We start from the raw sequence: 57,671 nt of genomic DNA, 5'->3' as shown, positions 1-57,671 counted from the left end.
TCGGGGCCGGCGGCGGCGAGCAGCCGGCCGGTGACCGCTCCGCCGTCGACGAGTTCGGCGACGGAGCCGTCGAGCGGCGGCAGCGCGTCGAGCCGGAACGCCTCGCCGTGGTCGTGCACCCGCGGGGGAAGCGGCTCCAGCGTCTCTGCCCATCCGGCGAGCCCGACGGCCCGCCGGTGCAGCTCCTCGATCTCGCGGGCGCGCTCGGCGACGGGCGGCAGGTCGTGGCGTACGGCGCGCTTCTGCGCGTACGGGATCCGGTCGGGCACCTTCAGCGCGTGCCGCAGCAGTTCCTCGGTCCGCCGCGCGGCCATGAGCGGGCCCCGCCCGAGCCAGCCGAACGCGACGGCCCCCTGTTCCAGCAGGCGGGCGTCGCCCCGGGCCTCCGCCGTGATCCCGACCTTGACCATCCCGGGCCCGAACCAGGCGAGGTACACGCGGTACGGCCGCGGGTCGTCGGCGGTCGTGTCCGCCGCCACCGAGTGCAGCCGGTCGAGGCGCGCGCACTCGGGGCACCGGCCGCCGGTGCTGCGGGCGGGCACCGTCGCGTCGAGCGGGCAGGGGTTCCCACGGGCTCCGGGGCACCGGCGCGGCCCCACGGCCCGGAAACCGAGCTGCTGCCCGTAGCCGAGCGCGGACACCCGCCCGCCCTCCCACCGCAGTCCCGGCACGCCACCGCTCCACCGCAACCCGGCACACCGCCACACCACGTGCCCACTCCCGTCCCACGCCTCCGGAGCGACCAGTCTGCGTCACGGGACCACGGCCGCGGCGTTCGCGCCCGGGCGCCCGGGCGCGTACGGGTTCCGGAAGCCGCACGCGCACCCGCCCCTGCCGGAAGCCGGGTGTCTCACGGACGGGCCGACGCCTCCTCCGCGGGGCACAGCATGCGGTGGTCCGGAACCACCGGATCACCGAGCGCCGGCTCGATCCCCCGGACGCGCACGGCCACCGACCCGTCCTGCCCGTGCACCAGCCGCCAACGGAACCGCGGGAGGACGTCCTTGGCGGGCAGTTCGACGGTGGCAAGCACGATCCAGCGGTCGTAGTTCGTCGGGAACACCCGCACCTCTGCGCCGCACTCCCGGCAGGGCGCCGGCTCGATCCACGCCGTGTCCTCGGGATCCGGATCGGGCCGGGGCGCGGCCGTGGCGCCCTCGTCCGCGGCCAGGTCGTTGGCGGCGCGGTTCCAGCAGTCGTCGCAGAGCACGGCCATGAGACTGATCCGGCCCCGCGCCCGCACGCCCGTGCCCTCCGTCGCACACCCCTGGCAGACCGATCCCGGAAAGTCCCCTGTCGCCCCCATACGCCCGAGTGTGAGCGCCGGGACACGGTCCTGACAGGTCGCGATCCGGCCGCGTTGGCGCGGTCAGGACCGTGTGCCGGCCGCCTTGAGCCGGAAACCGACGAGGACGAGCCCGGTACCCGGTCCGTCGCGCGCCGTGTCCACGAACCGGACCGCGCCCGCCGGCCGATCGCGTACGCGGCCCTCCTGAGTCACAACACCCGGGTGAAGCTGAGTAGGTGCGCTCTGCCCGGGCACGGGCACGAGCGGCGACGCTGGGACCATGCGACAAGGACCTCGGAACCTCACCCCCCGGCTGCCGGCGACACTCACGACGGCCCTGGCGGCGCTCGCGCTGTGGGCCGCCTGGCTGGGCTGGGACCAGCACCGCGACGTGCACCCCGACGGGTCGACGACCGGCCCGTACGAGGCCTGGCAGGTGATCGGGCTGGTGCTGACGCTGCTGGTGCCGGTGTACTGGGCGGCGGCCAAGGGCTACTTCGCGGACGCGGTCCTGGGCACCTCGGCCGGGCTGACCGTCGCCGCCTTCTACGACTGGTCGGACGACTCCAGCGGCCTCTACGTGATCGGCGTCGGCATGGTCATGATCGGAAGCCTCGCCGTGACCGCCGGCGTGACCGCCGTGGTGGCGGCCATCCACCGGGACCGCCCGCCGACGCCCCCGAGCCGCTAGTCCGCGGGGCAGGGGCGTGGGCCCCACGGGCCCCGCACCCGCGCCGGATTGCCACCCCGTCACCGCGGCGGATCACCCGGCAACGCGAGAGGCCCCGGACTTTCGTCCGGGGCCTCTCATGCTGTGCACTCGGCAGGATTCGAACCTGCAACCTTCTGATCCGTAGTCAGATGCTCTATCCGTTAAGCTACGAGTGCTTGTGCTTCCCGGCTTTTTTCTTGCCGGTCGGCGTTGCGTGGACAACATTACATGACCTGCGCCGTGACGCGAAATCCATTAGCCAGACCCCCTCTGACCTGCGAAAACACCCTCTGAGAGTGGTGGCGTGCCCGCCGGACGGGTGAAGGGGGAGCGCGCTCCCCACGGCCGGAAGGGGCGGGTACGGGCCCGAACGGGGTCCGAGCCCGGACCGGGTGAGGGTCGGGAAAGGCAAGACCCGTGCGCGCCCCGAAACGGCCGAAGCCCCGGCCGTGGGGCCGGGGCTTCGGTAGGGGCGGAGGCGGAGGGATTTGAACCCTCGATGGGCTTTAAGGCCCAAACCGCATTAGCAGTGCGGCGCCATAGACCGGACTAGGCGACGCCTCCATGCACCCCGCGCGGGCGCGGACGGTGCGTGCAGATGATGACACAGGCGAGCCGTGCGTCACCAATCGCTTCTCACCGTACTAGTCCTCCCGGGCCCAGGGCAAAGCCCCGCGGCGCACTCCGGTTGCGCAACGAACGGCAGTACGGAGCGTTAGAGGGAGTGGGGCATCACCGCCTGCCACCCGCGTCCCTGGAGTTCGTATGCTGCGCCGCTCTGTCCTCGCGACCTTCGCGACCTTCGCGACCCTCGCCACCGCCTCGGCCGCGCCCACCGCCGGCGCCGTCGAGGCCCCGGTGCTGGGGCCGATTCCGCCGCTGTCGCTGCTGGCGGAGGCGGACGGCCTCACCGTGACCGTCTCCAAGAGCGGGCACCCCAAGGCCGACGGCACCTTCCGGCTCGAGTGCGACGGGCGGGCCGGCGGGAACCACCCGGCCGCCAAGGACGCCTGCCGGCGGCTCGAACAGATCGCGCGGCAGGGCACGGACCCCTTCCAGCCGGTCGGCAAGGACCGGCTCTGCACCCAGCAGTACGGCGGCCCGGCCCTCGCCCACATCACCGGAAAGTGGCAGGGCCGCAGCGTGGACGCCCGTTTCTCCCGGGCCGACGGCTGCGAGATCGACCGCTGGGAGAACCTGGAGCCGGTGCTGCCGATCGTGCGGGGGTGACGTGAGGATGACGGTCGGATCTTGCCGGAGGCATGCGACCGTGCCCCACGCCCGTCGAGCCTGCCCTTAGACTCCCTCTCAGTGACAGGCTGCGGCCCGCGGGGCAAGATGGGCGGCCAGCCGCCAGGCAAGGTGCAGTGGGTCAGGGAGGAAGCGTCGTCGTGAGCAGCAGGCCATCCCGAGGCGCTGCTCGCCTCGCAGCGATACTCGACGCCCTCCCCGACGGCCTCGTGCTCGTCAACTGCAACGGCACGGTCGTCAACGCCAACACCATCGCCCTCGGCATGTTCGAGACCCCCGGCACCGCTCTGGTCGGCCGCGGGCTGCTCGACCTGCTGCCCACGTTCGACTCCCGGCTGATCCCCGGGTCGATGCGGCTGCCCGAGGGCGCCGACGAGCGGGGCCGTACCAAGCCGACCCGGATGATCGCGCGCCGCACCGACGGCAGCGAGTTCGCCGTCGAGGTCACCAGCGCCAATCTGGAGGACGGGCGCGAGGCCTACGACTCGTACACCGGCTACACCGGCGACGAGCTGCTCATGCTCGTCGTCCGGGACCTCACCGGCACGCTCGACACCGAGGCCGAACTCGCCCGCTCGCAGCGCCAGACCGAGATGATCCTGCGCGCCGCGGCCGAGGGCGTCGTCGGCACGGACACCGACGGGCAGGTCGTGCTCGTCAACCCGGCCGCCGCGCAGATCCTCGGCTTCCGCGCCAGCGACCTCGGCGGCAAGGAGCTGCACCCGCTGATCCTGCACTCCCGTCCGGACGGCGAGCCGTTCCCGTACGAGGAGTCGCCGCTCGCCGACACGCTCAAGTCCGGGCGCAAGCACCGGGTCCGCGGGCAGGTGCTGTGGGCGAAGAACGGCGACCGGGTGCCGGTCGACCTGACGACCGCGCCGGTACGGGACGGCGACCAGCTCGTCGGCGCGGTGATGACCTTCACCGACCGGCGCCCCTACGAGAAGCTCTCCGAGAAGCACGCCACGGAGGTCGCCGACCTCACGGAGCGGCACGCGGCGGAGCGGGAGCGGCAGAACGAGCGGTTCGAGGCGCTGACCGCCCGGCACGAGCAGCTGACGGCCGTCCTCGGCGAGTCGCTGCGCGGGCCGCTGGAGGAGCTGCGCGCGGAGCTGTCCACGCTCGCCGCGGACGACGCCGGCCAGCTGTGGCCGGAGGCGAACCAGCTGCTGCACCACCTGGCCGCCGGATACGCGCGGATGACCACGCTGGTCGACAACGTCCTCGGGTACCAGCGGCTGGACGCCGGTGCGGAGGAGCTCACCAGGAGCGTGGAGCTGCTCGACGGCATCGTGACCGCCGGCGTCGACGGGGCCGTGGAGCTCATCGGGCCGGGCCGGGCGCAGTTCGCCGTGCACGCGCCGCCCATCGAGGCCGAGGTCGACGCGGGACGGCTGGCGACGGCGCTGGCGCACCTGGTCGCGGACGTGGCCGGGGTCGACTCGACCGGCAAGGCCAAGGTCGTGGCGGGTACGGGTTACGTCGACTCCACGATCGTGGTGGCGGCGGCGCAGCGCGGAGACGTCGTACGGATCGAGGTGCGCGGGCCGTACGCCGGCGGCGACCCGGTCCACCAGCCCATCGTGCGCGGGATCGTGGCCGCGCACGGCGGTGTGGTGCAGACGCACGAGGTGCCCGGGATGAGCGGCAGCGCGTACGTCCTGGAGGTGCCGCTCGGCGCCGGCCGGGGCACGGTGGCGCCGCCGCCCGCTCCCGAACCCGAGCCGCGGCCCGTGCCGCAGGACGGCTCCGGGGGCGGCGGGCAGCTCGCCCTGCCCGCGCAGGCTTCGGAGACCCAGGGCGGCGGACGGCGGCGCGCCCGGCGGGCGTCCACCGACGCGTTCCTGGAGAGCCCCGTGGCGGTCGAGGGCGGTGTGGAGCCCACCGGGCGCCGTCGTGGGCGTACGGAGGCGGCTCAGGGTCCGGCGGAGCTGATCCCGGCCCAGAACGCCGGTACGAACACGCCCGGTGCCGGTCCGGAGGCCCTGCCCGGCGACGGCGCGGGCGCCGTGCCGGTCGCGGCCGAGCCCACCGGACGGCGTCGCGGCCGTCCCGCCGAGGGCGCCGTGGTGACCGCGGCCGAAGGTGCCCAGGGGCGCGCCGCGCTCGGGAACACCGTGCCGCCGCAGGGTGTGCCCGCCGAGGCACCCGCCCTGGCCCGCGCGCTGCCCGCCGTCGCGGGCGCCGGGGAGCCCACCGGGGACGGCCGGCCCACCGGTCGCAGGCGGCGCGCGCTCGCCGCCGCTCAGGAGCGGGCGGCGGCGGCCGAGTCCGGTCCGCGCACGCCGTTCGCGCTGCCGCCGGCGGACGCGGACCGGGGTGACCCGGACCGGGGCGACGCCGCGGGCCTGTCGCCCGTGTCGGCGGCGGGGTCCCCGCAGCCGTCCGGACTCGTGCCCGCCGCGGGCCCGGCGCCGATGCCCGCGCCGATGCCGATGCCGATGCCGATGCCCGCGCCGATGGTGGTGGGCGACGAGGGGCGGCACGACGCCGCCCTGTCCGGCCCGGACACCGATCACACGCCTCCGCAGCCGCACCCGCTGCCGGGACCGACCGGCCGGCGCCGGGCCGCCGTCCGGGACGAGTCCGCGCAGGAGGCGCCCGCCGCGACGCCGGCCACCGCCCAGGAGGCCGGAACCCCGGCCGGCGGCACCGGCTCCGTACCGCTGCCGCCCGCGCTGCCGACACCCGCCCGGCCGACGTCCGCGCACCCGACGCCCGCACAGCCCCTGCCCGCCGAGGCTCCGACCGACGTGACGACCACGCAGAGCGGCCGGGCGTTCAGCGTGCGCACGCTCGGGCAGGGCGTCCCCTTCGCCCAGCAGATCGCCGCGCAGCAGAACGGCCAGGCCACCCAGAACGGCCAGGGCACCCAGGGCGGTCAGAACGGTGCCTCGAACGGCTCCGGGCGGCGGCGCAGGCTCGCCACCCGGCCCGAGGGGGGCACCGCCCAGCCGGCCGCGACGGCGGCCGGGACGGCGACGGAGACCGCCGCCAAGCCCCATCCGCAGCCGGGCACCGCGCCCAAGCGGGTGCCCTCGGTCCCCGAGGGCCGCTCGTACGCCATAGGAGCGCCCGCCGAGGGCTCCGCCGAGGGGCCCGAGCCGCTGGACGGTCCGGGCGGCGCGGTCGAGGTCGCCAACAGGCCGCTGCCCCAGCCGGTCGACGACGAGCTGCCGCCGGAGCCGCTGGACAACCCGCGCCGGCTGCTGGTCTGGCCCGCCCCGGACGTCCAGACGCAGCAGGCGCTGAGCGACCGCGGCTACCGCCCGGTGATCGTGAACTCCCGCGAGGAGGTCGACGCGCAGATCGCCGCGTTCCCCGCCGCGCTCTTCGTCGACCCGCTGACCGGCCCCATCACCCGGACCGCGCTCCAGTCGCTGCGCCAGGCGGCCGTCGCCGCCGAGGTGCCGGTGCTGCTCGCGGCCGGGCTCGGGCAGGCGACCCGGGAGGCTGCGTACGGCGCCGATCCCGCCGTCCTGCTCAAGGCGCTCGCCCCGCGGGACAGCGAGCAGCACCCGTCCCGCGTGCTGCTGATCGAGGAGCACGACGAGATCGCGGACGCGCTCGCGGCGACCCTGGAGCGGCGCGGCATGCAGGTGGCGCGTGCCGCGGCGGACTCGGAGGCGGTCACGCTGGCCACGCAGATGCGGCCGAACCTGGTGGTGATGGACCTGATGCAGGTGCGTCGCCGGCGGGCCGGGATCATCGACTGGCTGCGGGCGAACGGGCAGTTGAACCACACGCCGCTCGTCGTCTACACCTCGACCGGTCTCGACGAGGCGGAGCTGCCGAAGCTCGCGGCGGGCGAGACGGTCCTCTTCCTCGCGGAGCGTTCCACCACCACCGAGGTGCAGGCCCGGATCGTGGACCTGCTCGCGAAGATCGGCACCAACTAGGGGGTGTCCGGGCCTGGACCTGGTCCTGGCCGGGCGAGGCCCGGGAAGCCCGGAAGGGCGGCCACACGTCGAAGGGGAGGGGCGTCGCGCCCCTCCCCTTCGTGCTCCCGCCGCTGTCACGGCCCTCGGGGGGCTACAGCTGCGTCACGTCCAGCTCGCCCTCCGCGTACTGCCGGCGGATCACCTTCTTGTCGAACTTGCCCACGCTCGTCTTCGGCACCGCCTGCACGATCGACCAGCGCTCCGGCAGCTGCCACTTGGCGACCGACTGCCCGAGGAACTCCTTCAGCGCCGCGTAGTCCACCGTGGCGCCCTCCTTGAGGACGACGGTCGCCAGCGGGCGCTCGCCCCACTTCTCGTCCGGTACGGCGACGACCGCGGCCTCGGCGACCTCCGGGTGCGCCATGATCGCGTTCTCGAGGTCGACGCTGGAGATCCACTCGCCGCCGGACTTGATGACGTCCTTGGCGCGGTCGGTGAGCGTGAGGTAGCCGTCCGGACTGATGACGCCGACGTCACCGGTCTTCAGCCAGCCGTCCTCGCTGAACTTGTCGGCGGGGCGGATCGCCTCGCCGTCCACGCCGCCGAAGTACGAGCCGGCGATCCAGGTGCCGCGGACCTCCAGCTCGCCCGCCGACTCGCCGTCCCACGGGAGGTGTTCGCCGCCGGGGCCGACCAGCCGCGCCTCGACGCCGGCCGGGAAGCGGCCCTGGGTGACGCGGTAGGGCCACGCCTCCTCGTCGGTCAGTCCGGCGGGCGGGTGGGCCATGGTGCCGAGCGGGGACGTCTCCGTCATGCCCCAGGCGTGGCAGAGCCGGACGCCGAGCTTGTCGTACGCCTCCATGAGCGAGGGGGGACAGGCCGCGCCGCCGATGGTGACCTGGCTCATGGAGGACAGGTCGCGGGGGTGGGCGGTGACCTCGGCGAGGAGGCCCTGCCAGATGGTGGGGACGGCGGCGGCGTGGCTCGGCTTCTCGCGCTCGATCATCTCGGCGAGCGGGGCGGGCTGGAGGAACCGGTCCGGCATGAGCATGTTGATGCCGGTCATGAAGGTGGCGTGCGGCAGACCCCAGGCGTTGACGTGGAACTGCGGGACGACGACGAGGGTCGTGTCCTTCTCGGTCAGGCCCATCGACTCGGCCATGTTCACCTGCATGGAGTGCAGGTAGATCGAGCGGTGCGAGTAGACGACGCCCTTGGGGTCGCCGGTGGTGCCGGAGGTGTAGCACATGGCCGCGGCCGAACGCTCGTCCAGCTCCGGCCAGTCGAAGGTGGTGGGCCGGCCCGCGATCAGCTCCTCGTAGTCGTGCACGCGCGGCGCGACGCCCTCGAGGACGGAACGGTCGCCGGGGCCCGCGACCACGATGTGCTCGAGGGTCGGCAGGTGCGGAAGCAGCGGCGCGAGGAGCGGGAGGAGGGAGCCGTTGACGAGGACGACCCGGTCGGCGGCGTGGTTGACGATCCACACCAGCTGCTCGGGGGGAAGCCGCAGGTTGAGGGTGTGCAGGACCGCGCCCATGGACGGGATCGCGAAGTACGCCTCGACGTGCTCGGCGTTGTTCCACATGAGCGTGGCGACCCGCTGGTCGCCGGTGACTCCGAGTTCGTCGCGCAGGGCGTTGGCCAGCTGGGTGGCACGTGCGCCCGTCTCCGCGAAGGTGCGGCGCTGCGGCTCGGGCTCGCCCGTCCAGGTGGTGATCAGTGACTTCCCGTGGATCGTCATCCCGTGCTTCAGGATGCGGGTCACGGTCAGCTGTACGTCCTGCATGGTGCTCAGCACGGCGTCCTCCCGGTGGGCGCTACGTGGCAGTAAGGGTGTGCAGATTCTGCGCACATACCACGCGGTATGTCACTACCCGGGAGTACGGAAATTGCCAGTGATCGCTGGCGGGGGCGGTGCGCCGGGCCCGTCCTGGCCTTCCGTCCGGCACGGAATCCGCCCCGCGGCGACGGATCACGGGGCAGCCGTCACCGCACCGGAGTCAGCTCCGGATCCTCGCGGAGCTTGCCGAGCGCCCGCGACACCGCGCTCTTGACCGTGCCGATCGACACACCGAGCACCTCCGCCGTCTGCGCCTCGCTCAGGTCCTCGTAATACCTGAGGACGACCATCGCCCGCTGGCGGTCGGGGAGCTTCATCACGGCCCGCCACATGGCGTCGTGCAGCACCTGCTGCTCGGCCGGGTCCGCCTGGGGCAGTCCGGCCGGCTCGGGCAGCTCGTCGCAGGCGAACTCGTCGACCTTGCGCTTGCGCCACTGGGAGGTCCGGGTGTTCAGCAGCGCGCGGCGGACGTACCCGTCCAGGGCACGGTGGTCCTCGATCCGTTCCCAGGCCACGAAGGTCTTGGTCAGCGCGGTCTGGAGCAGGTCCTCGGCGTCGAACGGGTTCGCGGTCAGCGAGCGCGCGGTGCGCAGCAGCACGGGCCCGCGGGCCCGGACGTAGGTGGCGAACGACGGGTAGCCGGCGGCCAGGGCGGCGCGGCCGGCGGGCGCGGCGGCGACACCGGTGGCGGCCTTGGACGCGCCCGTGCAGACGGGGCCAGAGGGTGGCGGAGTCATGGTTCCACGCTAGGAGCGGGCGCGTGCCGGGGGATCGGCCCCAGGTCCCGACCCGCACTCCGCCTCAGGTTGTAGGGGTGGGGACAGCTGGACCTCCTCAAGGTGGAGGAGCCACTCAGGGTCGGGACGGGGTGCGAGCGGGTGCGTGGCCCCGCGCCGCAGGCAGGACAGGACCTCGCGGGCAGCCCCGGGGGCGGCGGGGGGAGGAGGCCCCCACCGGGTCGGCCGGTGGGGGCGAGGGCGGGCGCCGGTCAGTGGGAGACGGAGTCGAACGGGTCGCCGGAGGCGATGGAGGCGACCGGCCCGTCGACGGCGTTCCGGTCGATGGTCAGGGTGCGGCCCCCGTGGGACTCGCGGACGTTGCCCGCGTACTGGTGGATCCGGCCGTGCTCCAGCCAGGCCGGCATGGGCAGGGCGCTCTCCGAGTAGAGGGCGGGCTCGCCCAGCCAGCGCGCGAACCAGATCACCGCGGGGAGGTCTTCGTAGCCGGCCTTCCGCGCCTCCTCCATGTGCTGCACACCGCTGTCGGCGCTGCTGTAGAAGCCCGGCAGATAGCCCTGCCCGCGGACCTCCCGGTTCCAGGCCCGGACGAAGAGGAGCGTGGTCTCGGTGCAGGCGGAGTCGGTGAGCGGATAGGCCTCCATGTCGAGGTAGAGCGCGCTGCCCGGCGTGATCCCGAGCGCGGCGGCCGCCCGGACGGCGTCGGCCCCCTCCTGGGTGCCCTGGGTCCAGGGGTCGTCGCCGATCGGGACGTGCTTCTTGTTCTGGGCGAAGACGCAGGGCGCCTGCGAGCCGACGAAGACCGGGAGCAGTCGCCAGCCCTGGGCGTGCACCGAGGCGACCCAGTGCGAGGTCAGGTTGGGCTGCGCCGGGCAGCCCCGGCCGCGACCGCCGAAGTAGACGCCGACGGCCCGGTACGGCGACGCGAGCCAGGCCTCCATCACCGCGAGCGACGGCGCCTCGCAGGTGTCGAAGCCCTTCCCGGTGAAGTACCGGTACGTGACGGGGTCGCCGCCCGGGGCCGCCGGGGCGCCCCGGGCCTCGGATCCGGCCGTCCGAGGGGGACCGGCTCCGCGCGCGGAGCCGGTCGGAGGGGTGGGGGCGGCCGTCGCGGGGGCGACGAGCAGCGCGACGGCGAGCGCGGCCTGCACGAGCCGCGCCCGTACGGACCGGTCGCGGTAAGGCGTCGCGGCCAGGGAGCTGTTCATGGGGCGAGTGAAGAACGGCCCGCCCGGCCCGGCCACCGCTCGGGCCGACTCCTCAGCCGTCCGTGCCCAGGATCAACCCGGACGTGGGAACCCCGGTGCCCGCCGTGACCAGCGCCCGCGACGCGCCCGGCACCTGGTTCACGGACGTGCCCCGCATCTGGCGCACCGCCTCCGCGATGCCGTTCATCCCGTGGAGGTACGCCTCCCCGAGCTGACCGCCGTGGGTGTTCAGCGGCAACCGGTCCGCCGCCACGAAACCGGCCGCCTCGCCGGGCGCGCAGAACCCGAACTCCTCCAGCTGCATGAGGACGAACGGCGTGAAGTGGTCGTAGAGGATGCCGACGTCGATGTCGCCGGGGGCCAGTCCGGACGTCCGCCACAGCTGCCGGGCCACCACGCCCATCTCGGGCAGACCGGTCAGGTCGTCCCGGTAGAAGCTGGTCATCGCCTCCTGGTTGCGCCCGGCACCCTGCGCGGCGGCCACGACCAGGGCGGGCGGATGGCGCAGGTCGCGGGCCCGCTCGGGCGTGGTGACGACGAGCGCCTGTCCGCCGTCGGTCTCCTGGCAGCAGTCGAGGAGGCGCAGCGGCTCGGCGATCCAGCGCGAGGCGGCGTGGTCGGCGAGGGTGATCGGCTTCCCGTGGAAGTAGGCGGCGGGGTTGCGGGCGGCGTGGCGGCGGTCGGTGACGGCCACGTGGCCGAACGCCTCGGGGGTCAGGCCGTACGTGTGCAGATAGCGCTGGGCGGTCATGGCCACCCAGGAGGCGGGGGTGAGGAGCCCGAAGGGGAGCTGCCAGCCGAGCGCGGCGCCCTCGGCGGAGGGTTCGCGCTGCTGGACGCCGGAGCCGAAGCGGCGGCCCGAGCGCTCGTTGAACGCCCGGTAGCAGACGACGACCTCGGCGACGCCGGTGGCGACGGCGAGGGCGGCCTGCTGGACGGTGGCGCAGGCGGCCCCGCCGCCGAAGTGGATGCGGGAGAAGAACGAGAGCTCCCCGATGCCGGCGGCCTGGGCGACCGTGATCTCGGGGCTCGTGTCCATCGTGAAGGTGACCATGCCGTCGACGTCGGCGACGTCGAGCCCGGCGTCGTCGAGCGCCGCGTGCACCGCCTCGACGGCGAGCTTCAGCTCGCTGCGGCCGGAGTCCTTGGAGAACTCGGTCGCGCCGATGCCGGCGATGGCGGCCCGGCCGCCGAGGCTGTCGGCCCTGCGGACGCTCATGCCCGCTCCTCCCGTGCGTTCCGGTGTGCCGCGGCGGGCTCCGCGGCCGAGGCGGGCTCCGTGGCCGAGGCGGAGGTGGTGGCGGTCGTGGTGCCGGCGGCGGGTGCGGCGGCTGTGGTGGCGGGTGCGGCGGCCGCGGTGCCGCCGGTACCGGGCGGGGGCAGGGTGACCGTCACCGTGCCCGTGACGTGGTGGCCGATCCCGTTCGCCCCGACCACGCGGACCCGGACCGTGTCCCCGTCGACCTCGGCGACCGTCCCGGTCAGCGTCATCGTGTCCCCGGGGTAGTTGGGCGCGCCGAGCCGGATCGCCACCTTCCGGAGCACGGCCCCGGGGCCGAGGTGGTCGGTGATGTAGCGGCCGACGAGCCCGTTGGTGGTGAGGATGTTCATGAAGATGTCCGGGGAGCCCTTCTCCCGGGCGAGCTCGGCGTCGTGGTGCACGTCCTGGTAGTCCCGCGAGGCGACCGCCCCGGCGACGATCAGGGTGCGGGTGATCGGGATCTCCAGGGACGGCAGGACGTCTCCGGCGTTCATGACGGCTCTCCCTTCGCGAGCAGGTCGCCGAGTTCGGCGAGGAGTTCGGTACCGCAGCCGAGGTACGCGTCGAGCTGTCTGCCCCACAGGAAGTGCCGGTGGACGGGGTGGTCGAGGTCCGCTCCCATGCCGCCGTGCAGATGCTGTCCGGAGTGGACGACCCGCTTGCCCGCCTCCGACGCCCACCAGGCCGCGGTCAGCGCGTGCTCCTGGGCCGGCAGGGCCCGGTCGTGACGCCAGGCCGCCTCGTAGGCGGTGACGCGGATGGCCTCGGTGTCCATGTACGCGTCGGCGGCGCGGAGTTGCACCGCCTGGCGGGTGGCGAGGGGGCGTCCGAACTGCTCGCGCACCGTGGTGTGGGCGACGGCGCGGGCCAGCGAGCCGGAGCAGACCCCGGCCTGGAGCCCGGCGAAGGCGATCCTGGCCGCGGCCAGCACGGAGGCGCGGACCACCGCGCCGGCGGCACCGTCCGCCCCGGCGGCACCGAGCCGCTCGCCCGGGGCGCCGTCGAGCACGAGCCGCCCCGCGGCCCAGGGCGCGGTGAGCTCGACGGGCGTGACGGTCACGGCGGGCGGGGCAGGATCGGAGAGCGGGGCGGGATCGGAGGGGGCGCCGGTCACCGGCGGCGGGCTCGCGCCGGGCACGGCTCCGTCGGACGGAGGGCGCCCGGCCGCCGCGGACAGCGGGACGAGCCAGAGCGCGGCGTCCTGGTCCGGGAGGAGGACGTGCGTGGCGTCCCTGAGCCACGGCACCCGGTCGACCGTCCCGGTGAGCAGGCCCCCGCCGTCCGGGCCCGTCTCGGCTGCCCTGATCCGTCCGGTGTCCGGGAACGCCCCGGTCACCACCGTCGTACCGTCCCGGAGCCCGGGCAGCAGCCGCGCACGCTGCTCGTCCGTGCCGTGCCGGGCGACGGCGAGGAGCCCGTACACGGCGCTCGCCGTGAAGGGCACCTGGGCCGTCGTCCGGCCCTGCTCCTCGGCGAGCAGGACGAGACCGAGCAGCCCGGTCTCCTCGACCGCCTCCAGCAGGCCGGCCGCGCACAGGGCCTTCCACAGCTCGGGGTCGCTGTCCCCGCCCGCGGCCGTGAGCCGTTCGTGCGTGGCGAGATCGCCGAAGATCCGCGCCGCCAGGCCCTGGGCCGCGGCCTGCTCCTGCGTGGGCGTGAAGTCCATGTCAGCCCTCCCCTCCGGGCAGCCCCCGGAAGACCGGAAGCTCCAGCTCCGCGTCCACGCGCAGGAACTCCAGCCGTACCGGCATCCCGATGCGGACCTTGTCGTACGGGACGCCGACCACGTTGCTGACCATCCGTACGCCTTCGGCCAGTTCGATCAGCCCTACCGCGTAGGGAGGGTCGAAGGCCGGGAAGGACGGGTGGTGCATCACCACGTACGAGTAGACCGTTCCGGCCCCGCTCGCCTCGACGGTGTCCCAGCGCTGCGAGCCGCAGGCGTTGCAGCCGGGGAGCCAGGGGAAGCGCAGGGTCGCGCAGTCGCAGCAGCGCTGGACGAGCAGCCGGTGCGCCGCCACGCCCTCCCAGAATCCGGCGTTGTCCCGGTTGACGACGGGCCGGGGCCGTCGGGGCCGGGTGCCGGACGCCCCCGTCACGGCCCGCGCCCCCTCCCCGGAACCCGTGGCCGGCCGGGGCCTCGCCGCGGCGGGCGCGTACTTGAGGATGCGGAAGCGGTGGGTGCCCGCGAGCACGCCGTCGGCGTGGACGTCCATCCGCGTGGTGACGAAGTGGCCCGTGCCGAGCCTGGTGGTCTTGCGGTCCGAGACGGACTCGATGACCGCGTCGAAGGTGATGGTGTCCCCGGGCCGCAGGGGCCGCAGGTACTCCTGCTCGCAGTCGGTGGCGACCACGGAGGTGAATCCGGCGTCGTCGAGCAGCGCGGACAGTTCGTCGTAGGGCCCGGAGCGGTCCGTGTGCCCGGACAGGCCGCCCATCGTCCACGCCTGGAGCATCGTGGGCGGTGCGACGGCGTCCGGCCCCCGGTACGCCGGGTTCTCGTCGCCCATGGCCTCGCACCAGTGCCTGATCATCGCCGCGTCGACCGGGTCCTTGCCCACGCCGCCCGCGGCCGCGACCCGTCCCTCGTACGACCTCAGCCGCTCCGCGAACACGCCGTCGGCCGTACCGGCCGCCCCGGCGCCCTCGCGGCTTCCGTCGCCGCCCGGCCCGACACCCGGCCCGCCGCTCGGCCCGACACCCGGCCCGCCGGACGTGCCGGTCGCGTCTTCTCCTCCGGTCATCGCCGCCCCCCGTCCCGCTTCGTACCGGTCATGCCGAGCCGCATCGTCGCGACGATCTCCCGCTGCACCTCGCTCACCCCGCCCCCGAAGGTGTTGATCTGCGCGGCCCGGTTCATCCGCTCCAGTTCGCCGCCGCCGAGCTCCCCCGGCGACCCCGCCCGTACCGTCCCCGCCTCGCCCGCGATCTCCTGGCAGATGCGGTACACCTCCACCGCCGACTCGGTGCCCGCGAACTTCACGCCGCTCGCGTCCCCGGGGGCCAGCCGGTCCGCCCCCACGTCCGCCACCAGACGCCAGTTGAGCAGGCGCGTCGCGGCCAGCCGGGCATGCGCCTCGGCCGCCCTGATCCGGATCCACGGCTCGTCGACCCGCCGCCGGCCCGTCACCGGATCGGGGGTACGGGCCGCGGCGAGCGCCGCCGCGTAGTGGTCCTCGGCCTGCATCCCGATGGCGGCGAGCGCGACCCGTTCGTGGTTGAGCTGGTTGGTGATCAGCCCCCAGCCGCCGTTCTCCGGTCCGACCAGGTTCCCGGCGGGCACGCGGATGCCGTCGTAGTACGTCGCGGTCGTCGTCAGGCCGCCGACCGTCTCGATCGGCGTCCACGAGAACCCGGGCGCGTCCGTCGGGACGAGGACGATCGAGATGCCCCGGTGCTTGGGCGCCTCGGGGGCGGTGCGGCAGGCGAGCCAGATCCAGTCCGCGTTCTGGGCGTTCGAGGTGAAGACCTTCTGCCCGTCGATCAGCCAGGAGTCCCCTTCCCGTACCGCCTTCGTGCGCAGCGAGGCGAGGTCGGTCCCGGCCTCCGGCTCGCTGTAGCCGATCGCGAAGACCGTCTCGCCGCGCAGGATCCGGGGGAGGAAGAAGGTCTTCTGCTCCTCGGTGCCGTACTTCATCAGCGTCGGACCGACGGTGTTCAGGGTGACCATCGAGACCGGCGCGCCCGCGCGGTACGCCTCGTCGAAGAAGACGAACTGCTCGTCGGGTCCGCGGCCCTGCCCGCCGTACTCCTCGGGCCAGCCGAGCCCGAGCATGCCGTCGTCGCCGATCCGCCGCAGCAGCCGCCGCTGTGCGGCGGTGTCGCCGGGTGGCGGCGGGCCGCCGGGCATCACGTCGCGGAAGTACGAGCGCAGTTCGGCGCGCAGCCGCAGCTGCCGCTCGGTCGGGGCGAGGTGCACGACGAGGGCCTCCCGGACGGGGACACTAAGGTTTCTGACTGTCCGTCAGAAGCTGGAGCGGTGTCAAGGTCACGGACGACTCCTCCCGCGCGCCGGCCCCCGGCGAACCTCGACGACGCGCCCGCCCCCGCCGGCCCGGCGAACCTCGACGACGCGCACCGGCCCGGCCGGCCCGGCGAACCTCGACGGCGCGCACCGGCCCGGCACGACGGACGGCCTGCGCGACGGCACCGAAGTACCGCCGCACAGGCCGCCGTTCACCCCTCCGTCATCCCCCTCGGGCCCCCCGGCCCGTCATCCCCCCGCCCCCCTCGGGCCGCCATTCCCCCTCGGGCCGGATCCCCCGCGACCCGTCAGAGCCACCATGGGGCGAAGTTCACCACCGCGTTCGACTGGCCGATGTTCGTGAGGCCGGAGCCGTTCACGCTCGCGGTGTTGTTCTGGTTGGAGGCGCCGGCGCCTGTCGCCACCTGTTGCGTGGTGGTCGAGTTCCCGTGGTTGTCACCCCCCACGCCGCTGCCGACGATCGAGGCGACGCCGGTGTTCGATCCGTTGTCCGCGAACCCGCCGTTGTCGGCCTGCGCCACTCCGGAGAAGAGTGCGGCGGCCAGAGGCAGCGCGGCGGCAACGGCGAGGACGCGGGCGGTACGGATGCTTGCCATGTGTTCTTCCTCCAGGAAGGGAAACCGCGCGGGAGGCGCGTAAGTAGGGCTCTCACCAAGGCAGTTGGCCGACCGCCCCGGTCGTTCGTGCTCGACGTCGCGACTCCAGAGTTGCCCACCGAATCCCCGGCGAACCACCCCGCAGCGGACGATTCCCCCTCAAGCGTGAGGACAAGTCGATAAACCCCCACGAGCCCGCGAACGTCGCAGCTCAGGCCCGGTGACAGGCTGCGCGGCGGGCCACGGCCCGGGCGCGGCACCAGGGGAAGCGTTCCGGCAGACTCCCGGCCGAATCCCTCCCCCTTCCTTTCTTCGAACGCCTGTACGAAAATGGATCCATGGCCATCACCGACCGGCGCACCGCCACCCTGGCCCTCGCCCACGCCCTCTCCGCAGCGGAGCGTGGGCTCCCCGTCATCCCCCTGTCCGCCACGAAGCTCCCCGCGCTGCGTTCGGCCCACCGGGACGAGAGCCCACCGGTCCCCTGCCACGGGGAATGCGGCCGCCTCGGCCACGGTGTCCACGACGCGACCTCCGACCCGGCGGGCGTACGGGCGCTCTTCGCCGCCGCACCCTGGGCCACCGGGTACGGCATCGCGTGCGGCCGCCCGCCCCATCACCTGATCGGTGTCGACCTGGACGTACGGTCGCCGTCCGACGACGCCGTGGAACTCCGCCACATGGCCCTGGGGCACCTCTTCGGCCTCCCGCCGACCGTCACCGTCCTCACCCCCAGCGGCGGCCGGCACCTGTGGCTCACCGGCCCGCCCGACGTCGTCGTCCCCAACTCCGCGAGCCGCCTCGCCCCCGGGATCGACATCCGCGGCGCGGGCGGTTACCTGGTCGGCCCCGGCTCCGTCAGCGCCCGGGGCGCCTACCGGCTCGCGCCCGACACCGCGGACCTCGCTCCCGCGCCCTGCCCGCGCGCCCTCCTCAGCCTGATCGCGCTCCCGCCCCGCCCGCACCACGCCACCACCCGCCCGCCCCACCAGGGCCAGGGCCTGATCCACTTCGTCCTGTCGGCCCGGGAGGGCCAGCGCAACACCCGCCTGTTCTGGGCGGCCTGCCGCGCGTACGAGAACGGCCTCGGCGACACCCTCACCGAGGCCCTCGCCTCGGCCGCGATCCGCACGGGCCTCCCGGAACACGAGGCCCGCGCCACGATCCAGTCGGCTGCCCGCCTGACGGCGGGCTGACGGCCGGGGTGGGAGGCGGGCCGACCCGGAAGCCGAGGCATCACGTCGATGCCTTTCGGTGCCCGCGCCATGCTCGCCTCCCGTGCCCGGATTTCCCAATTCACGCCCTGAGCCCGCCGGAGAGGCAGGAGCATGGGTGGGGTTTCCGCGGCGGGCGCGGGGCATGAGCGCGCTGGAGGGGAACGAGGAATGCCGGGGGCAACCGAGTCGGTGTTCGTCAGCTACGCCGGGGCTGATCGGGCCTGGGCGGAGTGGGTGGCGTGGCAGTTGCGGGAGGCCGGTCACCGTGTGGAGCTGGACGTGTGGGACTGGCGCACCGGCGACAATTTCGTGCAGCGGATGGATCAGGCGCTGCGGCGCGCCACCGCCGTGGTGGCACTGTTCTCCAACAACTATTTCGATCCTGAGCGCTGGACCCATGAGGAGTGGACGTCGGTCGTGGCGGGCCGGCGCCGGTTCATCCCGCTGACGATCGAACCTCTCAGCGGCGGTGACATCCCCGACCTCCTGACGGCGGCGATCCGCAAGGACCTGCACGGTCTGGACGAGCCGGCGGCGGTTGCCGCGCTGCGGGACGCCGTCGAGGGTCCCGCCGGCCCGCTCACCGCTCCAACGTTCCCGGGCGGTGTAGCGGTCTCCGCCTCCGGCGGGACCGCTTCTGAGGGGCGTCCGCGGCTGCCGAGCAGTGCGGGTGTGCCGGGGGTGTGGAACGTGCCAGGTCGCAATCCGCATTTCACCGGCCGCGAGGCGGCGATGACCAAGGTGCGGGAGGGCCTGGTGGGGGGCCGGCAGGCGGTGGTGCATGCCGTGCACGGCCTGGGCGGGATCGGCAAGACCCAGTTCGCTCTGGAGTACGCCCACCGTTTCGCCAGCCAGTACGACATCGTGTGGTGGATCGACGCGGAACAGGCCGACCAGATCCCGGTGCATTACGCCGAGTTGGCGACCCGGCTGGGTGTCGCTCGGCCCGAGGCGGGCACCGACCACGTCACCCGGTCGCTGCTGGAGTATTTACGGACCAGGGACCGCTGGCTGATCGTCCTGGACAACGCCGACGACCCGGGTGCCTTCGAGGCCGTGCTGCCCACCGGCCCCGGCCACGTCCTGATCACCTCACGCAACCCCGGCTGGAAGGACATCGTCCCGAGCCACGGCCTGGACGTGTTCCCCCGCGGTGACTCCGTCGTCTACCTGACCAACAGGATCCCCGGCATCGCCGCACAGCAGGCAGACGCGCTCGCCGGTGACCTGGGCGACCTGCCCCTGGCCCTGGCCCAGGCCGTCGGCGTCATCACCTCCGGCATGACCCCGGACCGCTACCGCCACCTGCTCACCAGCAAGACCACGGCTCTGCTGGCCAACGGCAGCCCGCCCGGCTACCCCGCCTCCCTGGCGGCCGCGGTGGCCATCGCCACCACCGGCCTGGCCGAAAGCCACCCCCAGGCCGCCGAACTGCTGCGCCTGGCAGCGTTCCTGGGACCCGACCCCATCCCCACCGCCTGGCTGGAGACCAGCCGCGACCGGCTCGCCACGCTCACCGTCGACCCCGACGACATCATGTGGCCCCAGACCGCGCTCCAGCCCCTGGCCCGCTCCGGGCTGGCCCGCGTCGACCACGAAACCTTCCAGATCCACCGCCTCACCCAGGCCATCGTCCGCGACCACACCGGCGAAGCCGACGCCACCGCAGCAGAAGGCGACGTCAGCACCCTCCTGACGGCCATCACTCCGGCCGACACGGATGCCCCGGTCTTCTGGCCGACATGGGCCGCCCTCACCTCCCACCTGGCCACCCGACTCCACGCCATCGCCCCATACCCCCCGCTGCGACGGACAGTCATCCACGCCGGCCACTATCTCTGCGCGAGCGGGCAGGCACGCGCCGGACGTGACATGGCCGCCGACCTCCGCCCCACCTGGGTTGCCAACCTCGGCGAGGACCACCCCGACACCCTCGCCGTCGTCTTCAACCTCGCCACGTCCCTGGCCCACCTCGGGGAGTACGGCGAGGCGCGCCGCTTGCACGAGGACACCCTCGAACGCCGCCGACGCGTCCTGGGCAACAACCACCCCGACACCCTCCAGTCCGCCAACAACCTCTCCAGCACCCTGGACTGCCTCGGGGAGTACGAGGAGGCGCGCCGCATGGACGAGGACACCCTCGAACGTCGGCGTCGTGTCTTGGGGGAGGACCACCCCGACACCCTCCAGTCCGCCAGCAACCTCTCCAACACCCTGGACCGTCTCGGGGAGTACGAGGAGGCGCGCCGCATGGACGAGGACACCCTCGACCGCCGCCGACGCGTCCTGGGCGAGAACCACCCCGACACGCTCGTATCCGCCAACAACCTTGCAAACGCCGTGGCCCGTCTCGGGGAGTACGAGGTGGGGCACCGCTTGCACGAGGACACCCTCGAACGCCGCCGACGCGTCCTGGGCGAGGACCACCCCAACACCCTCTCCTCGGCCAACAACCTCGCCTGCTCCCTGGACCGTATCGGGGAGCACGAGGAGGCGCAGCGCTTGAGCGAGGAAACCTTCGAACGCCGCCGACGCGTCCTGGGCGAGGACCACCCCGACACACTCCAATCCGCCAAAACCCTCGCCGGCGCCCTGCACCGTCTTCGACAGTTCGCAGCGGCAGAGCGGCTCCTCAAGGACACTCGCGCCCGGAGCCGCCGCGTCCTGGGCGAGGAACACCCCGAAACTCAAGACACCACAGAGAATCTCGCCCGGGTACTCATCGCCCTGGGCAGACCGTTCGAAGCCCAGAAGTTGCGCGCCTCCAGTGGCAAGGCAGGGCAGCGCCGAACACGGCGCAAGCGCCGCTAGAGAGCCGGATCGGAGTCAATGCCTGCGTGACGACATGGCGATCGTCAGCTCCTCGACCGGCGGTTGCCCACACGTGGTTCGGGGTGTGCGCCCTCGGATCGGCGGGGAGTGGGGTGATGTGCGGGCGGGTGTGGGGTTGTTTGGCCTACTGTCGATGGCCTGGTGCCGGGCTTGCGTCGGGGGTGTGGGTTGGTCGGCGATGGTGGTCGGGTGTTCGTCAGTCACGCGGGGGCGGACCGGGCGTGGGCGGAGTGGGTGGCCTGGCAGTTGGTGGATGCCGGCTACGAGGTGGAGCTGGACTACTGGGACTGGGGCGCGGGTGAGAACTTCGTCCTGAAGATGAACGCCGCGCTGGCCTCGGGGCGGATGCTGGCGGTGTTCTCGGAGGCGTACTTCGACCCGGACCGGTTCACGACCGAGGAGTGGACGGCCGTCCTCGCGGCCAAGCAGAAGCTGATACCGGTGCGGATCGACTCCGCAACCGTCCCACCCATCCTGGGTCCGCTGCTCGCGCCCTCGCTGGCGGGCCTGGGCGAGGACGACGCACGGACGGTGCTCCTGCAGGCCGTGGGCGGGCCGCGCCGTCCGGACGGACGGCCCAGATTCCCCGGTGATGCGGGCCGGTTACGGGGAATGGGCGGCTCGGGTCCGCGGCTGCCGGGGAGTCTGCCGCGGGTGTGGAACCTGCCGGGGCGCAACGCCGGGTTCACCGGCCGGGACGACCTGCTGGTGCGGCTGCGGCAGGCGCTCGCGTCGGGTTCCCGGGTGGCGGTGCAGGCTCTGCGGGGCCGTGGCGGGGTGGGCAAGACGCAGCTGGCGATCGAGTACGGGCACCGGTTCGCCGGAGAGTACGAGCTGGTCTGGTGGGTCCGTTCCGAGGAACCCGCCCTGATTCCGGACCAGTTGGCTGAGCTTGCGGTCAAGACCGGAGCGGCGCAGACCGACACCTCGCCGGCCGAGGCGTGCGCGGCGCTGGCGGAGGAACTGCGCACCCGGGGGCGATGGCTGCTGGTCTTCGACAACGCGGAGGACCCCGCCGCGCTGGGTCCGTATCTGCCCGGGGGGAGCGGGCATGTGCTGATCACTTCCCGTAATCCTCACTGGCACGACCGGGCTGTGGCGGTGGAGGTGGACGCCTTCGCCCGCACCGAATCGATCGCCCTGCTGCGCTCCCGCGTCCCGGGCCTGGGCGAGGCCGATGCGGGCCGGCTGGCCGTGCAGTTGGAGGATTTGCCGCTGGCCCTGGTCCAGGCCGCCGCCCTCCTCGTCGACGGCCTCACCGTCCCCCAGTACCTGACCCTGCTGCGGGAGCGGATCAGCGAGGTCCTGGACGAGGGCTGCCCCGACACCTATCCGGCCTCGCTGGCGGCACAGATCCGCCTGTCCACCGAGCGCCTGGCCGCCACCCAGCCTGACGCGCTGGCTCTGCTGCGGGCTTGCACGCTTCTGGCACCCGAACCCTTCCCCCTGCATGCTTGCACCCGCACCGTCAGCGACCCGTCGCCGTCGCTTGCCAATCTCCTCGGCAACCCGCTCGCACTCCGCACGGCCCTGCGGGCCCTGGCTGCGCAGGGTCTGGCCCGCATCCAGGACGGCGCGGTGCAAGTGCACCGCCTTACCCAGGCCGTGATCCGAGACCAGCTCACCCCGCCCGAAAACGCGGATGCGGCCCGGGCCGCCGAAACCCTCCTGACCACCGCCTACCCTGGGGACGTTACGGACCCTGAGACCTGGCCCGCCTGGCCCGCGCTGGTGCCCCACCTGATGGCCCTGGAGGCGAGCGACTTCAACACGGCCGACGGCCGGTACGCGGCCTGCGAGGCATGCTGGTACCTCATGGACCGCAGCAGCGCCCCGATCGCCCTGCCCCGCCTGCAACAGCTGCACGAAACCTGGACACAGCAACTGGGCCGCGACCACCAGCACACCCGGTGGGCCGCCAACTACCTCGCCCGCGCCTACGGCGACACCAACAACCTCACCCAGGCCCACGCCCTGGCCGAAGAAACACTGTCCAGGCAGCGGCGGGCACAAGGGGAGGACGCCCCCGAGACGCTGGGCAGTGCCCACAGCCTCGTCATCCGGCTGGCTGCGTTGGGGGAGGATGAAGCTGCACGTGTCCTGGCGGAGGACACGCTGGCCCGCCGTCGGCGGGTGTTGGGTGAGGACGATCCCGAGACCCTGAGCAGTGCCCACAACCTCGCCATCCTGCTGGCTGCGCTCGGAGAGAAGGAAGCCGCACGTGCCCTAGGCGAGGACACACTCGCACGCCGCCGACGGGTGCGAGGTGAGGACCACCCCGAGACCCTGAACACTGCCCACAACCTCGCCATCGACCTGGGTGCGCTCGATGAGAAGGAAGCAGCACGTGAACTGGCCGAGGACACCCTGACCCGCCGACGGCGCGTGCTGGGTGAAGACCACCCCCACACCCTAAGCAGCGCCCACAGCCTCACCAACGACCTGGCTGCTCTCGGAGAGAAGGAAGCAGCACGTGAACTGGCCGAGGACACCCTGACCCGCCGACGGCGCGTGCTGGGTGATGACGACCCCGACACCCTGGCCAGCAATGCCCTGCTTGAAGCGCTCGTGGGTGACAACCTTCCTGATCCGTAGGCGCGTGCCATGCGCTTCACGCAGCGACCTGTCGGATGCATGGCTCGCATGCCTGCCGCTTCGGACCTCCATCCATGTGGGTGCAGGCCGGGTTGATCAAAGGTGCACGCTTTCCAACTGTCCGCGCGGCTGTTCAGGGGCGTTTGCGGGCATTCGAGCGGCTGCTCCGCGGGGGTGCGAGTACGGGAGTGAACGGCTGCGTCCGTCAGCGCACTGGACAAAAACCAGGACAACCGCGACGGCCCCTGCAAAGCGTCTCGGAGGCCGGGCATTACTTCGCTGTCCATCCTCGATGCGGGCGGAAGTCAGGTGTCATGGGCCGGCCTGCGCTGGGTCATAGACCACGCAATAGCCCGGAATCTCGACGGTTGGGCTCCCAGCGTCGGTCCAGTCAATCGTGGGTTCGGGCGTGCTCGCGAATCCGGCACGAGCGGCGCTCCAGCCGAGTTCGGCGGAGTCGCGCGCCAACGAGTTGATCGAGAAGGGGCTCAGCGGCGGGTGAGCCCGGGATCCTGGCCCACACATGGCCCATACGCACTGGTCAGCACCGGGATACAGCCGATCCGGGGTGAGACAGAGTGAGCAAAGAGGGCGGGCCCCGGAATCCGGGGCCCGCCCTCTGACCTGCTACTTCTCTGACCTGCAAGCGGTGGGTGTGGGATTTGAACCCACGGTGACTCGCGCCACGACGGTTTTCAAGACCGTTCCCTTAGGCCGCTCGGGCAACCCACCCCGCGCCGGATCCCGTCGGGGCGGCGCGGGGGACAGCCTAGCCGGTCAGTTGTCGCCCGTGCGTTCCCCGAGAGTGACCGTGGCCGTCGCCGTCTTGCCGTCGCGCTCGTAGGTGAGCTGGACCGCGTCGCCCGGCTTGTGGGTCCAGATCTCGCTGATCAGGCTCGGACCGCTGTCGATCGGGTGGTCGCCGAAGGCGGTGATCACGTCGCCCGCCTTCAGACCGGCCTTCGCCGCCGGGCCGTTCGGGGTGACGGACGGGGTGCCGCCGGTGCCCTCCTCCGCGATCGTCGCGCCCTCGCCCTTCTCGGTCATCGTCACCGTCGCGCCGATCACCGGGTAGACCGGCTTGCCCGTCTTGATCAGCTGCTCGGCGACGTTCTTCGCCTGGTTGACGGGGATCGCGAAGCCGAGGCCGATCGAACCGGCCTGCGTCTGCCCCATGCCGCTCCCGGCCGACTGGATCGCCGAGTTGATGCCGATGACCGCGCCGCTCGCGTCGAGCAGCGGGCCGCCGGAGTTGCCCGGGTTGATCGAGGCGTCGGTCTGCAGCGCGCTCATGTAGGAGTTCTTGCCGCCGGAACCGTCGCCGGACGCGACCGGGCGGTTCTTGGCGCTGATGATGCCGGTGGTGACCGTGTTCGACAGGCCGAAGGGCGCGCCGATCGCGATCGTCGAGTCGCCGACCGCCACCCGGTCCGAGTTGCCGAGCGCCAGCGGGGTCAGCCCGTCGGGGGCCTTCTTCAGCTTCAGGACGGCCACGTCGTAGCCCTCGGCCCGCCCCACGACCTCGGCGTCGTACGTCTTGCCGTCGGAGAAGGTCGCCGAGAGCGTGCCACCGTCCGCGGCGGAGGCCACCACGTGGTTGTTGGTGAGGATGTGGCCTTCCTTGTCGTACACGAAGCCGGTGCCCGTGCCGCCCTCGCTCTCGCTGCCGCCGGACTTCGCCTGGATGGTGACGACGCTCGGCAGCGCGTTGTGGGCCACGGCCGCGACCGTGCCGGGGTCGCGCTTGAACGCGGCCGGGGCCTCGCCCGAGGAGACGGTGGTCGAGCTGTTGCCGTCGTCGCCGCGCTCGGCGGCCCAGTAGCCGATGCCGCCACCGACGCCGCCGGCCACCAGGGCGGCGGCCAGGACCGCGGCCACGATGCCGCCGGTCCGCTTGCGCGGGGCCGGTGCCGCCGGCGGGACGGGCACGCCCCAGGCCGGGACGGACGGCGGAGGCGGCGGCCAACCGCCCGCGGCATCCGCCGCGCCGACCGTGGCCTCCGCCGGGGGTGTCACGGGCAGCGGTGCCGTCGCCTGCTCGGACCGGGGGGAGTGTCCGGGCTCCGGCTGCGGCACCGCCGCCGGCTCGGGTGCGCCCGCCGAGGACGCGGGCGGTACGGGAGGGGCGGGAGGGACGGACGGGGCACTCCGGTCCGCCGGAACCGCCGTGCCCTCGTTCTCGGTACTCACAGCTCTCTCCTCGTTCACTGCGCGGGGTGGATGCAGCTTCTGTGTGCGAACAGCTTTTCCCACCGGACGTCAGGCCACTGTAAGCCGGAGCTGTGCATCCGCACTGAATTCTTTATTTCTGGACAGAACGGACTCGATCCTGTACCGCCGCTCCGCCAATGGCACCATGTCGCGGTGACCCACGCACGGCAGCACACCCATCGCGTACCCGTCCAGGTGGTCGCCCACCGCGGAGCCTCCGAGGATGCCCCGGAGCACACTCTCGCCGCCTACGTGAAGGCCATCGAGGACGGCGCCGACGCCCTCGAGTGCGATGTCCGGCTCACCGCGGACGGCCACCTCGTCTGCGTCCACGACCGGCGCGTCAATCGCACCTCCAACGGCCGCGGCGCCGTCTCCGCCCTGGAGCTCGCCGATCTCGCCGCCCTCGACTTCGGCACCTGGAAGGGCCGCGAGGAGGCCGGGGAGAGCCCGGACTGGAGGGACCCCGGCCTCACGTCCGTCCTGACCCTGGAACGCCTCCTGGAGCTGGTGTCCGACGCCGGGCGGCGCGTCGAGCTGGCCATCGAGACCAAGCACCCCACCCGCTGGGCGGGCCAGGTCGAGGACCGGCTGCTCGAACTGCTCCGGCGCTTCGGTCTCGCCGAGCCGTCCTCCCCGGAGGAGTCCGCGGTGCGCGTCATGAGCTTCTCGGCCCGTTCCCTGCACCGGATCGCCGCCGCGGCGCCGGCCCTGCCCACCGTGTCGCTGACGCAGTTCGTCACGCCGCGGCTGCGCGACGGACGCCTGCCGGCCGGCGCGCGGATCGCGGGACCGTCGATCCGGATCGTCCGCCACCACCCCACCGTGATCATGCGGCTCCAGAAGGCCGGTCACCAGGTGCACGTCTGGACGGTGGACGACCCGGAGGACGTCGAACTCTGCGAGCGGCTCGGCGTGGACGCGATCATCACCAACCGCCCCAAGCAGGTCCTGTCCCAATTGGGACGCCTTTAAAGGATTCGCCTCCCTTCACCCACCTTCACCACCCTTCTCAGGTCTTCCTGCCCCTTACGGGGAGTGCTCCGGCGCGTTCGTTCCGTACTCGATCGTTACGAGTGCGTCAGCGGACGCGGATTGGCCGGTTTCCGGTCCAGGCCATTGGGGCATTCACACCGTGGCGTGGGGCAAAGGAGGTCTCGGGGGTGGCGTTGGTGGTGGCACAGGAGGTGCCCACGTCGTCGAGCATGGCCGTACCCCATGGCCCGGCGGGCGTGGGTGAGGCGCGACACCGGATGCGGGAGCAGTTGCACCGCAGCGGGGTGTCCGCATCGGTCGTCGACGACGCGGTGCTGATCCTTTCCGAACTCCTCAGCAACGCCTGCCGGCACGGCAGGCCGCTGGGCCGGGCGGACATGGGCGACGGGGACGTGCGGGCGGCGTGGCGCGTGGACGGAGCGGGCGGCCTGACCGTCGAGGTGACGGACGGCGGTGGTCCCACCCGACCTGTTCCGTCGACGCCCTCGGTCACCGCACGCGGCGGTCGTGGGCTGAACATCATCAGCGCGCTGGCACAGGACTGGGGCGTACGGGACAGCGCGTCCGGCGAGGTCACCGTCTGGGTGGTCGTCACCGAGGGCCATCGGCGCGAGGACTTCGCGGCCAGGGTCGGCGGCGGGTCGGGCTTCGAGTTCCTGGACGCGTACGACGACCTGGACTGAGGGCCGGAGCGCGGACCCGGACGTCCTCCGTACGGGTCGCCCGCCACGGACCGGTGGCGAACGCCCCGGCCTGAGCCCTCCGGCGGCTCCGTACGGCTAGGCTCGCCCGACACAGAGCCGTGCACCGAGCACTGCACAACTGCACCGCCGCTACCGGGAGAAAGCCACACCATGGCCAAGAAGCGCCCCCAGTCGAAGGCCGCCCAGGCACAGGTCACGAACGGGGAGATCCCGGTCGTCGGTGCACGCGAGCCGTGCCCCTGTGGTTCGGGCCGCCGCTACAAGGCGTGTCACGGCCGGGCCGCCGCGCACGCCGTGACCGAGCTGGTCCAGCGCCCCTTCGAGGGTCTGCCCGGCGAGTGCGACTGGGTCGCGCTGCGCGAGCTGGTGCCCGCCGCCACCGTCCCGCTCCCCCTGAAGGGCGGACTGCCCGAGGGCGTCCCGTCGGTGACGCTCGCGACCGTGCTCCCGATGGCGTGGCCGGCGCTGCGCCGCGACGACGGCTCCGTCCTGCTCGCCCTGCAGAACGACACCTCCTCCGGCGATCTGGCCCGCGACCTCGCGGACACCCTCCAGCGCGCCCTGGAGGCGGAGCCCGGCACCCCGGTCACCCCGCGTCGCGTTCCGGCCGAGGGTCCGCGCCTGCAGGATCTGCTCGACCCCGAGGGCGTTTTCGCGCCGGTCGTGCACGAGGGCTTCGAATTCTGGATTCCGGAGTCGGCGGAGAACTCCAACCCCGAGGTCGCCGCCTCGCTGGAGCGCGCCAACGCCGCCGCGATCCCCACGGTGAAGCTGACCGGTGTGGACGCCGCCTACTGGTGCGAGACCCCGGACAAGAACCACCTGCGCTGGGTCATGCCGCACGCCGAGGAGAAGCTCCTCGACGCGCTCGCCCGGCTCCACGCGGCCGGCACCTCGTCCCTGGGCGACGACACCCGACTGGTCGGCTCTTTCCGGGCCCACGGCCTGGTCGTCCCCGTCTGGGACCTGCCGACCTCGATGAACGCCGACGACTGCGAGAAGCCGGCCGCCGAGTTCGCCGAGCGGCTGGCCGCGGCGCTGGCCGCCGACGCTCCGCTGACGCCGGAGGAGCGTCGGGCGCGCGGCGGCCTCACCAACCGTCAGGTCACACTCAGCTGACGTGCGGAGTGGCGGCGGTCACTGACAGACCGACCAGTCGGTGACTTCCGCCACAACTCCTCGTACGCCCGGGTAAATCACTGTCCGAATAACCGAGATCGAATTTGCGAACAGCAGATCTCTTGTTACCGTTCTAGAAGCCCGGTCGCTGGTGCATCCCCCGTCGCCAGCGATCGGGCCTTTTCATGCCCGCGCCCGCGGTCCGTCCGGGGCGGTCCGGGCCCCGGCTCAACCGCCGTTCCCGCCCGCCGTGTTGCTTCCGGCGCGCAGCAGCAGGGGCGAATCGCCGCCCTCACCCGCTCCCGCGAATTCCGCGATCGCCGAATAGGCCGTCTCCGTGCCCCCGGTGCGTTCGCGCGGTGTCTCGCACACTCCCGGCTCGTCCTGCGCGCTGACGGAGCAGTGGACCTGCACGGTCCGCCCGGCGGGGCCCATCAGGGTGACGACGGCGTCCAGCCGGTGGCCGGTGACGTTGCGGTAGTACGTACGCGCCCAGGTGTCGGGGCCCTCGCCCAGGACGCAGGTCTGGGCCTCGACGCCGTCGGGGGAGGTGAGCTCGGGACCGCAGTGCGCCGCCCGCGCCGGGGTCCCGGCCGGTTGTGCGGCCGCCTCCGGGGGTGCGGGCGGGGTGGCGGGCACGGCGGCGGACGTCCCGTCCGTCAGGCCGAGCCCCGGCACGAGACCGCGTCCACCCCTCGACTTCGCGTCATCCTGCGGGCCCGGGCCGGCGCCGTGCCCCGGCGTCGGTCCGCCGGCGGGTCCCGCCGAGGCGACGAGCGGCAGCAGCGTCGCGCCCACCACGACGGCCGTGAGCCCGATCGTGCGGAGATTCATGGCACCCACCTGCCCGGCCGGCTGCGACTCGTGAACGGTGGGCCGAAGATATCCACGGCCCGGTGGCGCACGGCGCGGCGCGCGCCCGTTTCCGGGACAAGTCGGGCCGTCTCGCACCCGTACGAGTGACAGGAGCGGCCCAGATGCCCGGGCCCGCCGCCCCGCCGGACGGCGCGCGGGGGCCCGCCCCGGCTCCGTCCGGGCGCCGCCGCTCGGCTGTCGTCGCTCGGCTCGCTCAGTACGCGAGTCTGCTGCCGCCGCCGGGGGTGCTCGTGCTCGCCTCGACCAGCGCGTCCACGACGGCCTCGACGTCCGGCAGCCACGGTCGCGCCGAGCCCTTGAGGGGCGCCCGCTCCCAGCGCGCCCGCGCCGTGTCGGCGGTCGTGGAGGGCAGCAGCAGATAGCCGCCCTCCCCGTGGAAGCGCAGCGAGCCGGGCACGCTGTCCTTGGTGTAGAGGAGCTCACCGAGCCGTTCGAGGCCGTACGGGGCGACGAGCAGGGACCACCGGGTCGGGGTCGCCACCACGGGGCCGAGTCTGATGTCCATCGCGTCGAGGGCGGCCAGGGCGCGTGCGCCCGCGGCGGCGGGCAGGCTCACCGCGCACGGCGCACGGCCGCCGGTGGCCAGGACGACCGGGGCGTCCGGCCGCCGGGCCCACCACCAGCGGATCATCCGCTCGTCGGTGGTCGCCGCCAGGAGTCCCGGGTCGAAGGGATGCGCTCCCGGCACCACGCATTCGGGGTCGGGGCAGGCACAGCCGGCCCCTGAGGACGTACGGGTCGTCGCTTTCAGCCCCACTCCGGGCAGTACGGGCCAGTCCCACTCGACGGCGCAGGTGAGCGCGGCATCGAGCTGGACGGTCCTCTCCTTGCGCCGGAACCGGAGCCTGCGTCGCCTTCCGAGGATCTCGCGCATGAGCGCTCGTTCCTTTCCGTTGAACGCCGAATCCACATCACACCACGTGCAGATCTCTTGACTGTGCGTATCAGCGCGTACAAGGTCGGCGGTTCGCCGCCCCGTGCGGTGGGGCGGGAGGGGCCGGACTGAGGCTCGTCGTCCACTCGAAGGGCGCGGCCTGCGGCGGTGAGGACGCCCAGGCACCCTGCCAGGTTCCGGGGCTGCTTCAACTGCCCCTAGCCATCACCGTTTACGTACCCATCAGGTTCAAATCAACGCGCTTTCAAACGACGCCAGTCGACCGCGAAAGGTGCACCGCGGGGGCAATTTTCGGCCAACTTGGCCCGCAGATCAACCCTCCTGCAGAACCCTGCGGACACCACAAGTCCCGCGCGGACAATGCTGGACATCACTCCTCTTGTGCGTGTACATGTGGATGCGTTGATGGCGGTGCAGATTGACATGGGGGTTTGCGATGCTATTGCGCGAAACGCACCCGTCGGAAAGCCGACTGCAATGAGCGCCCCACACCTGCCGAAAGTGGCCGGAATCGACTCCACGGTTCCTTCTCCCGCGCACACTGCGGCGCCCCTTCCGGGCGTACCCGCTGCCGCGCCCCCACCCGGCACCCTGATCCAGGACCGGCTGGCCGGCTGGGTCTCCGACCTCACCACGCTGCACGAACTCACCGAACGCCTGATCAGGACCGGTTCCCTCGACGACGCCCTGCAGGAACTGCTGCGCGCCGGAGCCACCCTGGTCGGGGCCCGCCGGGGCATGGTCGTCCTCGAACCCGCCGACGGACTCGGTCCCACCAGTACCGTCGGCCTCGGACTCGCCCACGCCGAACTGGGCACCATCGAGACCGTGCCCCGCAGCGCCACCTCCTACGGCCGCATCCTCGACGGCCTGCCCGATCCGGTGGCGGTCCCGGGCCCGGTGGCCGTCCCCGACCTGCTCGGCGAGGAGGACCTCGACCCGCGGCACCGCGAGGTCGCCGCCCGCCTCGGCTACGCCGCCAGTTACGCCCTGCCCCTGGCCACCGAGGCCGCCGGAAAGCTCGGCGCCGTCGTCTGGCTGTACGACGAGCCCGCCGAGCCGGTCGAACGCCAGCGCCATCTGATCGGCCTCTACGGCCGGTACGCCACCGAGCACCTCGCCCGCCTCGTCGAGCTGGAGCGCGCCCGGGTCCGGGTCGCGACCGTCGCCGAGGAGCTGCTCCCCAGCCGCCTCCCCCGGATCCCCGGCGTCCGGCTGGCCGCCCGTCACCACACCGGCCCGCGGGGCGGCGGCGACTGGTACGACGCGCTGCCGCTGCCCGAAGGCGCCCTCGGGCTCGCCGTCGGCTCCGTCTCCGGCAGCGGCCCCAGCGCCCTCGCCGCGATGGGACGGCTGCGCGCCTCCCTGCGCGCCTACGCGGTGATGGAGGGCGAGGACCCCGTCGCCGTCCTGTCCGACCTGGAGCTCCTGCTCCGGCTGACCGAGCCCGCGCGTTCGGCGACGGCCCTCTTCGCGTACGCCGAGCCGCAGGAGCGCCGGCTGGTGCTGGCCGGCGCCGGACACACCCCGCCGCTGATCGTCGGCGACCACCGCACCGAGTTCGTCGAGACCTCGCTGTCGGCGCCGCTCGGCATGCTCGCCTGCTGGGAGGCGCCGAGCGTCGAGCTCTCGCCCGCACCCGGAGAAACGGTGCTGCTCTACACGGAAGGTCTGCTGCGCCGCACCGGCGACCCGATGGACCGCGCCTTCGCGCGGCTCCACGCGGCCGCCGCGAGCGTCCCGAAGGCCGCCCGCAGGAGCCCGGGAGCCGTCGCCGACCACGTCCTGCGCGCCCTGCTGCCCGAGGGCCCGGATACCTGCGGAGCGGCGGACGCCGAGGACGTCGTGCTGCTGGCGGCGCACTTCGAGTGACCCCGGCGCGCCCCTCCGCCGCCACCGGTCGCCCCACTTTGCGTGTATGGGCCACACACTGCCCGTACAGACGATCAAGGATCCCGTCCCGCCCCGCGCAGGTGACTGACCGGTAAGAGGTCTTCCGCCCCTGGGCCCCCTTCCGTACGACCGTACGATGGGAGGGGTTCAGTGTCGTACCAAGAGGAGAGACCCGTGGCGGAAGAGCTCAACCCGGAGACCCCGGAAGAGACCGAAGAGCCGATCAAGCAGCGCAAGAACGGGCTGTACGGGAGCGTGTCCGACGAGCTCGCCGAGAGCATGAAGAGCGGCTGGGCGGACACCGAGCTCCACGGTCTGGAGCCGATCGCACAGGCCGGGCACACCGCCGAGCGCCGCGCCGCGCTCTCCGCCCGCTTCCCGGGCGAGCGCCTGGTGATCCCCGCGGGCAACCTGAAGACCCGCTCGAACGACACCGAGTACAGCTTCCGCGCGTCCACCGAGTACGCGTACCTCACCGGCGACCAGACCCACGACGGCGTCCTCGTCCTGGAGCCGGCCGGCGTGAGCGGCCACGAGGCCACCCTCTACCTGCTGCCGCGGTCCGACCGCGAGAACGGCGAGTTCTGGCTCGACGGCCAGGGCGAGCTGTGGGTCGGCCGCCGCCACTCCCTGACCGAGGCCGAGCAGCTGCTGGGCATCCCGGCCAAGGACGTCCGCGAGCTGCCCGCCGCCCTCGCCGAGGCCACCGGCCCCGTCCGCGCCGTCCGCGGCCACGACGCCGGCATCGAGGCCGCCCTCAGCGACAAGGTCACCGCCGAGCGGGACGAGGAACTGCGCGTCTTCCTCTCCGAGGCGCGCCTCGTCAAGGACGCCTTCGAGGTCGCCGAACTGCAGAAGGCGTGCGACTCCACCGCGCGCGGCTTCGAGGACGTCGTCCGGGTCCTCGACAAGGCCGAGGCCACCAGCGAGCGCTACATCGAGGGCACGTTCTTCCTGCGCGCCCGTGTCGAGGGCAACGACATCGGCTACGGCTCCATCTGCGCCGCCGGCCCCCACGCCACCACCCTGCACTGGGTGCGCAACGACGGCGCGGTCCGCTCCGGCGAACTGCTGCTGCTCGACGCCGGCGTGGAGACCACCGAGCTCTACACCGCCGACGTGACCCGGACCCTCCCGATCAACGGCCGGTACACCGAGCTGCAGCGCAAGATCTACGACGCCGTGTACGAGGCGCAGGAGGCGGGCATCGCCGCCGTGAAGCCCGGCGCCGCCTACCGCGACTTCCACGACGCCGCCCAGCGCGTGCTCGCGGAGAAGCTCGTCGAGTGGGGCCTTCTCGAAGGCCCTGTCGAGCGCGTCCTGGAGCTCGGCCTCCAGCGCCGCTGGACCCTGCACGGCACCGGTCACATGCTCGGCATGGACGTCCACGACTGCGCCGCCGCGCGCACCGAGGCGTACGTCGACACGACGCTCGAGCCGGGCATGTGCCTGACCGTCGAGCCCGGTCTGTACTTCCAGGCCGACGACCTGACCGTGCCGGAGGAGTACCGCGGCATCGGCGTCCGGATCGAGGACGACATCCTCGTCACCGAGGACGGCAACCGGAACCTCTCGGACTCGCTGCCCCGCCAGGCCGACGAGGTCGAGGCGTGGATGGCCGGCCTGAAGGGCTGACCCGCCCGGACACCGCAGGGCCCCCGCCGACACCGCCGGCGGGGGCCCTGCGCGTACGGCGGCCCCTCGGGGACCGGGCGCGGGCAGGAGCCGCGGCCCTCGACGTCCTCCGTCCGGAACGTCTGGAACGTCGGGAACGTCGGGAACGTCAGGAGCGTCAGGTCAGCGCGAGGGGGGCGTCCGACCGCCACTTGACGATCTTGTCGAAGCTGACGACGGCTCCGCCGCGGCTCGACCGGTTGCCGAAGTGCACGTGATCGGCGAGCTCCTCGATCAGCCTCAGCCCGCGGCCGTTCTCGGCGTCCGACGGCGCCGCCGCCCGCCGGATCGCGGCCGGACGGTCCGCCGGGAACCCGGGGCCGGAGTCGGCCACCTCGATCCGGCAGGTCTCCCCGTCCAGGAAAGCGGTGACGCGGTACGCCTCCGAAGCCTCCCCGGTACCGAGGTCGCCGCCGTGCTCGACGGCGTTGGCACACGCCTCCGTCAGGGCCACCGACAGCTCGAACGAGACGTCGGGATCCACCCCCGCGGTCTCCATCGTGCCGAGGAGCAGTCGCCTGGCGAGCGGAACGCTCGCAGCCTCGCGCCGCAAGTGGAGTGACCACCAGATGCTCATGCTCCAGCCTCCTGGCTGCGGCTCGACATACCGATACGTATTGCCGCCGGAGACCGTCCGTAAGCACCCCGAAAGGTCAAGAGCCCTCGTTCGGCGGATGCACGCACGCCACGAGCGGTGTATGTCCCGCCCGAAGGCACCCATTGGTGATCTTCCGGACCTGCCGTACGGGCGCTTCGGCCCTGGTGCGATGATGGGCGCGCCATGTCTGCCCCCGCGCTCGCTCCACGGCTGCTGAGGGCCGCGGTGTTCACCGCGGTCTGCGTCGTGCTGTCCGCGCTGGGACACGCCCTCGCCGCCTGCGCGGGCATCGCGCTGTGGACATTCCTGGCCGGTTTCCTGGGCGTCTTCGCCCTCACCTTCCTCTTCGCGGGACGGCAGCGCTCGCTGCCCGCCATCGCCGGGGCCCTGACGGGCGGGCAGCTCCTGCTGCACGCCCTCTTCGGACTCGGCCAGAGCACCCTCGCGACGGCCGGAGGGCGCGGCGGCCTGGGACCCGAGGCGAACGACGCGCTGATCCGGATGGCCGCCAAGCTCGTCTGCGGCGCCGGCGCCACATCGCTCAGCCCCGCCGACGCGACCCGCATCATCACCGACGCCGGCCTCGACCCGGTCCACGCCGCCGGCCAGAGCCATGGGCACGGCGCCCACGGCACCCACCTGGCGGCCGCCACCGCGCACGGCACGGAACTGCTGCCGAGCCTGCCCATGTTCCTCGGCCACCTGCTGGCGGCACTCGCCACCGGCTGGCTGCTGCGCCGCGGCGACCTCGCTCTGAGCCGGATCGTCCGGCTCTCGGCGGACGGCGCCACCGGTCTCGCCGAAGGCGCCCTCGTCCGGTCCCTGCGCGCCGCGCTCGCCTTCGTGCGGGCCCTGCTCGCCGGCCTTCCGGCGACACCGGCCGCCGGGCCCCACCGGCCCGGCCACCCGCTCCTCGACACCCCGCCGCCCACCGCGGCGCGGGCGCTCCAGCACACGGTGATCCGGCGCGGCCCCCCGGCCGCCTGCGTCCTCGCAGCCTGACGCGGACCGCTCCCGGGGAGCGCGTCCGCGGACGTCCGCACCCACCGACCCGCTACGGAACCCGAGTCGCCCGTCCCACGGCCACCACCACGGCCGCGGGCACGACGCCACGGGTCTCCACGGCCCCACCGGGGCCCGCACCCGACGCCGCACCGTGGCCGCCCGCACCGGGCCGCACGCCGCGTCCGTGCCCCGTCGGTCGGCGTGCCGGACCCACCCATCCCTCTCCAGAGCCGGAGTGTCCTCTGCCATGAACGTTTCCCGTATCGCCGTCGCCGGTGGCCTCGCCCTCTCCTCCGTCGCGCTGCTCTCCGGCACCGCCTTCGCGCACGTCAGCGTGCAGCCGCAGGGCGAGGCCGCCAAGGGCGGCTACGCCACCGTCAACGTGAAGGTCCCCAACGAGCGGGACAACGCCTCCACCGTGAAGGTCGAGGTCAACTTCCCGGTCGACCACCCGCTGGCCTCCGTCATGCCGCAGCCCGTCCCCGGCTGGAAGGCCGTGGTCACCAAGTCGGAGCTCGCCAAGCCGCTGGAGCTGCACGGCAAGAAGATCACCCAGGCCGTCACCAAGGTCACCTGGACCTCCGACGGCGCGAAGATCGGCGCCGGCCAGTTCCAGCAGTTCCCGCTCTCCCTCGGGCAGCTCCCCGAGGACACCGACCAGCTCGTCCTCAAGGCCGTCCAGACCTACGACAACAACGAGGTCGTCCGCTGGATCGAGGAGTCCAAGGAGGGCGCGGCCGAGCCGCAGAACCCCGCCCCCGTCCTGAAGCTGTCGGCCGCGACCGGTGACCACCACGGCGGCGGCGCCGCCGCGGACGACAAGGCCGACGACAAGGCCGGGCACGACGACAAGGCCGCCCACGCCGAGGCCGCCGACTCCACCGACACCCCCGCCCGCGTGCTGGGCGTCGTCGGCATCCTCATCGGCGTCGCCGGCGTCGCGTTCGGCGTGCTGGCCGGACGCCGCCGCAGCGCCTGACGGCCGGAACCACACCCGAAAGAGAACACATGTCCGTCCAGAAGAACGACGAGCAGACCCGGCCGAGCAGGCGCGCCCCCCTGGTCGCCGCCGCGGTCGCGATCGTCGCGGCCCTCACCGTGACGATCGCGGTCGGCCTGAACGCGAACGACGACCGGACGACCGGCTCGCGTGACAACGCACCCGTCACCGAGATCTCCGGCGGCAGCGACTCCACCAAGGCCGCCACCGTCCTCGACCGCCCGTTCACCAAGCCCGACCTCGTCCTCACCGACACCAAGGGCCGGAAGTACGACCTGCGCGAGCAGACCAAGGGCAAGCCGACCCTGATCTACTTCGGCTACACCCACTGCCCCGACGTCTGCCCCATGACGATGAGCAACATCGCCATCGCCAGGAAGCAGCTCCCCAAGGCCGACCAGGACAAGCTGCAGGTCGTCTTCGTCACCACGGACCCCGAGCGCGACACCGCGGCCGAACTGGCCAAGTGGCTGCCGGCCGCCGGCGACGCCTCCTTCACCGGACTCACCGGCGACTTCAGCGCCATCCAGGCCGGCGCCCGCCAGATCGGCATCGGCATCGACCCGCCGAAGAAGGTCAAGGGCGGCTCCGTCGTCTCCATGCACGGCGCCCAGGTGATCGCCTTCTCGCCCACCACCGACCAGGGCTACGTCCTGTACGGCGAGGACACCACCGTCGACGACTACGCCAAGGACCTGCCCAAGCTCATCAAGGGGGAGAACCCGTGATCCGCCGCACCACCCGCACCACCGTCCTGTCCTCCGCCGCGGCACTCACCGCGGCTCTGGCGCTGACGGCGTGCTCGAACGGCGGATCCGACGACTCCGGCGGCCCGGGCAAGCCCGAACTCGAGGTCAGCGGGGCGTTCATGCCCCAGCCCGTGATGGACATGGCCGGCGGCTTCCTGACGATCACCAACGACAGCGAGACCGCCGACAAGCTCGTGTCCGTCACCAGCCCGATCTCGGACGACGTGACGATCCACGAGACCAGGAACCAGAAGATGCAGGAGGTGAAGTCCTTCGACATCCCCGCCAAGGGCGAGCTGAACCTCGAACGCGGCGGCAACCACATCATGTTCATGGAGCTCAAGCAGCAGCCGAAGCAGGGCGAGAAGGTGAGCATCGAGCTCCACTTCGAGAAGTCCGCCCCGATCAAGGTCGACGTGCCCGTCGAGGCACCGAACCACAACCCGAAGCAGCACTGAGCTCCTTGAGGGACTGACAGACAGATGACAGCCACCGCCCCGCGCCTGGGAACCGCCCTGGTCCGCCTGCTGCTCGTGACAGCGGCGCTCCTGGGCACCCTGCTCGCCGGCGCCGCCCCCGCGTCCGCGCACGCGGCACTCACCGGCAGCGACCCGCAGGACGGGGCGGTGGTCGCCACCGCCCCCAAGGACGTCACCCTCACCTTCTCCGAGCAGGTCGCCATGAGCGCCGACTCGATCCGGGTCCTCGATCCCTCGAGCAAGCGCATAGACACCGGCGAGATCCGCGACCTGTGCAGCGGATCCGTCGTCAAGTACGGCGTCGGCCTCCGCTCCGGACTCCCGGAAGGCACCTACACCGTCGCCTGGCACGCCGTCTCCGCCGACAGCCACCCCATCGCCGGCGCCTTCACCTTCTCCATCGGCGCCCCCTCCACCACCACCGTCGCCCTGCCGGACCAGACCGCGGGCGGCGGACCCGTCGGCGTCCTCTACGGCATCGCGCGCTACCTCTCCTACGCCGGCTTCACCCTCCTCGTCGGCGGCGGCGCCTTCGTCCTCGCCTGCTGGCCGCGCGGCGCGGCCGTCCGGCCCGTGCAGCGCCTCGTCGTCCGCGGCTGGCTGACCCTCACCGCGGCCACCCTCGCCATGCTGCTCCTGCGCAGCCCCTACACCGGCTCCGGCGAGCTCGCCGACATCTTCGACCTGGCCGGCCTCAAGGCCGTCCTGGAGACCAAGACCGGCGCCGCGCTGATCTCCCGTCTGATGCTGCTCGGCGCGGCGGCGCTCTTCGTGGCCGTGCTGTTCGGCGCCTACACCAAGCGGACGGACGAGAAGGAGAAGAAGGACCTCACCTTCGGACTCGCCATCGGCGGCTCCGTCGTCGCGGCCGGCATCGCGGGCACGTGGGCACTCGCCGAGCACGCCTCGACCGGCCTCCAGCCCGCCGTCGCGATGCCCGTGGACATCCTCCACCTGCTGGCCGTCGCCGCCTGGCTCGGCGGCCTCACGACCCTGCTCGTCGCCCTGTACCGGGCACCCCGCATCGAGCGCGCCGCGGTCGAGCGCTTCTCCAGGCTCGCCTTCGGGTCCGTGATCGTCCTGACGGCCACCGGGATCTACCAGTCCTGGCGCCAGGTCGGCACGTGGTCGGCGCTGACCGGCACCGCCTACGGACAGCTGCTGCTGGTCAAGATCGGCCTGGTCGCCGTGCTCGTGGGCATCGCCTGGATCTCGCGGCGCTGGACCCGGCGCCTCGGCGACCCGGCGCCACTCGACACGGCGGACGCCACCGCCGAGCCGGACGAGGCGGACGAGCCGGACGGGTCGGGCCGGGAGACTTCGGCCTCGTCCGCCGCGGCGGACGAGGCGGACGAAGCAGAGGCCGGACAGGGCGAGGCCGAGCAGGACGCACCCGTCCCGGCGACGGCGAAGCCCGTGCGCGGCACCGGTGACGGTGACGGCGACGGCGACGGTGGCGGTGGCGGTGGCGGCACCAACGGCGCCGACAGCGATGCCGGAGCCACCGAAGCCGCACCGGGCGCCGAACCGAGGGACGACACGGACGAGTCCTCGACGACCGTCGACCCCGAGCGGGCCGCCCAGCTCGCCCGCCAGCGCACCGCCGTCGCCACGGCCACCCGCAAGCGCGACCGGGACGCCGACCCCGAACGCGCCGGACTCCGCCGCTCCGTGCTCACCGAGGCGGCCATCGCGGTCGTCCTCCTCGCCGTGACGACCGTGCTGACCTCCACCGAACCCGGCCGCACCGAGGAGGAGGCCGGGCGGACGCAGTCCACCTCCGGCTCCGCCGCCGTACCCGACCGCCCCGTCGACATCCGGCTGCCGTTCGACACCGGCGGCGTGGACGGCAACGGGACCGTGCGCCTGACCCTCGACCCCGGCCGCACCGGAGCCAACGACCTCCACATCTTCGTGGAACGCCCCAACGGCCGGCTCCTGGACGTTCCCGAGATCAAGGTCGCCTTCACCCTGAAGGAGAAGAACATCGGCCCGCTGCCCGTCCTGCCCGACCGGATCCAGACCGGACACTGGAGTGCCACCGGCGTCCAGATCCCCATGGCCGGCACATGGCAGATCCAGGTGACGGTCCGCACCTCCGACATCGACCAGACCACCATCGACAAGAACGTGAAGATCGGCTGACGCTCGTGACTGACCAGACTGACCACCGCGCCGAGAACCAGGTCGAGCTGTCCCGGCGCCGGCTCCTCGGCACCGTGGGCGCGGCGGGCGCGGCCGGTCTCGCACTCGGCGCCGCCGGCGGCGCCGGCGTCTACAGGACCGTCGCCGACCCCGGCACCGTCTCCTCCGACGCCAAGGCGCTGACGACGGTCGGCGCGACCCAGGCGATGTTTCACGGGAAACATCAAGCGGGGATCACCACTCCGCTCCAGTCCCGAGGCCACCTCGCCGCCTTCGACCTCGCCCCCGGAGCCGGCCGCAAGGAAGCCGCCGCGCTGCTGCGCCGCTGGTCCGCCACAGCGAAGGCGCTGATGGCGGGCAAGCCCTCGACCGACGACACCGGCATCGCCCTGGACGCCGGCCCCTCTTCCCTCACCGTCACCTTCGGCTTCGGCCGCACCTTCTTCGACCGCACCGGACTGGCCGCCCGGCGCCCCGTACAACTCGACCCGCTGCCCGCCTTCTCCTCCGACGCCCTGGACCCCAAGCGCTCGGAAGGCGACCTCTGGGTGCAGATCGGAGCCGACGACGCCCTCGTGGCCTTCCACGCGCTGCGCGCCCTGCAGAAGGACGCCGGAGCGGCCGCCGCCGTGCGCTGGCAGATGAACGGCTTCAACCGCTCGGCCGGTGCGACGGCCGAGCCGATGACGGCCCGCAACCTGATGGGGCAGGTGGACGGCACCGGCAACCCCAAGCCCACCGACGCCGACTTCGACCGGCGGATCTTCGTCCCCGCCGGTGCCCCCGGCGGGCAGGACTGGATGGCCGGCGGCTCCTACGCGGTCGTCCGCCGCATCCGGATGCTGCTCGACGACTGGGAGAAGCTGCCGCTCGACGAGCAGGAGAAGGTCATCGGCCGCCGGAAGTCGGACGGCGCGCCGCTGACGGGCGGCACCGAGACCAGCGAACTCGATCTCGACAGGACCGGCCCCGACGGAAGGCCGGTCATCCCCGACAACGCCCACTCCCGGATCTCCGCCCCCGAACAGAACGGCGGGGCGGCCATGCTGCGGCGTCCGTTCTCCTTCCACGACGGCATCGGGCCGGACGGAACTCCCGACGCGGGGCTGCTCTTCGTCTGCTGGCAGGCCGATCCCCTCCGGGGCTTCGTCCCGGTGCAACGGAAGCTCGACCGGGGCGACGCCCTGTCCGCTTTCATCCGGCACGAGGCCAGCGGCCTCTTCGCCGTCCCGGGCGGACCGGCCGAGGGCGAGTACGTGGGCCAGCGCCTCCTGGAGGCGTGACCCGGCGGCCGGACCCGTACGGAACCACGGCCGCCCGGCTCGGGCGGCCGGTGGGCGTCTCGCCCACCCGACGGGGCGGCTCCCGGCGGCCGAGGCCCATTAGGGTGACCGGTATGTCAGCCACCCGGTATACGTATCTCGGTCCCGAAGGCACATTCACGGAGGCCGCGTTGCGTACGCTGCCCGAGGCCGCGACCCGGGAGCTCGTCCCGATGGTCTCCGTCCCGGCTGCGCTGGACGCCGTGCGCAACGGCGAGGCCGCCGCCGCGCTCGTGCCGATCGAGAACTCCGTCGAGGGCGGCGTCACCGCGACCCTGGACGAGCTGGCCTCCGGCGAGCCCCTGATGATCTACCGCGAAGTGGTCCTCCCGATCGCTTTCGCCCTGCTCGTGCGCCCCGGCACCGCACTGTCGGAGATCAAGACGGTGACCGGTCACCCCGTGGCACAGCCCCAGGTGCGGAACTGGCTGCGCGCCCATCTGCCCGACGCCGTCTGGGAGTCGGCCGCGTCCAACGCGGACGGCGCCCGTCTGGTGCAGGAAGGCCGCTTCGACGCCGCCTTCGCCGGCGAGTTCGCCGCCGCGACCTACGGCCTGGAGGCCCTGGTCACGGAGATCCACGACGCGGAGAACGCCGAGACCCGTTTCGTCCTCGTCGGCCGGCCCGCCCGACCGGCGGCACCCACCGGGGCGGACAAGACCTCGGTCGTGCTCTGGCTGGGCGAGGACCAGCCCGGCGCGCTCCTCGAACTGCTGCAGGAGTTCGCCGTCCGCGGCGTCAACCTGATGCTCATCCAGTCCCGCCCGACCGGCGCGGGCATCGGCAACTACTGCTTCGCCGTCGACGCCGAGGGCCATATCTCCGACCGCCGGGTCGGCGAGGCCCTCATGGGCCTGAAGCGGATCTGCCCGAAGGTGCGCTTCCTCGGCTCGTACCCCCGGGCAGGGGTCGCGGTGGAGGACGTACGGCCGCTGCGGAACGGGACGTCGGACACGGAATTCATGGCTGCCTCCGATTGGCTGGCGCGAGCCCAGGACGGGCGGGCCTGACCTCAGAGTGCCCCGACCGCCCCCGGCACGGGGGCGGTCGTCCACAGGTACGGACCACTAGTCCTACCTGCATACTTTTCGGTTACCCACAGAAGTTATCCACAGGCTTGCTTCTCGACCTGGGGACAAGTCGACACGACCCGGCGACATGGTCGACAAATCGCCCTAGCCACTCCACATCCATCCACAGACCACCACCTCGGCCCGTGTCAGCCCAATTCCGTTGATCAACTCTTTAGGGCGAGGAATTCCCACCCGAATGAGTGTGCAGAGCAGGGATGACCAAGGAATTCTTGCCCGCACTTGCCCGATTCGGAACGATCACCTCCACAATCCACAGAAGTTCCGCACAGCCTGTGGATAACAGTCCCGGACCCCTTGCCCCTGTGGAGAAGTCGCTTGATCCACCGGCGGGTTCGGTCAAGCCACACATGGCGTTCCGCCCCTTTTCGGGGGGCCATGGACCGTTTATTGACGAATAGGGAGAGCGTTTCCCGATCCCGGCAATTCGGTCAAAGCGACACGCAAGGCTATATCGGGTGGGGTGCCACGAGCCCGCACCGGTAGCCTGGTGGGGTGATTGACCTTCGCCTGCTCCGTGAGGACCCCGACCGTGTTCGCGCCTCCCAGCGTGCCCGTGGAGAGGACGTCGCGCTCGTCGACGCCCTGCTCTCAGCCGACGAGCGGCGCAGGTCGTCCGGCGTCCGCTTCGACGAGCTCCGTTCCGAGCAGAAGGCGCTCGGCAAGCTGATCCCCAAGGCCACCCCTGAGGAGCGCGCCGAGCTCCTGCAGAAGGCCGAGCAGCTCAAGACCGACGTCAAGGCCGCCGAGGCCGAGCAGAACGAGGCCGACGAGACGGCCCGTAACCTCCTGCTCCAGCTCGGGAACATCGTCCACACGGACGTCCCGGTCGGCGGCGAGGAGGACTTCGTCGTCCTGGAGACGCACGGCACCGTCCGCGACTTCGCGGCCGAGGGGTTCGAGCCCAAGGACCACCTGGAGCTGGGCGAGGCGCTCGGTGCCATCGACGTCGAGCGGGGCGCCAAGGTCTCCGGCTCGCGCTTCTACTACCTCACCGGCGTGGGCGCCCTCCTCGAGCTGGCCCTCGTCAACGCGGCGATCGCGCAGGCCACCGAGGCCGGGTTCATCCCGATGCTGACGCCGGCGCTGGTCCGCCCGCGCGCCATGGAGGGCACCGGCTTCCTCGGCCAGGCCGCGGAGAACGTGTACCACCTGGAGAAGGACGACTACTACCTCGTCGGGACGTCCGAGGTGCCCCTCGCGGCGTACCACATGGACGAGATCATCGACGCGGACAAGCTGCCGCTGCGCTACGCGGGCTTCTCGCCGTGCTTCCGCCGCGAGGCGGGCACGTACGGCAAGGACACCCGGGGCATCTTCCGGGTGCACCAGTTCGACAAGGTCGAGATGTTCTCGTACGTCGCGCCGGACGACGCCGAGAACGAGCACAAGCGGCTCCTGGAGTGGGAGAAGCAGTGGCTGACCAGCCTGGAACTGCCCTTCCAGGTCATCGACGTGGCCACCGGCGACCTGGGCTCCTCCGCCTCGCGCAAGTTCGACTGCGAGGCGTGGATCCCGACCCAGGGCAAGTACCGCGAGCTGACCTCGGCGTCCAACTGCGACGGCTTCCAGGCCCGCCGGCTCTCCGTGCGCATGCGCGACGACCGCGACGGCAAGAAGGTCGTGCAGCCGCTCGCGACGCTGAACGGCACGCTCTGCGCGGTGCCGCGCACGATCGTGGCGATCCTGGAGAACCACCAGCTGGCCGACGGGTCGGTGCGGGTGCCGGAGGTGCTCCGTCCGTACCTCGGCGGCCGTGAGGTGCTGGAGCCGATCTCCAAGTGAGCGCCTTCCCCTACCGGCTCGTCGCGACGGACCTCGACGGCACGCTGCTGCGTTCCGACGAGTCCGTCTCGGACCGTACGCGTGCCGCCCTCGCCGCCGTGACGGCGGCGGGGGCCGCGCACATCGTCGTGACCGGCCGGGCGGTGCCCTGGACGCGGCACATCCTCGAGGACCTCGGCTACGAGGGGCTCGCGGTGTGCGGCCAGGGCGCGCAGGTCTACCACGCCGGTGAGCGCCGGCTGCTGACGTCGGTGACGCTCGACCGCCAGCTGGCCGGCCTGGCGCTGTCGAAGGTCGAGGCCGAGGTGGGCCCGCTCGCGCTGGCCGCGAGCCGCGACGGGCTGGACGGCGAGGTGCTGGTGGGGCCCGGATACCGGGTCCAGGAGGGTCCGCTGCCGGTCCACGCGTTCGAGGACCCGACGGACCTGTGGTCCGCGCCCCTGAACAAGGTCTACATCCAGCACCCGACCCTGTCGGACGACGAGTTGACCCGGGTCGCCCGCGAGACGGTCGGCAGCCTGGTGGACATCGTCGTGGCCGGTCCCGGGATCGTGGAGATCCTGCCGCTCGGGCTGAGCAAGGCGACGGGCCTGTCCCTGGCGGCCCGCCGGCTGGGCGCGAAGGCGGCGGAGACGATCGCCTTCGGCGACATGCCCAACGACATCCCCATGTTCGGCTGGGCCGGGCACGGTGTGGCGATGGACAACGCCCACGAGGAGCTGAAGGCGGTCGCGGACGAGGTCACGTCCTCGAACGAGGAGGACGGCATCGCCGTCGTCCTGGAGCGTCTGCTGGGCCTCTGAGCCTGTCGGGGGAACCCGCCCGTTCGCCGTGAAGGGTCGGCGCGTCACGGCGACGGGGTGTCGCGTCCCTGGCGGTGCGGGCGCTGTGCGGAGGATGCGCGGATCGAACGCGCGCGGGGGGAGACCCCGACCACGGCTTAGCAAGCCGGTGCCTTGCCACTCGGCCAATCCTCCGGGAGGGGCGGTCCGCGCGGTGGAACCGCGCGCTCGAAGCGACCGCCCCTGCGGCACTCAGAGAGCGCCGCGTCGCAAGAAGCTCGACGGACTCGAACTCCGACTCGAAATCGTGCCGGTCAACGTCGCGCTCCTCCCCGGTCTCACGTGGCAGGAAGGCGTTTCCCGCGTCTCTAGTCTGGCGGAACGCCGTGCGGCGCGGCCACCGAATTACCGCGCGTGAGGGGCCGGCAGGCGAGCCCGATGACGAGCGAGACGGCGTGCCCGAGGTCGGTGTACGTGTGGTTCGTGAAGAGCGGCACGGCGAAGAGCGCCACGACGCCGGCCAGGTAGAGGCCGCGCCAGGGCCAGGGCAGCCGGTAGGTCAGGATCCCCATGGACGCGGCGATCCCGTAGCTCACCCCGATGTCCACGACATGGGCCATGCTGCGGGGCACGTCGTGGTCCCGGATCGCCTCCAGGACGACCTGCTGGCTGATCAGCGTGGCGGCGATGTGCGCGCCGGCGACCGTCAGCAGCCAGCGGAGTGTGCCGATCCAGCGCTCGACCCGGGCGTGGAAGACCTCGAAGAGCAGCGCGTACAGGACGAGGTCGGAGGGGTCCTCGATCCAGAACGCGCTGCCGAGCAGGGCGCGGACCGGGTGGTGGGCGAGCTGGTGCAGGTTGCTGCTGTTGCGGTGGAGCAGGGCGCTCTCGAAGCCGTCCGAGGACAGCGCGACGATGACGCTGGTCAGGGCGATGATCAGCAGCCAGATGTGCGTACCGGGTGACGAACGCACCCACGACCTGATCGGTCGGGACGGTTCGCCACCCGGGAAGGCTTCGTTCGGCACCCTTCAGTGCCTATCACTCCGCGCGCGGCGGGACCTCAGAAATTGATCATGTGTCCGGCAAGACCGTGGACGGCTTCCTTGACGGCCTCGCCCAGCGTCGGGTGGGCGTGGACGTTGCGGGCGACCTCGTGGACGGTGAGGTCCCACTGCTGGGCCAGCGTCAGCTCGGGCAGCAGCTCGGTGACGTCGGGGCCGATCAGGTGGGCGCCGATGATCTCGCCGTACTGCGCGTCGGCGATGATCTTCACGAAACCGGTGGAGTCCCCGAGGCCGTGCGCCTTGCCGTTCGCGGTGAAGGGGAACTTGGCGACCTTGACGTCGAAGCCCTTCTCCCGCGCCTGCGCCTCGGTCCAGCCGAAGCTGGCGATCTGCGGCTGGCAGTAGGTGGCGCGGGGGATCATCGGGTAGTCGAGTTCCATGGTCTCGGCGTCCGCGATGGTCTCGGAGGCGATGACACCCATGGACTCGGCGGTGTGGGCGAGCATCAGCTTGGCGGTCACGTCGCCGATGGCGTAGATGTGCGGCACGTTGGTGCGGCAGCGGCCGTCGACGTCGATCGCGCCGCGCTCGGTGAGGGCGACGCCGGTCGCCTCCAGGCCGTAGCCGGTGACGTTGGGGGCGAAGCCGATGGCCTGCAGGACCTTGTCGGCCTCCAGGACCTTCTGCGCGCCGTCCTTGCCGGTGACCGTGACGCGGACCTGCGGGCCGGTCTCGTCGATGGACTCGACGCGGGTGGAGGTCAGCACGTCGATGCCGAGCTTGCGGTACTGCTTCGCCAGCTCCTTGGAGACGTCCGCGTCCTCCAGCGGGGCGATCCGGTCGAGGAACTCGACGATCGTGACCTTCACGCCGTAGTTGTTCAGGACGTAGGCGAACTCGATGCCGATCGCGCCGGCGCCGGCGATGACGATCGACTGCGGGATGTCCTCGGCGAGGATCTGCTCCTCGTAGGTCACGACGCGCTCGCTGCGGGCCGTGCCGGGCAGCAGGCGGGGTGTGGCGCCGGTGGCGATGATGCAGTTGTCGAAGGTGATCGTCTGCGAGGTGCCGTCGGACAGGGCGACCTGGAGGGTGTTCGCGTCGAGGAAGGTGCCGCGTCCGTCGAACTCGGTGATCCCGTTCTTCTTCATGAGGAAGTGGACGCCCTTGACGCGGCCGTCCGCGACCGTGCGGCTGCGGCGGAACGCCTCGCCGTAGTCGAAGGAGACGGTGCCGTCGACCTTGATGCCGAAGGTCTTGGCCTCGTGGTTGAAGATGTGGGCCAGCTCGGCGTTGCGCAGCAGTGCCTTGGTGGGGATGCAGCCGACGTTCAGGCAGACACCGCCCCAGTACTTCTCTTCGACGACCGCGACCCGCTTGCCCAGCTGGGCGGCGCGGATGGCGGCGACGTAGCCGCCGGGGCCAGCTCCGAGTACGACGACGTCGAAGCGGTCTGACATGACTGACTCCCGAGGGTGGTGAGGGTGTTCGTGTCCGCGTACGAGCCCACAGTAATCCCGTGGCGCGGACGAGAGCAGTTGTAGGATGACTGGGCAACCGGGCGAATAGGAGGGTGATCGGGATGGCGCTGAAGGCCGCGGGGCGGACCTCGCTGGTGGACTCCGTGGTCGAGCAGCTGCGGGGCCAGCTGGCGGAGGGGGAATGGTCCGTCGGCGACCGCATCCCGACCGAGCACGAGCTCGCCGAGCAGCTGGGTGTCGGCCGCAACACGGTCCGTGAGGCCGTACGGGTCCTGGTCCACGCGGGGCTGCTGGAGTCGCGCCAGGGCAACGGCACCTTCGTCAGGTCGACCGCCGACCCGGCCGCCGTGCTGCGCGGGATGCGTCACGCGGGCGCGCGGGACGTCCTCGAACTGCGGGTGGCGCTGGAGGCCGAGGCCGCCCGGCTGGCGGCCGTCCGGCGCGACACCCATGACCTGCTGCGGCTGCGGGCGGCGCTGACGACCCTGCGCGAGGAGGGCGACCGCGACGCGGACGCGGACATGGCCTTCCACCTGGCCGTCGTCGAGGCCACGCACAACGCCGCCTTCACCGAGGTGTACCGCTTCTTCTCCGCCCAGGTGCACGAGGTGCTGGTGGAGGCGCTCGGCGACCGGGAGATGCCACCGGTCGACATCGACGCGCACGAGGCGCTGGCCGCCGCGATCGAGGCGGGGGACCCGGCCGCCGCGGAGGCGGGCGCGCGCGAGCTGCTGCGGGTGCCGATCGAGACGGTCGCCGCGCTGACCGCCGACTGACCCCGGGACCTCGTGGCGTCGCGGCATCCGGGCATCCGGGCGTCAAGGCACCACGGAGTCCGCCGCTCGTACCGCCGCCCGCGCACGGGCTCCCCCACGCACCGGAACCACCGCAGAGAGCCCGGCAACCCAGCAAGGAAAGGCCGTCCGTCGTGTCCCGCCCGGAAGCACCCCTGTCCCTCCCCCTCGTCGACGCGGAGGCCGATGTCCGGCCCTCGCCCCGCGGGGCCGCCGGGCGGCGGGCGCTGCTCGCTCATCCGGCCTGGCTGATGGTCGGGATCGTGCTGGCGTCGCTCAACATGCGGGCGGCGCTGGCCGGCGTCTCGCCGCTGGTGAGCGACATCGCGGCCGCGTTCGGGCTGTCGTCGGCGGCCAGTTCGCTGGTCACGTCCGTGCCCGTGCTCTTCCTCGGGGTCGGCGCCCTCGTGGCGCCGTGGCTGGGGCGGCGCTTCGGCGCCGAACCGGTACTGCTCGCGGCGCTGCTGCTGCTCGGGGCGGGCATCCTGCTGCGCGTCCTGCCGTCGGTGTACGCGCTGTACGGCGGCGGCGTGCTGGTCGGAACGGCGATCGCCCTGCTCAACGTGCTGATGCCGGGCCTGATCAAGCGGGACTTCCCGGACCGGGCCGCGTCGATGACCTCGGTCTACACCGGCGCGATGATCGCGGGCGCGACGGTGGTGGCGGCGGCGGCCGTCCCGCTGGAGCAGGCCTTCGGCGACAGCTGGCAGGCGTCGCTCGCCTTCTGGTCGCTGCTCGCGGCCGTGGCGGCGGTCGCCTGGCTGCCGCAGGTGCTGATCGCCCGGGGCCGTACGGGGCACGAGGTACGGGCGGCCCCGGCGACGCCCGCCCGCAGCGTCTGGCGCTCGGCGCTGGCCTGGCAGGTGACGCTCTTCATGGGCCTGCAGTCGCTGTGGTCGTACGTCCTCATCGCCTGGATGCCGACGATCTTCACGGACCACGGCATGAGCCGGTCCACGGCGGGCGTGGTCTTCGCCTTCAACAACCTGATCCAGGTGGCGGGGGCCTTCGTCGTGCCGCTGCTCGCGGGTCGCATGCGCAGCCAGCGTCCGCTGGTCGCGGTGGTCACGACCCTGGTGGCGGCCGGCTACGCGGGGCTGATGGTCGCCCCGGTCGAGGGCGCCTGGCTGTGGTCCGCGGTGCTGGGCGTCGGGCAGGGCGGTGCGGTCGGTCTCGCCCTGACCCTGATCGTGCTGCGCAGCGGCGACGCGGTCACCGCCTCCCGGCTCTCCGGGATGGCCCAGACCGTCGGCTATCTGCTGGCCGCGGCGGGGCCGTTGGCGGCCGGCGCGGTCCACCAGGCGACGGGGTCGTGGACCGTGCCGCTCGCCCTGGTGCTGGGCGTCTGCGCGACGGCGCTGGGCGTCGGGCTGCTCGCGGCGCGCGACCGGAAGGTCTGAGCCCGGGCGCCGCCGGGCCGGGGCAAAGGCCGGAGCCCCCCGATCGGGGGGCTCCGGCCTTCGGCTCCGCGTCCTACTCCTCGCCCGCGAGCTTCAGCGTCCGCAGCTTCTGCCCCGCGTACCAGGTCGCCAGGACCGTCACGCCGACCAGCAGGGCCACCGCAGCCGGCAGACCGACGTCCGAGGTGACCAGGCCCTCGCCGCTGACCTTCTGGGCGACCGCGAGCGCCCACTGCTGCACGCTGAGCGTCTTCGCCCCGGCGATCAGGGAGCCGAACAGCGCCTCCCAGACCAGCGCGTAGACGAGGCCGATCACCACCGCGTGCCGGCTGACCGTGCCGAGCAGGAGGAACAGCGCGCTGTAGGCGATGGAGGCGACCAGCGCCGCGACGGTGTACGCCACCGCCACCTGCTGGCCGTTCCCGTTGAGGATCATGCCCGCGACGAAGGTGGGGACGGCCGAGAAGACCATCGTCACGGCGATCGCCACGATCAGCTTGGTGAAGATGATCGTGGGCCGCTTCACCGGCTTGGACAGCAGGTAGACGATCGAGCCGTCGTCGATCTCCGGGCCGATCGCGCCCGTACCGGCGATCACGCCGATCAGCGGGACCATCGTGGCGAGCGCGAAGCCGCCGAGGACGTCGGCGGCGATCTGGTCGTCGGCGCCGTTGAAGGCCCGTACCGCCGCCGAGATGACCAGCAGCAGAGCGGGCAGCGCGAACAGGATCAGTGCCCGCCGGCGGCCGAGAAGGGCCTTGTAGGTGAGCCGTGCGACTGTGGGGTTGTACATCGGTCAGGCTCCTTTCAGGCCGCGACGAGGTACGAGAAGACCGATTCGAGGGACTCGTCCGAGGGCGAGACCGTCAGCAGGCGGATGCCCTGCGCCCGGGCCACCCGGGGCAGCAGCTCCGTGAAGCGCCCGAAGTCCACCGCCTGGACGCGCAGCGCGCCTTCCGCCAGGTCGACCTCGATGCCGGCCGTGGACGGGTCCGCGATGAGCGCGGCGGCCAGCGCCCGGTCGTCGCTGGACCGTACGAGATAGCGGTGCGGCCGGTCCGTCATCAGCCGGCGGATCTTGCGGAAGTCGCCGGAGGCGGCGTGGCGTCCGGCCACGATCACCTCGATGTGCGAGGCGAGCTGCTCGACCTCCTCCAGGATGTGCGAGGAGAAGAGCACCGTGCGGCCGGCGGAGCCCATCCGGCGCAGCAGGTCCATCAACTGCATGCGCTGGCGCGGGTCCATGCCGTTGAACGGCTCGTCGAGCAGCAGCACCGACGGCTCGTGCACGAGGGCCGAGGCCATCTTCACGCGCTGCCGCATGCCCTTGCTGTAGGTGGCGATCTTCCGGTCCTGCGCGTACTCCATCTCGACCGTGGCGAGCGCGTGCTGGGCCTCGGTGGCGCCCAGACCGTGCAGCTCGGCGTTGGCGAGGACGAACTCGCGCCCGGTGAGGAAGTCGTACATCGCCTCCCGCTCGGGGACGACACCGATCTGCCGGTAGACCGACTCGTTGCGCCAGATCGCCTCACCGTCGAGGGTGACGGTGCCGGTGGAGGGGGCGAGGAAGCCGCCCATCATGTTGATGAGGGTGGACTTGCCGGCACCGTTGGGGCCGAGGAGGCCGGTGACGCCCGGACCGACCGTCATCGTGACGTCGTTGACGGCCACGACGTTGCCGAACCACCGCGAGGCGTGGTCGATGGAAAGAGTGCTCATGGGCGCGGCCCCTTCCTGGAAAGCGTGGTGGTGGTCGACGGGAGGGCGGTCACAGCCCGACCTTTCGGTAGCGGCGCATCAGGACGGCGTACGAGCCGAGGATGAGCGCGATGACGACGAGCAGGTAGACCGCGCCGACACCGGCGCCCGGTCCCGCCTCGGCTCCGCCCGGGAAGGACGTCGTGGCGCCGAGGAAGGCGGTCTGCACCCCGTCGATCAGCGTGACCGGGGAGAAGAGCCCCAGCCACTTGATGGCGTCGGGGTTGTCGGTGCCGTAGGCGATGCCCTGGAGCGTGGAGACGGCGCCGTACGAGATCACCAGCGTGGCGATGACGGCGGCGACGCCGAAGCCCCGGCGGGGGGTGAGCGCCGCCATGACCAGGCCGATGCCGCCGAACAGCAGCGACAGCAGCGCCACCGACACCAGTCCCTGGCCGAAGCCCTTGCTCTGGTCGGCGAAGTCCATCTTGGCCAGCAGCGAACCGATGTAGAGGATCACCAGCGGGGTGGCCGTGAGGAGGAAGAGCGCGGAGGCCATCGCACCGTACTTGGCGAGCACGTAGTCGAGGCGTTCGATCGGGCGCGAGAAGTAGAGGGGGACGGTCTTGAACCGCAGGTCGCGCGAGACGGACTGGGGCGCCTGCGCGGCGAGGTAGAGCCCGATGACGGCCTGAGTGAAGATCGCGTACCGCGTGTAGTCCAGCGGCAGGTCCTTCATCTTCGTGGCGACGGCCACGGCCACGATGATCAGCGCGGGAACGCACATCACCGCGAACAGGATCATCGGCAGGACCTTCGACTTGGCGCTGCGGCCGAGTCCGTAGGCGCCGCGCAGCGACTGCGAGAACAGGGCCCGGCGCGCGTACGCACGGCCGAGGCGCGGTCCGTCGTAGTTGCGGTAGCCGATGTTGTGGATCCGAGTGGTCTCGGGGGTCTGGGCCTGGGTGCTCATCGCGCCGGCACCTCCTGCTGCTTCTGCTGGGAGCCCTCGGGCCGGAACACCTCGGCGATGTGGTGCCGGCGCTGCTCCATGCGGACGAGACCGAGGCCGAGGTCGGCGACGGTGTCGCGGACCAGGTCGTACGTCTCCTCGCCGGCGGCCTCCACCAGGAGGATGTGGCCGGCGCCCGGCAGCCCGTCCTCGACGCCCTCGTGGAGGGTGACGCCCGCGGCGGCCAGCGCCGTGCGCACGGCCTCGGCGCCGTCGGGGTGGGTGTCGGAGTCGGTGACCTCGACCGCGAGGGTCGTGGTGGTCTGCGTGAAGTCGCTGGTGGAGCTGGAGCGCAGGAGCCGCCCGCCGTCGATCACGACGACGTGGTCGCAGGTCCGCTCCAGCTCGCCGAGGAGGTGCGAGGTGACGAGGACGGAGATGCCGAAGTCGGTCCAGATCCGGCGGATCAGGCCGAGCATCTCGTCCCGTCCGACCGGGTCCAGGCCGTTCGTGGGCTCGTCGAGCAGCACCAGTTGCGGGTCGTGGACCAGGGCCTGGGCCAGCTTCACCCGCTGTTTCATGCCCGTCGAGTAGCCGCCGATGGGGCGGTAGCGCTCCTCGTACAGGCCGACGTGGCGCAGGGTGTCGGCGGTCCGCTCGCGGGCGGCGGTGGCGGGCAGGCCCGACATCCGCGCCATGTGGACGACGAACTCGGTGGCCGAGACGTCCGGGGGGAGGCAGTCGTGCTCGGGCATGTAGCCGACGCGCTCGCGGATCAGGCCGCCCGAGGTGGCGACGTCCATGCCGAGTACGGCCGCGGTGCCCTCCGTGGCGGGGGACAACCCGAGCAGGATTTTGATCATCGTGGACTTGCCGGCTCCGTTGGCACCCACCAGTCCGGTCACACCGGGCCCGATGTCCAGGGAGAGCCGGTCGAGAGCGGTCACCCGGGGGAACCGCTTGCTGAGGCTTTCGGTGGCGATCACAGTCACGCTTCGACGGTAGTGGCGCAACGCACATCCGTCGTCAGCCCAACGGCTCGGTCCGTGTCCGACTCCAGACGTACGGACCCGTAGGGGAGGAGAGACCAAAGTCGCTCTCCGGCCACCGCGCACGCGAGTTCTCCACAGGCTGCTGCACGCCTCTTGACGCAGCCGCCGCTCATTGTCACATTCATCAGTGTCAAGTTACGGGCACGTAGCGCACACGGCTGCATACGGGACGGGCGGGTGGCATGGCCTCAGCAGGGACGAGCGAACTGACCGCGGAGCTGCGCGGGTTCAGGGACGTGCAGCGGCTGGCGTACGAGTGCGCGGAGGCCGTCGCGGCCCAGCTGAAGCCCGGGGTGACCGAGCGCGAGGCCGCGAGGATGCAGCGGGACTGGCTGTACGAGCGGGGTGTGCGGGATTGGTTCCACCGGCCCTTCGCCTGGTTCGGCGACCGCACCGCCTTCGTCGGCTTCAAGGTCCCGCTCCAGTTCTTCCCGACGAACCGGCGGCTCGAAGCCGGCATGCCCTTCATCCTCGACATGGCGCCCGTCCACCGCGGCTTCACCGCGGACATCGGGTACTCGGGCTGCCTGGGGCTCGACCCCCTGCACGACAAGCTGCTGAACGATCTGCGGGCGCACCGCGAGCTGATCCTCGCCGAGGTGCGCGAGCGCCGCTCCCTGCGGGAGATCTACGAGGACGTCGACCGGCTCATGGTCCGCCAGGGCTACGCCAACCGGCATCGCGCGTACCCCTTCGGCGTCATCGCCCACAAGATCGACCGGGTCCGGCAGCGCCGGTGGTCCCCGACGCTGTTCGGCTTCGGCACGCAGTCGCTGAAGGGCCTGGCGAGCGACGCGCTGCACGGTCACCGGGACGGCTGGTCGCCGCTCTGGTCGCCGTACACCTTCTCCGACCATCCGCCCCGGCCGGGCCTGTGGGCGGTCGAGCCGCACCTCGGATTCCGGGGCACGGGGGCGAAGTTCGAGGAGATCCTGGTCGTCACCGACTCCCGGGACCCCGAGCAGAGCGCCTTCTGGCTGGACGACGACCTGCCGCACGTGCGGCGCTGGAACGACGAAAGGGTGGCCGTGTGATGGCGGGGCTGAAGGAGGCGCGGGAGCGCTGGGTCCGTACGGGCGGGATCGAGCTGTGCGTCGCCGAACTGGGCGACGCGAGCCGGCCCACGGTGCTGCTCGTGCACGGATATCCGGACTCCAAGGAAGTGTGGTCCGAGGTCGCCGGGCGGCTCGCCGAGCGGTTCCACGTGGTGCTGTACGACGTCCGCGGCCACGGCCGGTCCACGGCGCCGGCGCCGCTGCGGGGCGGTTTCACCCTGGAGAAGCTGACGGACGACTTCCTGGCGGTCGCCGACGCGGTGAGCCCCGACCGGCCCGTCCACCTGGTCGGGCACGACTGGGGGTCCGTGCAGTCATGGGAGTTCGTGACCGTCCCGCGCACCGAGGGCCGGATCGCCTCCTTCACCTCGCTGTCCGGCCCGTCCCTGGACCACTTCGGACACTGGATCAAGCAGCGGATCGCCCGGCCCACCCCGCGCAGGATCGGCCAGCTCCTCGGCCAGGGCGCCAAGTCCTGGTACGTGTACATGCTGCACACGCCGGTGCTGCCCGAACTCGCCTGGCGCGGGCCGCTCGGCAGGCAGTGGCCCAAGATCCTCCAGCGGATCGAGAAGGTTCCTGCCGGGGACTATCCGACGCCCTCGCTGCCCAGTGACGCGGCGCACGGCGCCTGGCTCTACCGGGACAACGTCCGTGCCCGGCTGAACCGTCCGCGCGCCGACGCCTACGCGCACGCGCCGGTGCAGCTGATCACCCCGACCGGCGACGCCTTCCTGTCCGAGCGGCTCTACGACGACCTCGCCGGCTGGGCGCCCGACCTGACCCGGCGCTCCCTGCCGGCCAAGCACTGGGTGCCGCGCACCCGGCCCGACCAACTGGCCTCATGGATCACCGAGTTCGTGCACCGCAACGAGGATCCGGCCACCAGGGCGCCCGCGACGGCGCCGAGGAGCACGGTGAATCCGGCGTACGCCGAGCGGTTCGGCGGCCAGCTGGTCCTGGTGACCGGCGCGGCCAGCGGCATCGGGCGCGCCACCGCCTTCGCGTTCGCCGAGGCGGGGGCGCGGGTCGTCGCCGTCGACCGGGACGCCGAGGGTGCCGCCCGCACGGCGGAGATGGCGCGGCTGATCGGCGCCCCCGAGGCCTGGGCCGAGACCGTCGACGTCAGCGACGAGCAGGCGATGGAGAAGCTCGCCGCGAAGGTGCTCGGCGAGCACGGCGTGGTCGACGTCCTCGTCAACAACGCGGGCATCGGCCTGACGGGCTCGTTCTTCCGGACGACCAGCGAGGAGTGGAAGCGGGTCCTCGACGTCAATCTGTGGGGCGTCATCCACGGCTGCCGGATCTTCGGCGGGCAGATGGCCGAGCGCGGCCAGGGCGGCCACATCGTCAACACGGCGTCCGCCGCGGCCTTCCAGCCCTCCCGGGCCCTGCCCGCGTACAGCACGTCCAAGGCGGCCGTGCTGATGCTGAGCGAGTGCCTGCGCGCCGAACTGGCGGGCAGCGGCATCGGCGTCTCGGCGATCTGCCCCGGCATCGTCAACACCAACATCACCGCGACGGCGCGGTTCGCCGGCGCCGGCGAGGAGGAGCAGAAGCGGCGGCAGAAGCAGGCGTCCCGTCTCTACGGGCTGCGCAACTACCCGCCGGAGAAGGTCGCGGACGCGATCCTGCGCGCGGTGGTGCGGAACCAGGCGGTGGTGCCGGTCACTCCCGAGGCGCGCGGTTCCCGTCTGCTGTCCCGCTTCAGTCCGCGGATCCTCCGGGCGATAGCCCGGCTGGAGCCGCCCGCGTGATCGCGGTGGCGCGGGCCGTGCGGGTGGCCGCGGCGCCGCGGCCACCGGGACGGAGCGGGCGCGGTACGGACGTACCCGGCTTCGCCCGTCGGCCGTACCATCCCTCGCAGGAAAGGTCCCCGCGCCAGGCCGTGGAACATCTCGCCTCGTCCGCCGCGCCCGGGACCGCGGAGGGCCCGGCGGGCCGCGCCACGACGGGGTAGGCGGAGCACGCGGGTGGGAGCGGTCGTGTCGGAACAGTCAGCACAGTCGGCGGGGGCGGGGCAGCCGGCCCCCGCGGAGTACCGGATCGAGGACCTGGCGCACCACAGCGGTGCCACGGTCCGGACGATCCGCGCCTACCAGGACCGCGGCCTGCTGCCCCGGCCGGAGCGGCGGGGCAGGTCCAACGTCTACCGGGACACGCACCTGGCCCGGCTGCGCCAGATCGCGGACCTGCTGGACCGCGGCTACACCCTGGCCTCCATCAAGGAGCTCCTGGAGGCCTGGGACGCGGGCCGCGGCCTCGGCGGGGTACTGGGCCTGGTCGCGGAGGTGGACGGCCCGTGGACGGACGAGGAGGCCGACCGGATCTCCCGCGAGGATCTCGACGCCACGTTCGGGGGGCGGCCCGACGAGGACGCCGTCCGCGAGGCGATCGAGCTCGGTGTCCTGGAGCGGATTCCGGGACGTGAGGACGAGTTCCTCGTGCCGAGCCCCCAAGAGCTGGCGGTGGCGGCCGAGTTGTACGAGGCGGGCGTACCACTCTCGGCGATCGCCGGGCATCTGAGGGAACTTCGCGTCCAGGTGGAGCACATAGCGTCCCGTTTCCTGGAGTTCACGACCGAGCACGTCTTCGCCCGTTATCTGGAGCACCGCCCGCCGACCGACGCGGACGCGGCCGCCGCGGCGACGATGGTGCGGCGGCTGCGCCCGCTCGCACAGCAGACGGTCGATGCCGAACTGGCGCGTGCGATGCGGATGTTCGCCACCCGTCATCTCCAGCACCACCTCTCGCCCCATCCACCGCCGGCGCTGGAGGACGAGCCCCGTCAGGTGGCTCTGCCGTCCGGCACGATTCGGGCCGTGCAGAACCTGGTTGGCCCGGAGAGTGTGGCCGCGTTCATCGCGGCGGCGACCGAACGGGAAGTACAGGCAAGGACATTGGACTCACTTGCCTCAAAGGGCAACAAAGACATGCCACTTGGACAAGTCACCTGAAATCACTGATGAGTTGTCCACAGAATCGCCAATTACCCTGTGGATAAGTCGAGTTCGCTGTGGATCAAACATCCATCCCGGAATTGAATGGTCCGGCGATCCGGCCTGCGGCATCCTGACGCCATGAACCCACCGATGGACGAGAGACGCACCGTGAAGGTGTCCAAGTACCTCTCGAAGCATCTCCGGCACCAGCCCGAACGGATCGGCCTGGTCCTCGACGCGAACGGCTGGACCGAGGTCGACGCCCTGCTGCGGGCGGCGGCCTCGCACGGCTTCCCGATCACTCGCGCCGAACTGGACCACGTCGTCGCCACGAACGACAAGCGTCGCTTCGCGGTCGAGGGGACGCGGATCCGGGCCAGCCAGGGCCACACCGTCGAGGTCGACCTGGACCTGCCGCCGGCCGAACCGCCCGCGTACCTCTATCACGGTACGGTCGGGTCCGGTCTGGCCGCCATCCGAGCCGAGGGGCTGCGCCCGATGGCCCGCCACCACGTGCACCTCTCGCCCGACCGGGAGACCGCGACCCGGGTCGGCGCCCGACG

Annotated in this window: 46 protein-coding genes, 4 tRNA genes and 1 pseudogene (2 of these 51 running past the window's edge); 26 read left to right on the top strand and 25 right to left on the bottom strand. The window is 72.4% G+C overall.

The genetic code is table 11. The features are described 5' to 3' along the window. A protein-coding gene (locus ACGFZF_RS10380; RefSeq protein WP_393552922.1) for a DUF2797 domain-containing protein crosses the window boundary here: on the bottom strand, window positions 1-710 show its 5' portion. It extends 148 nt beyond the left edge of the window; only the first 710 of its 858 coding nucleotides appear in the window; its start codon is at window positions 708-710; its stop codon lies off the left edge, out of view. A 140-nt stretch (window positions 711-850) separates the two neighbouring features. Further along, window positions 851-1,216: a DUF6083 domain-containing protein gene (locus ACGFZF_RS10375; protein WP_393552919.1), complete on the bottom strand. Its 366-nt coding sequence runs from the start codon at window positions 1,214-1,216 to the stop codon at window positions 851-853. 352 nt (window positions 1,217-1,568) lie between these two features. On the opposite strand from ACGFZF_RS10375, the gene ACGFZF_RS10370 reads away from it, so the two are divergent. Then, complete coding sequence (locus ACGFZF_RS10370) at window positions 1,569-1,979, top strand: hypothetical protein (protein WP_393552916.1); 411 nt, start codon at window positions 1,569-1,571, stop codon at window positions 1,977-1,979. Between the two features lie 124 nt (window positions 1,980-2,103). On the opposite strand, the gene ACGFZF_RS10365 is transcribed toward ACGFZF_RS10370, so the two are convergent. Further along, window positions 2,104-2,176, bottom strand: a tRNA-Arg gene (locus ACGFZF_RS10365). Window positions 2,177-2,473: 297 nt separating this feature from the next. Further along, a tRNA-Ser gene (locus ACGFZF_RS10360) sits at window positions 2,474-2,564 on the bottom strand. A gap of 201 nt (window positions 2,565-2,765) precedes the next feature. On the opposite strand from ACGFZF_RS10360, the gene ACGFZF_RS10355 reads away from it, so the two are divergent. Together ACGFZF_RS10355 and ACGFZF_RS10350 are read left to right on the top strand one after the other, a co-directional pair. After that, on the top strand, window positions 2,766-3,230 hold the full coding sequence (locus ACGFZF_RS10355) for an SSI family serine proteinase inhibitor (RefSeq protein ID WP_393552913.1): 465 nt from the start codon (window positions 2,766-2,768) through the stop codon (window positions 3,228-3,230). 161 nt (window positions 3,231-3,391) lie between these two features. After that, the gene (locus ACGFZF_RS10350) at window positions 3,392-7,150 is read left to right on the top strand and encodes a PAS domain-containing protein (protein ID WP_393552910.1); all 3,759 of its coding nucleotides are present in this window, start codon (window positions 3,392-3,394) and stop codon (window positions 7,148-7,150) included. A gap of 133 nt (window positions 7,151-7,283) precedes the next feature. On the opposite strand, the gene ACGFZF_RS10345 is transcribed toward ACGFZF_RS10350, so the two are convergent. The 9 genes and pseudogenes from ACGFZF_RS10345 to ACGFZF_RS10305 all read right to left on the bottom strand — a co-directional run bounded on the left by ACGFZF_RS10345 (window position 7,284) and on the right by ACGFZF_RS10305 (window position 16,759). Then, a complete protein-coding gene (locus ACGFZF_RS10345) occupies window positions 7,284-8,930 on the bottom strand; it encodes a long-chain fatty acid--CoA ligase (RefSeq protein WP_393552907.1) in 1,647 nt (548 codons plus the stop codon). Window positions 8,931-9,118: 188 nt separating this feature from the next. After that, entirely contained in the window at window positions 9,119-9,709 is a 591-nt protein-coding gene (locus tag ACGFZF_RS10340) for a SigE family RNA polymerase sigma factor (protein ID WP_356601244.1), read from the bottom strand. 251 nt (window positions 9,710-9,960) lie between these two features. Continuing rightward, on the bottom strand, window positions 9,961-10,917 hold the full coding sequence (locus ACGFZF_RS10335; RefSeq protein ID WP_393552903.1) for a DUF1906 domain-containing protein: 957 nt from the start codon (window positions 10,915-10,917) through the stop codon (window positions 9,961-9,963). Window positions 10,918-10,969: 52 nt separating this feature from the next. Next, entirely contained in the window at window positions 10,970-12,136 is a 1,167-nt protein-coding gene (locus ACGFZF_RS10330; RefSeq protein ID WP_393552900.1) for a lipid-transfer protein, read from the bottom strand. Window positions 12,137-12,293: 157 nt separating this feature from the next. Further along, window positions 12,294-12,672, bottom strand: a pseudogene (locus ACGFZF_RS10325) (MaoC family dehydratase); the annotation flags it as partial. Next, the gene (locus ACGFZF_RS10320; RefSeq protein WP_393552897.1) at window positions 12,669-13,844 is read right to left on the bottom strand and encodes an acyl-CoA dehydrogenase family protein; all 1,176 of its coding nucleotides are present in this window, start codon (window positions 13,842-13,844) and stop codon (window positions 12,669-12,671) included. The pseudogene ACGFZF_RS10325 and the gene ACGFZF_RS10320, both read right to left, overlap by 4 nt. A 1-nt stretch (window position 13,845) precedes the next feature. Beyond that, on the bottom strand, window positions 13,846-14,922 hold the full coding sequence (locus ACGFZF_RS10315) for a bifunctional MaoC family dehydratase N-terminal/OB-fold nucleic acid binding domain-containing protein (RefSeq protein ID WP_393552894.1): 1,077 nt from the start codon (window positions 14,920-14,922) through the stop codon (window positions 13,846-13,848). Then, window positions 14,919-16,097 carry an acyl-CoA dehydrogenase family protein gene (locus ACGFZF_RS10310; RefSeq protein WP_393552891.1) on the bottom strand — a complete coding sequence of 393 codons (1,179 nt, stop codon included), beginning with the start codon at window positions 16,095-16,097 and terminating at the stop codon, window positions 14,919-14,921. Before ACGFZF_RS10310 ends, ACGFZF_RS10315 begins: the two co-directional genes overlap by 4 nt. A gap of 353 nt (window positions 16,098-16,450) precedes the next feature. After that, window positions 16,451-16,759: a hypothetical protein gene (locus ACGFZF_RS10305; protein ID WP_393552888.1), complete on the bottom strand. Its 309-nt coding sequence runs from the start codon at window positions 16,757-16,759 to the stop codon at window positions 16,451-16,453. Between the two features lie 338 nt (window positions 16,760-17,097). Here ACGFZF_RS10305 and ACGFZF_RS10300 point away from each other — a divergent pair, with 338 nt between their 5' ends. From ACGFZF_RS10300 to fxsT (ACGFZF_RS10290), 3 genes are all read left to right on the top strand, one after another. After that, on the top strand, window positions 17,098-17,955 hold the full coding sequence (locus tag ACGFZF_RS10300) for a bifunctional DNA primase/polymerase (protein ID WP_393552885.1): 858 nt from the start codon (window positions 17,098-17,100) through the stop codon (window positions 17,953-17,955). Window positions 17,956-18,144: 189 nt separating this feature from the next. After that, window positions 18,145-20,787, top strand: coding sequence for an FxSxx-COOH system tetratricopeptide repeat protein (gene fxsT / locus ACGFZF_RS10295; protein WP_393552882.1), 2,643 nt, complete (start codon window positions 18,145-18,147; stop codon window positions 20,785-20,787). Window positions 20,788-20,997: 210 nt separating this feature from the next. Continuing rightward, a complete protein-coding gene (gene fxsT, locus ACGFZF_RS10290; protein WP_393552879.1) occupies window positions 20,998-23,403 on the top strand; it encodes an FxSxx-COOH system tetratricopeptide repeat protein in 2,406 nt (801 codons plus the stop codon). Between the two features lie 647 nt (window positions 23,404-24,050). On the opposite strand, the gene ACGFZF_RS10285 is transcribed toward fxsT (ACGFZF_RS10290), so the two are convergent. Then, window positions 24,051-24,135, bottom strand: a tRNA-Ser gene (locus ACGFZF_RS10285). A 45-nt stretch (window positions 24,136-24,180) separates the two neighbouring features. Continuing rightward, window positions 24,181-25,593 carry a S1C family serine protease gene (locus ACGFZF_RS10280; RefSeq protein ID WP_393552875.1) on the bottom strand — a complete coding sequence of 471 codons (1,413 nt, stop codon included), beginning with the start codon at window positions 25,591-25,593 and terminating at the stop codon, window positions 24,181-24,183. 174 nt (window positions 25,594-25,767) lie between these two features. Between ACGFZF_RS10280 and ACGFZF_RS10275 the strand changes: the two genes are divergently transcribed. The 3 genes from ACGFZF_RS10275 (at window position 25,768) to ACGFZF_RS10265 (ending at window position 28,433) form a co-directional block, all read left to right on the top strand. Continuing rightward, the gene (locus ACGFZF_RS10275) at window positions 25,768-26,589 is read left to right on the top strand and encodes a glycerophosphodiester phosphodiesterase (protein ID WP_393552872.1); all 822 of its coding nucleotides are present in this window, start codon (window positions 25,768-25,770) and stop codon (window positions 26,587-26,589) included. A gap of 101 nt (window positions 26,590-26,690) precedes the next feature. Continuing rightward, entirely contained in the window at window positions 26,691-27,293 is a 603-nt protein-coding gene (locus ACGFZF_RS10270) for an ATP-binding protein (protein WP_356601255.1), read from the top strand. Between the two features lie 171 nt (window positions 27,294-27,464). Continuing rightward, entirely contained in the window at window positions 27,465-28,433 is a 969-nt protein-coding gene (locus tag ACGFZF_RS10265; RefSeq protein WP_393552869.1) for a DUF5926 family protein, read from the top strand. Between the two features lie 228 nt (window positions 28,434-28,661). Here the strand turns inward: ACGFZF_RS10265 and ACGFZF_RS10260 are convergent, their stop codons facing one another. After that, window positions 28,662-29,267, bottom strand: a complete 606-nt coding sequence (locus ACGFZF_RS10260) for a hypothetical protein (RefSeq protein ID WP_393552865.1) — start codon at window positions 29,265-29,267, stop codon at window positions 28,662-28,664. A gap of 235 nt (window positions 29,268-29,502) precedes the next feature. Further along, window positions 29,503-30,183 (bottom strand): bifunctional DNA primase/polymerase, encoded by a 681-nt coding sequence (locus ACGFZF_RS10255; protein ID WP_393552862.1) that lies wholly within the window; start codon window positions 30,181-30,183, stop codon window positions 29,503-29,505. Between the two features lie 381 nt (window positions 30,184-30,564). Between ACGFZF_RS10255 and ACGFZF_RS10250 the strand changes: the two genes are divergently transcribed. Next, window positions 30,565-32,076 (top strand): PP2C family protein-serine/threonine phosphatase, encoded by a 1,512-nt coding sequence (locus ACGFZF_RS10250; protein WP_393552859.1) that lies wholly within the window; start codon window positions 30,565-30,567, stop codon window positions 32,074-32,076. Between the two features lie 195 nt (window positions 32,077-32,271). Further along, window positions 32,272-33,732: an aminopeptidase P family protein gene (locus ACGFZF_RS10245; RefSeq protein WP_393552856.1), complete on the top strand. Its 1,461-nt coding sequence runs from the start codon at window positions 32,272-32,274 to the stop codon at window positions 33,730-33,732. A 157-nt stretch (window positions 33,733-33,889) separates the two neighbouring features. On the opposite strand, the gene ACGFZF_RS10240 is transcribed toward ACGFZF_RS10245, so the two are convergent. After that, complete coding sequence (locus ACGFZF_RS10240) at window positions 33,890-34,348, bottom strand: ATP-binding protein (RefSeq protein WP_356601261.1); 459 nt, start codon at window positions 34,346-34,348, stop codon at window positions 33,890-33,892. Window positions 34,349-34,552: 204 nt separating this feature from the next. Here ACGFZF_RS10240 and ACGFZF_RS10235 point away from each other — a divergent pair, with 204 nt between their 5' ends. The 9 genes from ACGFZF_RS10235 to ACGFZF_RS10195 all read left to right on the top strand — a co-directional run bounded on the left by ACGFZF_RS10235 (window position 34,553) and on the right by ACGFZF_RS10195 (window position 44,748). Then, on the top strand, window positions 34,553-35,371 hold the full coding sequence (locus ACGFZF_RS10235) for a hypothetical protein (protein WP_393552852.1): 819 nt from the start codon (window positions 34,553-34,555) through the stop codon (window positions 35,369-35,371). Between the two features lie 250 nt (window positions 35,372-35,621). Further along, window positions 35,622-36,353, top strand: coding sequence for a YcnI family protein (locus tag ACGFZF_RS10230; protein WP_393552849.1), 732 nt, complete (start codon window positions 35,622-35,624; stop codon window positions 36,351-36,353). 29 nt (window positions 36,354-36,382) lie between these two features. Then, a complete protein-coding gene (locus tag ACGFZF_RS10225; protein ID WP_393552846.1) occupies window positions 36,383-37,102 on the top strand; it encodes an SCO family protein in 720 nt (239 codons plus the stop codon). Then, complete coding sequence (locus ACGFZF_RS10220; protein WP_393552843.1) at window positions 37,099-37,581, top strand: copper chaperone PCu(A)C; 483 nt, start codon at window positions 37,099-37,101, stop codon at window positions 37,579-37,581. The genes ACGFZF_RS10225 and ACGFZF_RS10220 overlap by 4 nt, the downstream gene beginning before the upstream one ends. 24 nt (window positions 37,582-37,605) lie before the next feature. Further along, entirely contained in the window at window positions 37,606-39,747 is a 2,142-nt protein-coding gene (locus ACGFZF_RS10215) for a copper resistance CopC/CopD family protein (RefSeq protein ID WP_393552840.1), read from the top strand. 5 nt (window positions 39,748-39,752) lie between these two features. Beyond that, complete coding sequence (gene efeB / locus ACGFZF_RS10210) at window positions 39,753-41,030, top strand: iron uptake transporter deferrochelatase/peroxidase subunit (RefSeq protein ID WP_393552837.1); 1,278 nt, start codon at window positions 39,753-39,755, stop codon at window positions 41,028-41,030. A gap of 113 nt (window positions 41,031-41,143) precedes the next feature. Then, on the top strand, window positions 41,144-42,079 hold the full coding sequence (gene pheA / locus ACGFZF_RS10205; protein ID WP_147978728.1) for a prephenate dehydratase: 936 nt from the start codon (window positions 41,144-41,146) through the stop codon (window positions 42,077-42,079). 576 nt (window positions 42,080-42,655) lie between these two features. Beyond that, window positions 42,656-43,945: a serine--tRNA ligase gene (gene serS, locus ACGFZF_RS10200; protein ID WP_147978729.1), complete on the top strand. Its 1,290-nt coding sequence runs from the start codon at window positions 42,656-42,658 to the stop codon at window positions 43,943-43,945. Next, window positions 43,942-44,748, top strand: coding sequence for an HAD family hydrolase (locus ACGFZF_RS10195; RefSeq protein WP_393552833.1), 807 nt, complete (start codon window positions 43,942-43,944; stop codon window positions 44,746-44,748). Before serS ends, ACGFZF_RS10195 begins: the two co-directional genes overlap by 4 nt. A gap of 88 nt (window positions 44,749-44,836) precedes the next feature. Here the strand turns inward: ACGFZF_RS10195 and ACGFZF_RS10190 are convergent. The 3 genes from ACGFZF_RS10190 to lpdA all read right to left on the bottom strand — a co-directional run bounded on the left by ACGFZF_RS10190 (window position 44,837) and on the right by lpdA (window position 47,194). Continuing rightward, window positions 44,837-44,922 (bottom strand) — tRNA-Ser (locus tag ACGFZF_RS10190). 173 nt (window positions 44,923-45,095) lie between these two features. Continuing rightward, on the bottom strand, window positions 45,096-45,701 hold the full coding sequence (locus tag ACGFZF_RS10185; protein WP_393552830.1) for a rhomboid-like protein: 606 nt from the start codon (window positions 45,699-45,701) through the stop codon (window positions 45,096-45,098). 89 nt (window positions 45,702-45,790) lie between these two features. Next, window positions 45,791-47,194 (bottom strand): dihydrolipoyl dehydrogenase, encoded by a 1,404-nt coding sequence (lpdA, locus tag ACGFZF_RS10180; protein WP_393552827.1) that lies wholly within the window; start codon window positions 47,192-47,194, stop codon window positions 45,791-45,793. Window positions 47,195-47,316: 122 nt separating this feature from the next. Here lpdA and ACGFZF_RS10175 point away from each other — a divergent pair, with 122 nt between their 5' ends. Further along, complete coding sequence (locus ACGFZF_RS10175) at window positions 47,317-47,991, top strand: FadR/GntR family transcriptional regulator (RefSeq protein WP_393552824.1); 675 nt, start codon at window positions 47,317-47,319, stop codon at window positions 47,989-47,991. 152 nt (window positions 47,992-48,143) lie between these two features. Then, window positions 48,144-49,409, top strand: a complete 1,266-nt coding sequence (locus tag ACGFZF_RS10170) for a CynX/NimT family MFS transporter (RefSeq protein ID WP_393552821.1) — start codon at window positions 48,144-48,146, stop codon at window positions 49,407-49,409. Between the two features lie 73 nt (window positions 49,410-49,482). Here the strand turns inward: ACGFZF_RS10170 and ACGFZF_RS10165 are convergent, their stop codons facing one another. Genes ACGFZF_RS10165 through ACGFZF_RS10150 form a run of 4 tightly spaced genes read right to left on the bottom strand, consistent with a single transcriptional unit; the run spans window position 49,483 to window position 53,045 of the window. Beyond that, complete coding sequence (locus tag ACGFZF_RS10165; RefSeq protein WP_393552818.1) at window positions 49,483-50,202, bottom strand: ABC transporter permease; 720 nt, start codon at window positions 50,200-50,202, stop codon at window positions 49,483-49,485. Window positions 50,203-50,216: 14 nt separating this feature from the next. After that, complete coding sequence (locus ACGFZF_RS10160; RefSeq protein ID WP_356601275.1) at window positions 50,217-51,128, bottom strand: ABC transporter ATP-binding protein; 912 nt, start codon at window positions 51,126-51,128, stop codon at window positions 50,217-50,219. A gap of 49 nt (window positions 51,129-51,177) precedes the next feature. After that, entirely contained in the window at window positions 51,178-52,080 is a 903-nt protein-coding gene (locus ACGFZF_RS10155) for an ABC transporter permease (protein WP_393552815.1), read from the bottom strand. Continuing rightward, window positions 52,077-53,045, bottom strand: coding sequence for an ABC transporter ATP-binding protein (locus ACGFZF_RS10150; RefSeq protein ID WP_393552972.1), 969 nt, complete (start codon window positions 53,043-53,045; stop codon window positions 52,077-52,079). The genes ACGFZF_RS10155 and ACGFZF_RS10150 overlap by 4 nt, the downstream gene beginning before the upstream one ends. A gap of 248 nt (window positions 53,046-53,293) precedes the next feature. Here ACGFZF_RS10150 and ACGFZF_RS10145 point away from each other — a divergent pair, with 248 nt between their 5' ends. From ACGFZF_RS10145 to ACGFZF_RS10130, 4 genes are all read left to right on the top strand, one after another. Beyond that, on the top strand, window positions 53,294-54,145 hold the full coding sequence (locus ACGFZF_RS10145; RefSeq protein WP_356601277.1) for a M24 family metallopeptidase: 852 nt from the start codon (window positions 53,294-53,296) through the stop codon (window positions 54,143-54,145). Further along, the gene (locus tag ACGFZF_RS10140; protein ID WP_393552810.1) at window positions 54,145-55,923 is read left to right on the top strand and encodes an SDR family oxidoreductase; all 1,779 of its coding nucleotides are present in this window, start codon (window positions 54,145-54,147) and stop codon (window positions 55,921-55,923) included. Before ACGFZF_RS10145 ends, ACGFZF_RS10140 begins: the two co-directional genes overlap by 1 nt. 228 nt (window positions 55,924-56,151) lie before the next feature. Further along, window positions 56,152-57,123, top strand: coding sequence for a MerR family transcriptional regulator (locus tag ACGFZF_RS10135; protein ID WP_393552806.1), 972 nt, complete (start codon window positions 56,152-56,154; stop codon window positions 57,121-57,123). Between the two features lie 135 nt (window positions 57,124-57,258). Next, window positions 57,259-57,671 carry the 5' portion of an RNA 2'-phosphotransferase gene (locus ACGFZF_RS10130; protein WP_393552803.1) on the top strand. The gene runs 130 nt beyond the window's last position, so 413 of the gene's 543 nt are visible here — the first part of the coding sequence; the start codon lies at window positions 57,259-57,261; its stop codon lies beyond the right edge, outside the window.

The organism is Streptomyces sp. NPDC048338 (assembly GCF_043201055.1).
Taxonomy (GTDB): Bacteria; Actinomycetota; Actinomycetes; order Streptomycetales; family Streptomycetaceae; genus Streptomyces.
This window is presented reverse-complemented; position numbering and strand designations above follow the sequence as displayed.

Coding starts and splice junctions, on each gene's coding strand:
- ACGFZF_RS10375 (WP_393552919.1), bottom strand. CDS start 1,216: ATGGCCGTGCTCTGCGACGACTGCTGGAACCGCGCCGCCAACGACCTG.
- ACGFZF_RS10370 (WP_393552916.1), top strand. CDS start 1,569: ATGCGACAAGGACCTCGGAACCTCACCCCCCGGCTGCCGGCGACACTC.
- ACGFZF_RS10355 (WP_393552913.1), top strand. CDS start 2,766: ATGCTGCGCCGCTCTGTCCTCGCGACCTTCGCGACCTTCGCGACCCTC.
- ACGFZF_RS10340 (WP_356601244.1), bottom strand. CDS start 9,709: ATGACTCCGCCACCCTCTGGCCCCGTCTGCACGGGCGCGTCCAAGGCC.
- ACGFZF_RS10335 (WP_393552903.1), bottom strand. CDS start 10,917: ATGAACAGCTCCCTGGCCGCGACGCCTTACCGCGACCGGTCCGTACGG.
- ACGFZF_RS10330 (WP_393552900.1), bottom strand. CDS start 12,136: ATGAGCGTCCGCAGGGCCGACAGCCTCGGCGGCCGGGCCGCCATCGCC.
- ACGFZF_RS10320 (WP_393552897.1), bottom strand. CDS start 13,844: ATGGACTTCACGCCCACGCAGGAGCAGGCCGCGGCCCAGGGCCTGGCG.
- ACGFZF_RS10315 (WP_393552894.1), bottom strand. CDS start 14,922: ATGACCGGAGGAGAAGACGCGACCGGCACGTCCGGCGGGCCGGGTGTC.
- ACGFZF_RS10305 (WP_393552888.1), bottom strand. CDS start 16,759: ATGGCAAGCATCCGTACCGCCCGCGTCCTCGCCGTTGCCGCCGCGCTG.
- ACGFZF_RS10300 (WP_393552885.1), top strand. CDS start 17,098: ATGGCCATCACCGACCGGCGCACCGCCACCCTGGCCCTCGCCCACGCC.
- fxsT (WP_393552882.1), top strand. CDS start 18,145: ATGCCGGGGGCAACCGAGTCGGTGTTCGTCAGCTACGCCGGGGCTGAT.
- ACGFZF_RS10265 (WP_393552869.1), top strand. CDS start 27,465: ATGGCCAAGAAGCGCCCCCAGTCGAAGGCCGCCCAGGCACAGGTCACG.
- ACGFZF_RS10260 (WP_393552865.1), bottom strand. CDS start 29,267: ATGAATCTCCGCACGATCGGGCTCACGGCCGTCGTGGTGGGCGCGACG.
- ACGFZF_RS10255 (WP_393552862.1), bottom strand. CDS start 30,183: ATGCGCGAGATCCTCGGAAGGCGACGCAGGCTCCGGTTCCGGCGCAAG.
- ACGFZF_RS10250 (WP_393552859.1), top strand. CDS start 30,565: ATGCTGGACATCACTCCTCTTGTGCGTGTACATGTGGATGCGTTGATG.
- ACGFZF_RS10240 (WP_356601261.1), bottom strand. CDS start 34,348: ATGAGCATCTGGTGGTCACTCCACTTGCGGCGCGAGGCTGCGAGCGTT.
- ACGFZF_RS10235 (WP_393552852.1), top strand. CDS start 34,553: ATGTCTGCCCCCGCGCTCGCTCCACGGCTGCTGAGGGCCGCGGTGTTC.
- ACGFZF_RS10230 (WP_393552849.1), top strand. CDS start 35,622: ATGAACGTTTCCCGTATCGCCGTCGCCGGTGGCCTCGCCCTCTCCTCC.
- ACGFZF_RS10225 (WP_393552846.1), top strand. CDS start 36,383: ATGTCCGTCCAGAAGAACGACGAGCAGACCCGGCCGAGCAGGCGCGCC.
- ACGFZF_RS10215 (WP_393552840.1), top strand. CDS start 37,606: ATGACAGCCACCGCCCCGCGCCTGGGAACCGCCCTGGTCCGCCTGCTG.
- pheA (WP_147978728.1), top strand. CDS start 41,144: ATGTCAGCCACCCGGTATACGTATCTCGGTCCCGAAGGCACATTCACG.
- lpdA (WP_393552827.1), bottom strand. CDS start 47,194: ATGTCAGACCGCTTCGACGTCGTCGTACTCGGAGCTGGCCCCGGCGGC.
- ACGFZF_RS10175 (WP_393552824.1), top strand. CDS start 47,317: ATGGCGCTGAAGGCCGCGGGGCGGACCTCGCTGGTGGACTCCGTGGTC.
- ACGFZF_RS10165 (WP_393552818.1), bottom strand. CDS start 50,202: ATGTACAACCCCACAGTCGCACGGCTCACCTACAAGGCCCTTCTCGGC.
- ACGFZF_RS10160 (WP_356601275.1), bottom strand. CDS start 51,128: ATGAGCACTCTTTCCATCGACCACGCCTCGCGGTGGTTCGGCAACGTC.
- ACGFZF_RS10155 (WP_393552815.1), bottom strand. CDS start 52,080: ATGAGCACCCAGGCCCAGACCCCCGAGACCACTCGGATCCACAACATC.
- ACGFZF_RS10145 (WP_356601277.1), top strand. CDS start 53,294: ATGGCCTCAGCAGGGACGAGCGAACTGACCGCGGAGCTGCGCGGGTTC.
- ACGFZF_RS10140 (WP_393552810.1), top strand. CDS start 54,145: ATGGCGGGGCTGAAGGAGGCGCGGGAGCGCTGGGTCCGTACGGGCGGG.